A 45,511-nucleotide genomic window follows, 5' to 3' on the forward strand; every position below is an offset into this window, starting at 1 on the left:
AGGATAAATCGTCGTATCAAAGCTCATTCATAAGTAGTAAATTAGTAGTAAATTGAGTGGTTTTGACCTTGATAAAGTGTGATAAGTCCAGTTTTTATGCGGATAACTAGATTTTTATGCTATTTTTTCTTTAAAAAACATATGAAATAAGTGAAATTTTAATCACTTTCTTCTTATTTATATAGCAAAATAGTTTGTATATCAACAATAATTCAATTGTTTTGACAGGAAAATTTGTAAATCAAAAGAATGAAACAAAAAACGCTTACAATGGTGGCAAAAGATTGACTATTCGATATTTTAGGAGTAAACTAAGGAAGTAAATTTTAAAATATAAAGGAGAAGTCATCATGAATTTAACATATTTAGGACTTTGTTTGGCCTGCTTGGGCGTATCAATTGCTGAAGGTATGATTATGAGTAATCTATTTAAGGCAGCAGCTCGTCAGCCAGAAATTATCGGTCAATTGCGAAGCCTCCTAATCTTGGGAGTAGCCTTTGTTGAAGGTACTTTCTTTGTAACGCTGGCTATGTCCTTTGTTATCAAATAAGAAAGGATTCTCTTTAGAAAAGGGGGTGTCATCTGTTGGAAGAAAGTATTAATCCAACTATCAATATAGGTCCTGTGACCTTTGATTTGACCCTGCTGGCCATGACTCTGCTGACGGTGTTTGTAACTTTTGGACTTGTTTATTGGGCAAGTCGAAAGATGACGATTAAGCCGTCAAGAAAGCAGAATGCTCTGGAATATATCTATGATTTTGTCATTGATTTTACCAAGGGAAACGTTGGCGAGCATTATATGAAGAATTACTCGCTTTTTCTATTCTCCCTCTTTCTTTTCGTAGCTGTGGCGAATAACTTGGGATTAATGGCTAAGGTTCAGACAACCAATGGTTTCAATCTCTGGACATCGCCGACAGCCAATCTCGCTTTTGACTTGGGCTTCTCTCTTTTAGTGACGGTATTCTGTCATGTAGAAGGAATTCGTCGTCAAGGTATAAAAGGATATCTAAAAGGTTTTGTGACTCCAGGTATCATGACACCCATGAATATCTTGGAAGAATTTACCAATTTTGCTTCGCTAGCCTTGCGGATTTATGGAAATATTTTTGCAGGTGAAGTATTGGCTGGTTTGCTCTTGACTTGGGCACATCAAGCAGCGTATTGGTATCCGATTGCCTTTATTATGAACATGGTTTGGACTGGTTTTTCCATCTTTATTTCCTGTATCCAAGCCTATGTTTTTACCATGCTAACATCTATGTATCTTGGTAAGAAAATTAATGGTGAGGAAGAATAAAAAGAAAGGATAGATAAAATGAATATAACCGTAGGTGAAATTATTGGCAACTTTATCCTGATTGCTGGCTCCTTTCTTCTTTTAGTATTTCTCATTAAGAAGTTTGCTTGGGGCAATATTATCGGGATTTTAGATCAGCGTGCTCAAAAGATTTCAGACGATATTGATGGTGCAGAAGCTGCCCGTAAGAAAGCTGAAGACTTGGCGCAAAAGCGTGAGGAAGCTCTGGCAGGCAGTCGGGTCGAAGCAGTTTCTATCGTTGAGACAGCTAAGGAGACAGCTGAGAAGAATAAGGCTGGAATCCTAGCTAATGCAGCAGAAGAAGCAGGGCGCTTGAAGGCTAAAGCCAATCAGGAAATTGCCCAAAACAAGGCAGAGGCTATGAGCAGCATCAAAGGAGAAGTGGCTGACTTGACAGTGGCTCTGGCTAGTAAGATTTTGAGCCAGGAACTGGATAAGGAAGCTCAGAGCGAGCTCATCGACCGCTATATCAAACAGTTAGGAGATGCCTGATGGATAAGAAGCAATATGCAATCATTGAGAAATATGCTTTGCCTTTTGTTCAGACGGTCTTTGAAAAAGGTCAGCAAGAAGATGTTTTTGAAAAACTGAGTCAGATTAAGGCTGTTTTTGCGGAGACCGGCCTTGCTGACTTTTTGTCACATATCGGCATCAGTGACCATGAGAAAGAGAAGAGTCTGAGACTCTTTCAAAACTCTGGTTCGCAATTGCTTGATAATCTGATTGAAATCGTCATTCTCAATCATCGTGAGGACCTCTTTTATGAGATTGTGCTGGAGAGCCAGCACCAGCTTGAAAAGATTAGCAATGAGTTTGAGGTGACGCTACGCTCTGTTCAGCCTTTGACAGCCAGTCAGAAGGAGAAGATTCGGCCGATTATTGAGCAGAAGATGGGCCTAAAAGTCCGTTCGCTCAAGGAAGAATTGGACAGCAGCTTGATTGGTGGCTTTGTCATCTCTGCCAATAACAAAACAATTGATGCAAGCATAAAACGTCAATTACAAGTCGTAAAAGAAAAATTGAAATAGAAAGTGGTGTGAATTTTGGCGATTAACGCACAAGAAATCAGCGCTTTAATTAAGCAACAAATTGAAAATTTCCAGCCAAATTTTGACGTCACAGAAACAGGGGTCGTCACTTATATTGGTGATGGAATTGCGCGTGCTCATGGTCTGGATAAGGCTATGAGCGGAGAGCTGTTAATCTTTGAAAATGGCTCTTATGGTATGGCGCAAAATCTAGAGTCGACCGATGTTGGGATTATCATCTTGGGAGACTTTACAGACATTCGTGAGGGAGATACCATTCGTCGGACTGGTAAAATCATGGAAGTTCCTGTGGGAGAGGCCTTGATTGGACGGGTTGTTGATCCGCTGGGTCGTCCTGTTGATGGACTTGGTGACATTGTCACGGACAAGACACGTCCGGTTGAAACACCGGCTCCTGGTGTTATGCAGCGTAAGTCAGTATCTGAGCCTTTGCAGACAGGTCTCAAGGCTATTGATGCCTTGGTTCCGATTGGCCGCGGCCAGCGGGAGCTGATTATCGGGGACCGTCAGACTGGGAAGACGACCATTGCCATTGATGCCATCCTGAACCAGAAAGGTCAGGATATGATTTGTATCTATGTGGCGATTGGTCAGAAAGAATCTACCGTTCGTACGCAGGTAGAAACGCTCCGTCAGTATGGTGCTTTGGACTATACCATTGTCGTGACAGCCTCTGCTTCACAGCCGTCGCCTTTGCTTTTCCTAGCGCCTTATGCTGGTGTAGCGATGGCAGAAGAGTTCATGTATAATGGCAAGCATGTTTTGATTGTCTATGATGACTTGTCTAAGCAGGCTGTAGCCTACCGTGAACTGTCCCTCTTGCTCCGTCGTCCGCCAGGCCGTGAGGCCTTTCCAGGAGATGTTTTCTATCTGCATAGCCGTCTCCTGGAACGTTCAGCCAAGGTTTCTGATGAGCTGGGCGGTGGTTCAATTACAGCTCTGCCATTTATTGAAACACAGGCGGGAGACATTTCAGCCTATATCGCGACCAACGTGATTTCAATCACTGACGGACAAATTTTCCTCAGCGACAGCCTGTTCAATGCTGGGGTACGTCCGGCCATTGACGCAGGTTCTTCTGTATCACGGGTTGGGGGCTCTGCCCAAATCAAGGCTATGAAGAAAGTAGCTGGAACTTTGCGTATTGACCTGGCTTCTTATCGAGAGCTGGAGGCCTTCACTAAGTTTGGTAGTGATTTGGATGCAGCAACGCAGGCCAAGCTCAATCGTGGCCGCAGGACTGTAGAAGTCTTGAAGCAGCCGATTCATGAGCCGCTGCCGGTTGAAAAGCAGGTCGTGATTCTCTATGCTTTGACCCATGGTTTCTTAGACAGTGTGCCAGTAGATGATATTCTGCGCTTTGAGTCAGAACTATTTGCCTACTTTGATGCACATCAAGAAAGCATTTATGAAACCATTCGGACAACGAAAGATCTTCCAAGCGAAGAAGTCTTGGATGCTGCCATTACTGAGTTTATTGACCAGTCTAGCTTCAAATAAGAATAGAGGTGTCAGATGGCAGTTTCATTAAATGATATTAAAAATAAAATTGCATCCACGAAAAACACCAGTCAAATCACCAATGCCATGCAGATGGTTTCTGCTGCTAAGCTGGGAAAGTCTGAGGAAGCAGCTAAGAACTTTCAGGTCTATGCCCAGAAAGTGCGTAAGTTAGTTACGGATATGCTGCATGGCCACGAGGCAGAAAATGCCCGTCATCACTCAATGTTAATCAGTCGGCCAGTTAAGAAATCAGCCTATATCGTCATTACTTCTGACCGCGGGCTAGTAGGTGGCTACAATGCGACTATCCTTAAGGCTTTGATGGAGCTGAAAGCTGAGTACCATCCGACAGGAGAGGACTTTGAAGTCATCTGTATCGGAAGTGTTGGTGCTGATTTCTTCCGAGCTAGGGGCATTCAGCCAGTTTATGAACTGCGTGGTCTAGCAGATCAGCCTAGCTTTGATGAGGTCCGTAAAATCATTAGCAAGACTATTGAGATGTATCAGAATGAGCTCTTCGATGAGCTCTATGTCTGCTATAATCACCATGTCAACAGTCTGACCAGTCAGATGCGGGTGGAGCAGATGCTGCCAATCATTGACTTGGATCCCAATGAAGCTGATGAAGATTATACGCTGAATCTGGAACTGGAATCCAGTCGGGATTCTATCTTGGATCAACTGCTGCCCCAGTTTGCAGAGAGCATGATTTACGGTGCCATTATTGATGCCAAAACAGCTGAGAATGCTGCCGGCATGACTGCTATGCAGACAGCAACAGACAATGCTAAAAAGGTCATCAGTGATTTGACTATTCAGTACAACCGCGCTCGGCAAGCTGCCATTACGCAGGAAATTACTGAAATCGTGGCGGGTGCAAGTGCCCTAGAATAAGGCCACAAATGAATTAGAAATTAAACGAGGGAAAAAACATGAGCTCAGGCAAAATTGCTCAGGTTATCGGGCCGGTCGTAGACGTTGCGTTTGCTGCCGGAGACAAACTACCTGAGATAAATAATGCACTTGTAGTCTATAAAAATGATGAGAAAAAATCAAAAATCGTCCTTGAAGTAGCTCTTGAGCTTGGTGACGGTGTGGTGCGGACCATTGCCATGGAGTCGACCGATGGTTTGACGCGTGGTTTGGAGGTCTTGGATACTGGTCGTCCGATTTCTGTGCCAGTTGGCAAGGAAACTCTGGGGCGGGTGTTCAATGTCCTTGGGGATACTATTGACTTGGATGCGCCTTTTGCAGAAGATGCAGAGCGCCAGCCGATTCATAAAAAGGCACCGACCTTTGATGAACTATCAACTTCATCAGAAATCCTGGAAACAGGGATCAAGGTTATCGACCTTCTAGCTCCTTATCTGAAAGGTGGGAAAGTCGGTCTCTTTGGCGGTGCCGGAGTAGGGAAAACAGTCCTGATTCAGGAATTGATTCACAACATTGCCCAAGAACATGGAGGGATTTCTGTCTTCACAGGTGTTGGTGAACGGACGCGTGAAGGGAATGACCTCTACTGGGAAATGAAAGAGTCTGGCGTTATCGAAAAGACGGCTATGGTCTTTGGTCAGATGAATGAACCGCCAGGAGCTCGGATGCGGGTTGCTCTTACCGGACTGACCATCGCGGAATATTTCCGTGATGTGGAGGGTCAGGACGTGTTGCTCTTTATTGATAACATCTTCCGCTTTACGCAGGCTGGTTCGGAAGTGTCTGCCCTTTTGGGACGCATGCCATCAGCCGTTGGTTACCAACCAACACTTGCTACAGAAATGGGACAGTTACAAGAACGGATTACCTCAACCAAGAAAGGTTCCGTTACTTCCATCCAGGCTATCTATGTGCCAGCGGATGACTATACTGACCCAGCACCAGCAACAGCTTTTGCTCACTTGGACTCTACGACCAACCTAGAACGGAAATTGGTTCAGCTGGGGATTTATCCAGCTGTGGATCCACTCGCTTCCAGCTCTCGTGCCCTTTCACCAGAGATTGTCGGAGAAGAGCACTATGCAGTGGCAGCAGAGGTTAAGCGGGTCTTGCAACGTTATCATGAATTGCAGGATATCATTGCTATCCTTGGTATGGATGAGTTGTCAGATGATGAGAAGACGCTGGTTGCACGTGCGCGCCGGATCCAGTTCTTCCTGTCACAGAACTTCAATGTGGCGGAGCAGTTTACTGGTCAACCAGGATCTTATGTGCCAGTAGCTGAAACGGTTCGTGGCTTTAAGGAAATCCTTGAAGGTAAGCATGATAAGCTGCCAGAAGATGCCTTCCGTGGTGTGGGCTCCATCGAGGATGTATTGGCCAAGGCTGAGAAAATGGGATTCTAAGAGGTGAATGATGGCTCAAATGACAGTACAAATCGTGACACCGGATGGTCTTATTTATGATCACCATGCTGCATTTGTTTCCGTAAAGACCATTGATGGTGAGCTGGGGATTTTGCCCCGCCACATCAATACCATCGCTGTTTTAGAAGTAGATCAGGTCAAAGTACGCCGGGTTGATGATGACAAGCATATCGACTGGATTGCAGTTAATGGCGGCATCATTGAAATTGCAGACAATGTCATTACCATTGTGGCGGACTCAGCTGAGCGTGAGCGAGATATCGACATTAGTCGGGCTGAGCGGGCTAAGCTCCGAGCTGAGCAAGAAATCGAAGAAGCACATGATAAGCATTTGATTGACCAAGAACGCCGGGCTAAGATTGCCCTGCAGCGGGCAATCAACCGGATCAATGTCGGAACAAGATTATAAGAAGCTATTTTGCCTAGATTGATGGAAGTCATTCATCATCTGGTAAGGTACTTTCATGAATACAAACTGAATACGCAAAACTGAGGCAGATCTGTCTCAGTTTTCTTTTCCAAAGAAAAAGGGCGGGACTGTTTAGTTCGTCCCTAACAGGAGTCTTGTGGTATAATAAAAGCTATGGTAGAAGTTATTTTTAAATTATGCAGTCATTTGCTCTTTATTTTCTTTGCCTTTCATCTGCTGTCAACTGTTGTTGAGTGGGAGAGGTTTTTCAAGGTTAATGCCGATAATGCGATGAAGATTCGCTTTTTGATTCTCTTGTTTAGCATTGCCTTGGGCTATTTAGTCAGCCTTTTCTTCATTGGTATTTACGATATGAGCCGGGCGATTTTTAATGGTACTTTATAAGGTCATATTTTTGATTTTATGGTATGATAGTATGGATGATTTTAAAAATTTAGAGTAAGGAATCGGTATGGAAAAAATTATTATTCAAGGTGGAGATAATCGCTTGGTCGGAAAGGTCAAGATTGAAGGAGCAAAAAATGCGGTCCTGCCTCTTTTGGCAGCGACAGTCTTGGCTAGTGAGGGCCAGTCTGTTTTGAAAAATGTTCCGGTCTTGTCTGATGTCTTTACCATGAACAATGTGGTCCGCGGTTTAAACACTCAGGTGGATTTTAATCAGGAAGAAAATACAGTTGTTGTGGATGCAACTCAGCCTTTGTCTGAGGAGGCGCCTTACAAATACGTCAGCAAAATGCGGGCGTCTATCGTTGTTTTGGGGCCAGTTCTGGCTCGTAATGGTCATGCTAAGGTTTCCATGCCAGGCGGCTGTACGATTGGCAGCCGGCCTATTGACTTGCACCTGAAGGGCTTAGAAGCCATGGGAGCTCAGATTACCCAAACAGCGGGTTATATCGAAGCGAAGGCAGAGCGACTCAAGGGTGCCCACATTTACATGGACTTTCCTAGTGTGGGAGCAACGCAAAACATCATGATGGCTGCTACGCTGGCTCAAGGCACCACAGTGATTGAAAATGCTGCTCGGGAGCCTGAAATCGTTGATCTAGCCCTATTTTTGAATGAAATGGGAGCCAAAGTCAGAGGAGCGGGTACAGAGACTCTGACCATTGTCGGAGTGGACCAGCTGCGAGGTGCCAAGCATAATGTGGTTCAAGACCGTATCGAAGCAGGAACTTTTATGGTTGCTGCAGCTATGACCAGCGGTGACTTGCTGATTGAGGATGCCATTTGGGAGCACAATCGTCCCCTGCTTTCCAAAATGCAGGAAATGGGAGTGGAAGTGACAGAGGAAGATGAAGGGATTCGGATTCGTTCCGATGTTTCGAAACTTAGACCGGTTGCGGTCAAGACCCTTCCTTATCCAGGCTTCCCAACGGACATGCAGGCTCAGTTTACGGCGCTGATGGCCATGGCAAAGGGCGAGTCTACGATGATTGAGACCGTCTTTGAGAACCGCTTCCAGCATCTGGAGGAAATGCGTCGGATGGGGCTGCACTCTGATATCATGCGTGACACAGCTCGTATCTGGGGCGGAGGCAGCTTGCAGGGTGCTGAAGTCATGTCAACAGACCTTCGGGCCAGTGCGACTTTGATTCTGATGGGCTTGATTGCTGAAGGCGAGACTAAGGTCAGCAAGCTGGTACACTTAGACCGAGGCTACTATAAATTCCATGAGAAATTGGCAGCCTTGGGAGCCAAAGTGAAGCGTGTAAAGGAAGAAGACGATGAGTGAAAATCTTAAATATTTAGGCCGGCAGATTGGCCTTGTTCTACTGGTTCTCCTGGTAGCCGTGATTCTCTTTCTCGTGTCTCTGATGATTGGCTATAACATTATCGGAAACGGTAAGGGCTCAGTTTTTTCACCAGAAACCTGGCAAGAATTAATCGGGAAGTTTACTGGAAACTAGCTCCTAGTCGAAAAGACTGGCTGAAATGAATCCAGTTTGCTAAGTTGAAAGAAAGAAGATGAAAAGAAAGACTAGTCAGAAAAGGAATTCTAAGAGCCTGCAAGGCTGGGCTGGGCTGACTCTGGCCTTTATTTTGGCTCTGGCTGGCTATTTCTGGGGACAGGATGGTCAGCAGCCACTTCAGAGTCCAAATTCAGAAATCAGAGTTGGGCAAGTTCAAGATCAGGGCACCCCTAGTCGGAAACTGGCTGAGAGCGTTCTGACGGATGCTGTCCGAGCTCAACTCAAAGGCAGCATTGAATGGAATGGAGCTGGTGCCTTTATCGTGAATGGGAATAAGACAGACTTGGATGCGGGGATTTCTAGCAAACCCTACGCTGACAATAAGACCAAGCTTGTACAAGGGCAAACCCTTCCGACAGTGGCGAATGCCTTTTTATCCAAGTCTACCCGTCAGTACAAAAAACGGGAAGAAACTGGAAATGCCAACACTTCATGGGTACCGGCAGGCTGGCATCAACTCAAGAACCTCCCTGGTGAGTACAACCACGCTGTGGACCGAGGACATCTCTTGGCCTATTCGCTGATAGGTGGTTTGAAGGGCTTTGATGCCTCCACCAGCAATCCTGCTAATATCGCTGTGCAGACGGCCTGGTCCAACCAAGCCAATGAAGCAGACTCGACAGGGCAGAATTACTACGAGACAAAGATCCGTAAGGCCCTTGATAAGAACAAGCGGGTGCGCTACCGGGTAACCTTGATTTATGCCACGGAGACTGATTTAGTGCCAGTTGGTTCTCATCTAGAGGCCAAGTCCAGCGATGGCAGTCTGGAATTTAATGTCTTTATCCCGAATGTGCAAAAAGGGATTCGTTTGGACTATAATAGTGGCAAGGTCAGTCAGGAGACGGGTTCTTAATTTTATACTCAAAAATGGATTTGCAAAGAGTATTCAATAGTATGAAAAGAAATGGTTGCAGATTTGTAGTCATTTTCTTTTATACTAATTGATGAAAGAAGGCGAATTTTTCAGTCTTCTTTAAGAAAGCGGTGGTAAAATCAACGTTCTCTTACAATCTAGTAAAGGAGGTTGCGATGAGACTTATTTTTAAAAGCATCCGGTTCCTCATGCGTCTGATTGGGCGCGTGGTTTGGGGACTTGCCTGGTCCTTTGTCCTGAGCTTTATGGTTATTGTCGGAATTTTCTATTTTACCACTTCGACAAAACCGGGTACAGAGGGACTGACGCAGGCTGTTCAGACAGCTGTTGGCAGAGTGGATCAATTTTTAAATCACCAAGGCATTTCCACGGGACTTCACAGCAGTGAGGAGACGCAGACGGATCAGCTGACAGATGAGCATGCAACAACAGGGGCTCGTTGGGATCAGCCAAGCGCCACGATTTATATCGATACAAATAATGATACCTTCCGTTCAGCCTATAAGGAGGCCATTGATTCTTGGAATCAAACAGGTGCCTTCACCTTTCAAATCATCAATGACAAAGACAAGGCGGACATTGTTGCGACGGAGATGAACGATGGTAACGTCAGTGCAGCTGGTGAAGCTGAGTCACAGACCAATCTCCTAACCAAGCGGTTTACCCATGTCACGGTTCGCCTTAATAGTTACTACCTGCTGGACAGTCGCTATGCCTATTCTCATGAGCGGATTGTCAATACAGCAGCGCACGAATTGGGCCATGCTATCGGATTAGACCATAATGAGGAGGAATCAGTGATGCAGTCAGCAGGCTCATTTTACAGTATCCAGCCGACAGATATCCAGGCTGTAAAAGACTTGTATCAATCGTAAGCCTATGTTAAAATCTATTTTTTACTTGATTCGACACTTTCCAGAGCAAGTTTTTCTCTTTGTTTTTAACTCAGGAATCTTTGTCTGGCTATGGAAAAGCAGCAATGAGATTGCCAACCAGCTAGGAGTGACAGCGGCTTGGGAAAATCATGTTCCAGCACCCATTCAGCTCTTCTTCGGTCAGAATATTGAGGCAGTTCAGGGCTTTTTTCACAATTCCGCCTTTATGTGGCTAGTCGGATCCATGATTATCCTTCTGGCTATTCGTATAATCAAGGGAATGATTAAATTTGTTGTCTTTGTAGTTCTGATTCTGCTGGGAATTTATCTGATTTTGCAGAATCAATCTATTCTCAATAGTTTTATGTAAGGCAGTCTGGTATGGCTGCCTTTTTTCTTTTGGGGAGCTGAGTGCGCTTTCTCTTGAATTCTGATAGCTGTGCTTCGGGAAATCTGCTATAATGGTCTTATGATTATTTTACAAGCAAGCAAGATTGAGCGCTCTTTTGCAGGGGAGCTTCTTTTTGACAATATTAACCTGCAGGTAGATGAGGGTGACCGGATTGCCCTCGTCGGTAAAAATGGAGCTGGGAAGTCAACCCTGCTCAAGATTTTGGTGGGCGAGGAAGAGCCTACTTCTGGTCAGATCAATAATAAACGAGACCTGTCTCTGTCCTATCTGGCTCAGGACAGCCGCTTTGAGTCGGAGAATACCATCTACGATGAGATGCTGCTGGTCTTTGATAGTCTGCGTCAGCAAGAGAAGCGCTTGCGGCAGATGGAGCTACAAATGGGAGAATTGTCAGGGGAAGAGCTGACTGCTCTCATGACCCAGTACGACCAGCTGTCAGAGGACTTTCGCCAGAAAGGTGGTTTTACCTACGAGGCCGATATTCGAGCGATTTTGAATGGCTTCAAGTTTGACCAGTCCATGTGGCAGATGAAGATTTCTGAGCTTTCAGGAGGGCAGAATACCCGGCTGTCTCTGGCTAAGATGCTTTTGGAAAAGCCAGAACTGCTGGTACTGGACGAGCCGACCAACCACTTGGATATCGAGACCATTGCCTGGCTGGAGACTTACTTAATCAACTACAGCGGTGCCCTGATCATCGTCAGCCACGACCGCTATTTCCTAGACAAGGTTGCGACCATCACGCTGGACTTGACCAAGCATTCCTTGGATCGCTATGTGGGCAATTACTCTACCTTCGTGGTCCAAAAGGAGCAAAAGCTGGCCACTGAAGCCAAGAACTATGAAAAGCAACAGAAAGAAATCGCTGCGCTGGAGGACTTTGTCAATCGCAATCTGGTTCGGGCTTCCACAACCAAGCGGGCTCAGTCCCGTCGTAAGCAGCTGGAAAAGATGGAGCGTTTGGACAAGCCGGAGACCGGCAGCCGCTCGGCTAATATGACCTTCAAATCTGATAAAGTTTCGGGCAATGTTGTTCTGACCCTGGAAGATGCGGCTATTGGCTATGGCGAGGAAGTCCTGTCGGAGCCGATTAACCTTGATATTCGCAAGTTCAATGCGGTAGCTATTGTCGGGCCAAATGGGATTGGAAAGACGACCTTGATTAAATCACTAATCGGGCAAGTGCCCTTCATCAGAGGCAAGGAGCAGCTGGGGGCTAATGTGGAAGTGGGCTACTATGACCAGACCCAGAGCAAACTGACTGCCAGCAATACGGTTCTCGATGAGCTATGGAATGACTTCAAGCTGACGCCAGAGGTCGAAATTCGCAATCGCTTAGGCGCTTTCCTCTTCTCGGGGGACGATGTCAAGAAGTCTGTCGGCATGCTATCAGGTGGAGAGCGAGCGCGGCTGCTTCTAGCCAAGCTGTCTATGGAAAACAACAACTTCCTCATCCTAGACGAGCCGACCAACCACCTGGACATTGACAGCAAGGAAGTGCTGGAAAATGCCCTGATTGACTTTGACGGCACCCTGCTCTTTGTCAGCCATGACCGTTACTTTATCAATCGCGTGGCCACTCAGATTATCGAGCTCTCTGAGACAGGCTCCACCCTTTATCTGGGTGATTATGACTACTATCTGGAGAAAAAGGCAGAGCAGGAAGCCTTGCGTGAGGAGACGGAGCAGGTTGATTTAGATAAGCCTGCCCCTGCCAATGACTATCAGCTTCAAAAGGAAAACCAGAAAGAACAGCGCCGGCTGGCCCGCCGCCTAGAGCAATTGGAAGCGCAAATCGAGGACTTGGACAGCCAGATTAGTCAGCTTCAGGAAGCCATGCAGGCTACCAACGACGCCAGTGAACTCATGGAGAGCCAGCAGCAAATCGACCAGCTGACCGCCGCCCAAGAAGAAGCCATGCTAGAATGGGAAGAACTGGCGGAGAAGGTGTAGGAGTATGCAGTTTCTGTGAGAAATGAGCTTCTTAGAGCTCAAAATGCTTAATTCACATGTGAAATCAGCCAAAAAAGAGTAAAAAACGAATTTTTACATGTGTTCTGAGATTTTTTCGAGGAAAATAAACTATTCTTCATGCAATCTAAGTTCTTTTAGAGAAAAGTCAGTCCGTCAGATTTTCTGAAAAGCTATTTTGGAGCAAAACGACTCTGTCAGATTTTCTGACGGTTGGTCTGAGAGCAAATCCCGAACTTTCTATTTTCTGACGAGTTCTTTTAGCAGAATCTGCTTTTTCCGATTTTCAGCCAATAAGATTTTGCCGAAAAGAGCCTCGTCTGAAAATAAAATCCGAACAAGGGGCGGTGAAGGTAGTTTTGAAAGAGCGACTAGGGAAGCGAAACAGTAATTAAAGGAATTGAAGTGGTAAACAAATGGAAGATTTAGGCAAAGTTTTTCGTGATTTTCGTTTAAATGGACATTATTCATTGAAGGAAGCGGCTGGTCAGGTTTGCTCGACCTCTCAGCTGTCTCGTTTTGAGCTGGGTGAGTCGGACATGACCCTCTCGAAATTTTTAGATCTCTTGGATAATATTCATGTGACCCTTGAAAATTTTATAGACAAGGCCCGGAATTTCCAGCAGCATGAGCACGTGGCCATGATGGGTAAAATTATCCCTCTTTACTACTCAAATGACATCAAGGGATTTCAAGACTTGCAAGCGGAGCAGTTGGAAAAGGCCAAGGCCAGCAGTGCGCCTCTTTACTATGAGCTGAATTGGATTTTGATGCAGGGCTTGATTTGTCAGCGGGACAGTCAGTTTCGCATGAGGCAAGAAGATTTAGATAAGGTGGCCGATTATCTCTTTCAAGTGGAAGATTGGACCATGTACGAGCTGATCCTCTTTGGAAACCTCTATAGCTTTTATGATGTGGACTACGTCTACCGTCTGGGCAGGGAAGTCATGGAGCGAGAAGACTACTATAAAGAAATCGGTCGCCATAAGAAATTGGTCTTGATTTTAGCCCTCAATTGTTACCAGCATTGTTTGGAAAGTCGTTCTTTTGATAAGGCTAGTTATTTTGAGGCTTACGTAGAGAAAATCATTGGCAAGGGCATTAAACTCTATGAACGCAATGTGTTCCTCTATCTCAAGGGGTTTGCTGCTTATCAGAAGGAGCAGAAGAAGCAGGGCATCAAGCAAATGCAGGAAGCCATGCACATCTTTGAAGTGCTGAATTTACCTGAGCAAGTCGCTTATTATCAAGAGCATTTCCATAAGTTTGTAAAAGTATAATTTCCCAAATATGGGAAAAATAAAGAATCTCCCTCCATTCCTGATACAATAGTTTCAGAAATGAAAGGAGGTATTTTTATGAATCGACAGGCAGCACAGCTGATTACACGGGCTGCTATTAATAAAATTGGAAATATGCTTTATGACTATGGAAATAGCATCTGGCTTGCTTCTTTGGGAGCTCTGGGACAGACGGTCTTGGGCATTTATCAGATATCTGAGCTAGTTACTTCCATCTTATTCAATCCTTTTGGAGGAGCCATTACGGACCGCTTTTCCAGGCGTAAGGTTTTGATGGTAACAGATTTGATTTGTGCTGGTCTTTGTCTGCTGATTTCTTTTATTTCAAATGACCAGCTCATGATTGGAGCGTTGATTTTTGCTAATGTGGTTCAGGCTATAGCCTTTGCCTTTTCTCGGCCAGCTAATAAGTCTTATATTACCGAAATTGTGGACAAGGAAGACATTGTAACCTACAATTCTCATCTGGAATTGGCCTTGCAGGTTATCAGTGTCTCAGCTCCAGTTTTGTCTTTTATCGTAATGCAGTATGCAAATTTGCGCGTGACCCTTCAGCTGGATGCTCTTAGCTTCTTTCTGGCTTTTGCCTTGGTTTACTTTCTGCCTAATCATGAGCCAAGCAAGCAGAAGTCTCCCATCAATCTTGGCAATATCCTGAGAGATATCAAGGAAGGGCTAGTCTATATCCGTCAGCAAAAAGAAATCTTCTTTCTGCTCTTGGTAGCTTCTGCAGTCAATTTTTTCTTTGCGGCCTTTAATTATCTATTGCCTTTTACTAATCAGCTCTATGAAAAGACCGGCTCTTATGCAACTATTCTGAGTTTGGGAGCTATAGGCTCAATCGTCGGAGCCATTCTAGCTAGCAAGGTTAAGGCCAGTATGGGCAACTTACTTGTAGCCCTGCTATTGACAGGTGTTGGAGTCGCAGTCATGGGCATCTCTGCCTTGCTACCGGTTCATCCATATTTCTCCTATTCTGGTAATCTTATCTGCGAGCTCTTTATTACTGTTTTCAATATTCATTTCTTCAGCCAGGTTCAGACCAAGGTGGACAAGCAGTATCTAGGCCGCGTTTTCTCAACAATCTACACGCTGGCAATTCTTTTCATGCCTCCTGCGACTTTTCTGATGACTGTTCTGCAGAGTGTCCATACCTTTTCCTTTCTCCTAATTGGTTTTGGAGTGATGGGATTGGCTTTGATTTCCTACCTTTATCAAAAGAGAATACAAAAAGACTAGGCTGGATTTCCAACCTAGTTTTCTGTATGGGAATTTTTAAGTGCTTCTTTGGTTTTTTTAAGCTCTTTTTTCAGTGAGAAATTTTTCACCATGCTGATGAGAAAGGTCGTGACAGAGCCTAGGAGCACTGAGACCAAAATCAATATGATTAAGGGCAGTTTGAAGCTAAATAGGATAAAGCTAACATTGACGCTCTGCATATTGGCCAAGGAAATACCAGCCACCAATAGAATGATAATTAAAAGCAGGATATAATGCAATTTTTCTTTCATAGTGATTCTCCTGTTTATCTATTCAAACTCAGCCTTGCTCTTGATATCTCCATATTCTTCTGGGATTTCTTGGGCAAGGATATCTTCATAAGCGGCTAGTTGAATATCTGAGCCATATTTGTTTTTCAGAGCGGTGGTCACCAGACGGTAGGCCAAGTTCGCATTGCGGGACAAGATAGGGCCATGGAAGTAGGAGCCAAAGACATTTTTATAATGAACACCCTCGCAACCATCCTCTTGGTTGTTGCCATTTCCATAGACGACTTTGCCCAGAGGTTTTTCATCGTCCGAGAGGAAAGTCCGTCCTTGGTGATTTTCAAAGCCGTAGTAGGTCTCATTGAATTCTTCGTTATGAATCTTGATGTCACCGATATAGCGGTTTTTGGTCTGGTTGAGGGTATAGTGACCCATGATGCCCAGGCCTTCGATTCGTCGACCAGAAGCTTCGATATAGTATTGGCCTAAGAGTTGGAACCCACCGCAGATAGCTAGCACTACGCCGTTTTCATTGATAAAGCTTTCCAAAGCTTCTTTTTTAGCTTGCAGGTCACGAGCCACGATCGTTTGCTCATAGTCTTGACCTCCGCCAAAGAAGACGATGTCGTAGCTGTCCTTGTCAAAGTCATCTTCTAGAGAGACGATATCGACTTCAACCCTAGCACCTAGCTTTTCAGCCACATACTTGAGCATGAGGACATTGCCGTTGTCACCGTAGGTATTCATGAGATTGCCATAGAGGTGGGCAATCTTTACATTGTAGCGATAGTCCTGGTTTTCGGGAGAAGTGAGGGATCTGTATACCATTAGTTCATCTCCTTTCTGACCACTTGCCGTTCTGCTAGTAACTCGCGGAATTCCAGCATAGCGGTATAAGTTGCTAAGATATAGGCATGCTTGGTTTCTTGCTGCTCAATGGTCTTAAAGACTGCTTCCAAATCTTTGACTTCAGTAATCTGATCTGCTGGATAGCCCGTTACCCGCAGTCGACGAGCAATCTCGGAGTGGCGCACACCACCTGCAATGACATGAGGAATCTCCATCTCTAGAATCTTCTCAAAATCAGCATCCCAGATCCAGCTGGTATCAATGCCGTCTGCATAGTTGGCATTGAGTAGGACAGACAAGCTAAAGTCAAAGGGTGCAAGTCCAATCATATCCAAAGCTTGGGTGGCTCCGACCGGATTTTTAATCAAGACTAAGGTACATTCCTTATCGCTAATTTTGAAGGTTTCCTGACGGCCAAAGACAGCCCGGCTCTTGTCAAAGCCAGCCTTGATAGTAGCTGGCTCGACACCAAAGAACTGAGCTACTGATACAGCGGCCAAGGCATTGTAGATATTATAAAGTCCTCCGATATTGATTTGATAGTCTTGACCATCAATGGTAAAGGCCGAGCGGTTATGCTCAAGTGTTTTGAGAGCGGTCAGGCTGTAGTCAAGTTTAGGACGCTTGAAGCCACAGTCCTCACAGATATAAGCTCCCAGATTGGCATAAGTGTTGAGCTCATACTTGAGGATGTGCTCGCACTTGGGGCAGAGGATGCCCTCTGTATTGTAGTGAGCCAGCTGAGCTTGGCCTTTCTCGGTATCAAATCCATAGTAGCGGACAGGATTCTTCAGACTGACCGAGTTAAAGAGGGGGCTGTCACCATTCATCAGTACAGTCGCTTCAGGCACTTTAGCTGCAGCATCCAGAATCATCTGGTAGGTCGTGTAGATCTCACCATAGCGGTCCATCTGGTCACGGAAAATATTGGTAAAGACGAAGAGGCTAGGCTTGATATAATCACAAATCCGAGATAGGCTGGCTTCATCTATTTCCAGCACAGCGATATTCTTGCCAGATTTGCCTTTTTTAGCTGTCAGGAAGGTTGTCGTAATCCCGGTAATCATATTGGCACCGCTGGGATTGGTCACCACTTCTCCGAAGGCTTCCTTGAGAATGCCTACTGTCAGAGCTGTAGTCAGGGTTTTACCATTGGTTCCGGTAACAACAACGACCTCATAGTTCTTTGCTAGGTTTTGTAAAATATTTTTGTCAAATGTCAGGGCAACTTTCCCTGGCAGGGTCGAGCCACGTCCCATTTTGCTGAGAACAAAGTGGGAGGACTTGCCTGCCAAGAGGCCCAAGGCTGTATTTATCTTCATAAGAAATATTTTATCATAAAAAGTAAAGAAGGTTACAGAAAAATATTGACAAACGTGATATAATGGGTTGGTAAGTCTTTAAGCGTTAAGACCCACTGTAAAATAAAAAGAGAGAAGTTAATTGAGTAAACTCTGACTACAAGACAAAATCAGGCTATTACTAGATTTAATAAGTTCGATTTGTTGCTACAGCTGTTTGATTTTGTTTGTAGAGGAGTAGGAAGTCTAAGTATGAATTTTCAACAACTAACCAATCTCCAATATTGGGCCAGTTTGTTTTCTGACCCTTGGAGGATTGTAATTAATATTATTGACGTCGCTATCGTCGCATGGATTTTATATTATCTAATCAAGGCCATTGCCGGTACCAAGATTATGATTCTGGTCCGCGGGGTGCTCTTCTTTATCTTGGCACAGTTTTTTGCCAATATCATTGGCTTGACCACCATTTCTTGGTTGATCAATCAGGTCATCACCTACGGGGTCATTGCGACCGTGGTGATTTTCTCGCCTGAGATTCGAGCAGGATTGGAAAAGCTGGGCCGGGCAACAGATATTTTTTCTACAACGCCCATCAGTAACGAAGAAAAAATGGTTCAGGCCTTTGTCAAGTCTGTTGCCTATATGAGTCCGCGGAAAATCGGGGCTTTGGTGGCTATTCAGGGAACCCGCACCTTGCAGGAGTACATTGCAACAGGGATTCCTTTGGATGCAGATGTGTCCGGAGAGCTGCTAATCAACATTTTTATCCCTAATACGCCATTGCACGATGGAGCTGTTATTATAAAAAACAATAAGATTGCGGCTTCCTGTGCCTACCTGCCTCTGACAGAAAGCAGCGGTATCTCTAAGGAGTTTGGAACCCGGCACCGCGCAGCTATTGGCCTGTCTGAAGTATCCGATGCTTTTACTTTTGTCGTTTCAGAAGAAACCGGCGGTATTTCCACTACGCACAATGGAATTTTCAAGCATGATTTGACTTTGGATGAGTTTGAGATAGAGCTGAGAAAGGTCTTCTTATCAGAGCAGGACAAGCCAGCAGGTTTGAAAAAACGCTTCATGGGAGGATGGAAGAAATGAAAAAACGTAAAAAAATTCTTTATATCATCTCTTCGTTTTTCTTTGCCCTAGTGCTTTTTGTCTATGCAACCTCCAGCAGTTATCAAAACAATACTGGAGTTCGACAGGTCACATCTGAAACTTATACCAATACGGTTTCCAATGTGCCGATTGACATCAAATATGACAGTGAGAATTACTTTATCAGCGGTTTCACTTCTGAAGTTTCCGTCGCTCTGACAGGCTCCAACCGGGTCAATCTAGCCAGTGAAATGCAGGAAAGCACTCGAAAATTTAGAGTCGTTGCTGATCTTTCCAAGGCTACAGAAGGCACAGTAGAGATTCCGCTAAAAGTGGAAAACCTACCGAGCGGTCTGACTGCTACAGTCACTCCGCAGAAGATTTCTGTTAAGATTGGTAAAAAGGCCAGCAAGAAGGTTGAGGTCCGCTACCTCATCACAGACAGCCAGGTGGCTGAAAATGTGTCTATCAGTGGTGTGACCTTGGAAAATAAGGAAGCTACAGTTACCAGTGACGAGGAGACCCTGTCTAAGATAGAGTCTGTCGTGGCCATTCTCCCGACTAATGTCATTATCACTGGCAACTACAGCGGAACAGCACCGCTGCAGGCTGTTGATGGTCAGGGAAATGTCATGCCAAGCGTGGTGACACCATTTGAAACAACTATGCGTGTCAACACTAAAACAGCAGACAGCTCAGGCTCGTCTTCCTCTAACAGCAGCTCAAATACGAGCTCATCAAATAAAAACTAAATAAAATTTTGAAAATAAACTTGGATTAAAGCAATCTGCCTTGCTTGCAGCCTATATCTTTACATCCAGGTCTTATGAAAGGAAACTATTTATAATGGGTAAATACTTTGGAACCGATGGTGTTCGCGGAGAAGCAAATGTAGAATTAACGCCGGAATTGGCCTTTAAACTTGGCCGCTTTGGTGGTTATGTTCTGAGCCAGCATGAAAGTGAAGTGCCTCGGGTCTTTGTTGGCCGGGATACTCGAATTTCAGGAGAAATGCTGGAAAGCGCCTTGGTTGCAGGACTTTTGTCCGTTGGGATTCATGTCTATAAACTGGGTGTCATTGCAACGCCTGGTGTAGCTTATCTGGTCAAGTCAGAGAAAGCCAGCGCCGGAGTCATGATTTCTGCCAGCCACAATCCAGCTTTGGATAATGGTATCAAATTCTTTGGTGGTGACGGCTATAAGCTGGATGATGAGCGTGAGTTGGAAATCGAAGCTTTGCTGGACGCAGCAGAAGATACCCTGCCACGTCCAAGCGCAGAAGGTTTGGGTGACTTGGTGGATTATCCAGAAGGACTGCGCAAGTACCAACAATACTTGGTATCAACCGGCTTAGAACTAGAAGGAATGCATGTAGCTTTAGATACGGCCAACGGTGCGGCTTCAACCAGTGCCCGTCAGATTTTTGCGGATCTAGGCGCACAGTTGACCATTATCGGAGAAAATCCAGATGGCCTCAATATCAATCTGAATGTTGGATCTACGCATCCAGAAGCTTTGCAGGAAGTTGTCCGTGAGTCTGGTGCCGCGATTGGTCTGGCCTTTGATGGAGATAGCGATCGCATGATTGCAGTAGATGAAAATGGCGAACTGGTAGATGGTGACAAGATTATGTACATCATCGGTAAGTACCTGTCTGAGAAAGGTGAGCTGGCGCAGAATACAATTGTTACGACCGTCATGTCCAACCTAGGCTTCCATAAGGCTTTGGAGCGTGAAGGTATTCAAAAGGCTGTGACCGCAGTCGGTGACCGCTATGTTGTAGAGGAAATGCGCAAGAATGGCTATAATCTAGGTGGCGAGCAGTCTGGACATGTTATCATCATGGACTACAATACGACAGGTGACGGTCAGCTTTCAGCTGTGCAATTGACCAAGGTCATGCAGGAAACAGGTAAGAAACTTTCTGAATTGGCTGCTGAAGTAACCATCTATCCGCAGAAACTGGTCAATATCCGTGTGGAAAACAGCATGAAGGATAAGGCGATGGAAGTCCCTGCTATCAAGACGGTGATTGAGAGAATGGAAGCCGAAATGGCTGGCAATGGCCGGATTTTGGTTCGTCCGAGCGGAACAGAACCTCTGCTGAGGGTCATGGCTGAAGCACCGACTGACGAAGAAGTAAATTATTATGTAGATACCATTGCTAATGTTGTTCGAGATGAAATTGGGATAGACTAATAAATGTAAAGAAACTGAGACATAATGTCTTGGTTTTTTTATATTCGTATGAATTTTTAAACACTTTGAATAAAAATGTTGATAAATTGCAATACTCTTGGTATAATAAGCTACGAAAGGAGTATAAGATGAAAAATAAGAAAACACTTATTCTTAAAATTTTAATCTTGTTAACGGCCATTGTTACAGGTCTTGGTTTGGCTGCTAGGACACAGGCTGCTGAGGTAACAGATTATACCCAGCAAACAAGCATTACCAAAGATGGTGTGCCATTAACAAGTGACTCAACAGTTATGACCAATGAAACTCTGTCTGTAACAACTAGTTTCACATTCCCGTCATCTCAAACTATCGCTGAAGGGGACACTCTTACTTTCTCACTGCCGCAGGAATTAACCCTGATTACTCCCTTAAACTTCCAAGTATCTGATGTTGTCAATCACAAGGGAGAAGTAGTCGGAAAAGCTCAAGCGAATCCAGCAAGTCAGACGGTTACAGTAACGTTTAGTAATTACTTTACTAACTACACCGAACAAAAAGAAATGTCCCTGACTTTTAATGTACGAGTTAATAACGACAAGGTGCAAAATTCAGGGCCGGTTTCCTTCAAATTTGGCCAGACAGATTTTTCTTTCCAATATGAAAAGGTAGAAGGAACTGCTGGTGAATATGAAATGAAATATGGTTACCAAGACAGTAGCGATCCAAAGATTGTCAAATGGCGCATTATCCTGAATGCAAGACAGGACATGCTTCGTAACATGGTGATTTCAGACAACTTTGGCGACGGTCTGACACTGGTACCAGGTACACTGCGCGCAGTTCGTTATGCTCCTGTAGAAGGTGGTATCCGCAATGAAGCGCACTTGCTGACTCTGCCTGTTTTGGATAACTTCACTAACAAGGCGGTTCTTACGCAAAATGCTAATGGTGATGCTAATGGCTTTACCATCAACTTTGGTGATAACTACAACTGGCCAATGTACATCGAGTACTCTACTCGCGTACCAGATGGTGTTCAAGTAGGTGATGTGGTTAACAACACCTTGTCTTGGACAGCTAAAGGCTTCCCAGAGCGTACTATTACTAAGTCAGTCCGCTTAGAAGATGGTTCTGGTAAAGGAAGCGGATTGTTGGCAAAAGACGTAATGATTAAGGCTCAGAAGAAGCTTGTTAACAAAGAGTTAGAAAAAGGTCAGTTTACCTTTGGTCTCTTTGACGAAAGTGGTAACTTGCTTCAAACTGTTACCAATGAAGCAGACGGCTCTATCAACTTCAAGGCTTTAAACTACAGTGCTGCTGGTACTTACCGCTATAGCATCAAGGAAATCCCAGGAAACGATTCTAACTACGTCTATGATGACAAGGAAGCACAGCTGACAGTTACTGTAACAGATGTTAATGGTGAGCTTTTAGGCTCTGTCAAGTATGACTTGGATCCAGTCTTTACAAATACTTATAGAGGTAATGATCCAGGTAAGTCAGTTCAGCCGCCAACTCCTGGCAATAACAACAATCCAAACAATCCAAATAACAACCCTAACAACAATCCAAACAATAATCCGAATAATACCCCAGGTAATGGTAACAATACCCCTGGTAACAGTTCCGATAATCCAAAGGGTGGAACAGACAATCCAGGAAATGGAAATAACAATTCAAACAATGGTACCAATGATCCGGGTGCTGCAGGAGGCAACAAAAAAGTTCTGCCTAAGACTGGTCAAGAAACTACACTTTGGCTGTCAGTTGCAGGTTTGGCAATCTTAGTTGGCTTTGGAAGCTATGTCTTTCTTCAAAAGAAGACTAGATAAGATTCAAAGGTTTTAAGAGTTTTCTCTTAAAGCCTTTTTACATACTTTTCCATTTGAAAAAACGGAGCAATCATGTTAGAATAGACCTAGTAATTTTTAAAGGATAGAGGTGTTATCGTGGCTTTTGGAGATAACGGACAACGCAAAAAAACAGGATTTGAAAAATTGACGATGCTGGTCGTGATTATCATGCTCATCGTGACAGTTGGAGCTATCTTTGCTTCCGCTCTCAGTGCAATCTTTTAATCCAAACGCTTCAGGGCGTTTTTTTAGACTAGAAAAAGAGAATAGAAAAAATGAGTATGTTTTTAGATACGGCCAAGATTCAAGTTAAGGCTGGCAATGGTGGCGATGGCATGGTGGCTTTTCGCCGTGAAAAATATGTTCCTAATGGCGGTCCTTGGGGCGGTGATGGCGGTCGTGGCGGAAATGTTGTTTTTGTCGTAGACGAGGGCCTGCGTACCCTGATGGACTTTCGCTACAATCGGCACTTCAAGGCTCAGTCTGGTGAAAAGGGCATGACCAAGGGAATGCATGGCCGAGGGGCAGAGGACTTGATTGTTCGAGTGCCGCAGGGGACGACAGTTCGTGATGCGGAGACGGGAAAGGTGCTGACGGACTTGGTAGAAAATGGCCAAGAATTTATTGTAGCGCGTGGTGGCCGAGGCGGTCGTGGAAATATCCGCTTTGCGACGCCTAAAAATCCTGCTCCGGAGATTTCTGAGAATGGAGAACCAGGTCAAGAACGGGAGCTTCTGCTGGAGCTCAAGGTACTAGCAGACGTTGGTCTGGTCGGCTTCCCTTCTGTCGGAAAATCCACTCTGCTCAGCGTCATTACAGCGGCTAAACCTAAGATTGGTGCTTACCATTTTACGACCATCGTGCCTAATCTAGGCATGGTTCGCACTCACTCTGGAGAGTCCTTTGCAGTAGCAGATCTACCAGGTTTGATTGAAGGGGCCAGTCAAGGTGTAGGACTGGGAACCCAGTTTCTCCGTCATATTGAGCGGACACGGGTTATCCTACATGTCATCGATATGTCAGCTAGTGAGGGGCGCGACCCTTATGAGGACTATCTAGCCATTAATAAAGAGTTGGAATCCTACAACCTTCGTCTCATGGAGCGTCCGCAGATTATTGTTGCTAACAAGATGGATATGCCAGATAGTGCTGAAAATCTCAAGGTATTCAAAGAGAAATTAGCGGCTAATTATGATGAATTTGCGGAGCTGCCACAAATCTTCCCGATTTCCAGCTTGACCAAGCAGGGACTTGCGACCCTCTTGGATGCGACCGCAGAATTACTGGATAAGACACCAGAGTTCTTGCTCTATGATGAGTCTGAAATGGAAGAAGAAGCTTACTATGGCTTTGACGAAGAAGCACCAGCCTTTGAAATTTCTCGTGATGATGATGCGACTTGGGTGCTGTCGGGTGATAAGCTTGAGAAACTCTTTAATATGACCAACTTCGATCGAGACGAAGCAGTCATGAAATTTGCCCGTCAGCTGCGTGGTATGGGAGTTGATGAAGCCCTTCGGGCTCGCGGAGCCAAGGATGGCGATCTGGTTCGCATCGGCAAGTTTGAGTTTGAATTCGTTGACTAAGGAGGCTTGCAATGGGTGATAAACCAATATCCTTTCGCGATGAAAATGGAAACTTTGTCTCTGCAGCCGACGTCTGGAATGCAGAAAAGCTAGAAGAGCTCTTTAATAAACTCAACCCTAAGCGCAAGCTACGTCTGGAAAGAGAAGCATTAGCGAAAGCAGAGGAGGAATAAGATAAAAAGCAGCTGAGCAGGAAATAATCCTACTCAGCTGCTTTTTTTTGCGCTAAAGATGTATTCGTTAAGGTAATTAATCTTTGTTTTAAGCAAAGATTTTAGGACTGACTGCTTTTATTCGAGGGAGAGTAGCTAGGCAGACACCTAGAACGATAAGCTTGTCTGCATAATCAGTCAGTATTTGGACGAGGACGATACTAAGGACGGGGTTGACTCCCATTCCCCGCAGGGCTTGGACTATGAGGCTGGATCCGCTGGATGTTATGCCTCCGAAGAGCAGGACAGTGATTGCAGAGGCTACTAGGGTACCTGGAAGGGCTACCAATAGGGTTTTCCAGAGAAGACTGAGCTTTAAGCTTCCTTTTTCTTTAAAAAACCAAGCTGCTGAAAGAGCAATGATGATAGCGGCTGGCGAGTAGTAGAGAGAAAAGATATCGGTTGTCATCCAGCCAATGAGGGCGCTGAGAAAGGCAACGCCAGCCCCAGCAAGAGGCCCTAAGGTTAAGCTAGCTAGAATCGTTCCAAAGGTATCTAGATAGATAGGTAATTTCAGAAAAAGTGCAATATTAGCTCCCACGTAGTTAAGAGCGATACAGATAGACAAGAAGCTTAGGATAAGGGGTGTCGATTTTTTCATGATAAAATTTTCCTCATAAAAGTGATGATAGGTCTTGAGCAATCGTTTCCTTAGGCTGATTCAGGAGGATAGCTAAGAAGTCTTGGAAGAAGAGTGAGGGACTGACTTGAGTTGCAATATAGGCATTGGCTGGTTTATGATAGAAGTCATAAGCATCAACCACAGTCTGTCCAAGAGCAATGCCTTCGGTTACGACTTCAACATAGGAGTCGAAGCCCATACAAAGGTCCTCATGCAGAAAATGAGCAATAGCCAGGGGATCATTGATAACACAGCCGATGATGTGTTCATATTCCCAGTGGAAGTCCCAGTAGAAACGCGTGATACGGCCGACAAACTCAGCTACTTCTGGCTGTAGGAAACGCATGTACTCTAATAGATTGGGGGTGAGGACGATGGCGCGTGTGACATCCAGTCCCACCATCTCGATTTTTCGGCCTAACTTTTGATAGACAAATTGAGCGGCGTGTGGGTCACACCAGTAGTTATACTCGGCTACAGGTGAGCAGTTGCCATGAGATTTGTAGCTGCCGCCCATGCTGACAAAGCGTTTGATATGTTTTCCAATTTGGGGATTTTGCTTTATAGCCAGTGCTAGATTAGTCAATGGTCCCAAGGTGATTAGGGAAGTGTCCTGAGCCTTCTGGAAATAGGTAGCCAGAAATTCAGAGGCTTTCTGAGGCTGGGGCTGACAATTGCTTGTTCGATTGATTCCGCTCTCGCCTAAACCATCCATACCGTGGGTATCCTGAGCTGAAACGAAATCGCGGACTAGAGGTTTTTCTGCCCCTGCATAGACTGGTATATCTAGCCGGTTCAGTTTTTCTAATATTTTAAAGGCATTTTCAACACCAAGGTCCACTGGGACATTTCCAGCGACGATGGTCAGTGCTACAACTTCTAAATCGGGATGTTGAATGGCATAAATTAGGGCTAGACTATCATCTATACCAGGGTCACAGTCGATAATGATTTTTCTTTTCATGAGTTCTCCTTTGCCTATATAAAAATGAGGTTGAGACAATCGGTCCCAACCTCTTAACTGTCAGCCTAATCGAGGAGACAGCAAAAAAACTATGCGCAAGACATTTTAAATACAATATAAAGGCACTTAGTTTTTTATTCTGGGAAGTTTTCGAACCAGTCCAAAACCGGGTTTTTGATTTCTCTATTTCTTTATCATAAATAAAAATAAGGGAAAAGTCAATGGGAGTAAGACTAGCATGGTCACCCCCATCTTTTTATGGTATAATGAAAAAAATAAGTAGGAGAAGTGATAATTATGGTAAAAACGATTCATACAGATAAAGCACCAGCAGCGATTGGACCTTATGTTCAAGGAAAAATTGTCGGCAATCTTTTGTTCGCGAGCGGGCAAATTCCCCTGTCTCCTGAAACTGGAGAAATTGTTGGGACGACTATTGAAGAGCAGACCCAGCAGGTGCTAAAAAATGTTTCAGCCATTTTGGAAGCCGCTGGAACAGACTTTGACCATGTGGTCAAGGCTACTTGCTTCTTGAGTGATATCAATGATTTTGTGGCCTTTAATGAAGTTTACAAAACAGCCTTTACAGAAGCATTTCCAGCTCGTTCAGCAGTCGAAGTGGCTCGCCTGCCTAAGGATGTGAAGATTGAGATTGAGGTTATTGCCGAGATTCTCTAAAAAAGAGCAGGGGAAAACCACTCTTTGACGGATTCTATCTGATGAAAGGATTATTATGTCTGAGAAGAAAATTCAGCTTGTCATTGTGACTGGAATGAGCGGGGCAGGGAAAACCGTAGCCATCCAGTCCTTTGAAGACTTAGGTTATTTTACCATTGATAATATGCCGCCAACTCTGGTGCCGAAGTTCTTGCAGCTGGTCGAAGGGACCACTGACAATGATAAATTGGCTCTGGTTGTAGATATGCGCAGCCGTTCCTTCTTTTTGCAAATTCAGAACGTTTTGGATGAATTAGAGCAAAATGAGAATATAGATTTCAAGATTCTTTTCCTAGATGCAGCTGATAAGGAGTTAGTGGCTCGTTACAAGGAAACACGTCGCAGCCATCCGTTGGCAGCTGATGGACGGATTTTAGATGGGATTAAATTGGAGCGCGAACTCTTAGCACCTCTGAAGAATCTAAGCCAAAATGTCGTGGACACAACAGATTTGACGCCAAGGGAACTCAGAAAGACCATCTCTGAACAATTTTCAAATCAGGCTGACATGCATAGTTTCCGCATTGAGGTCATGAGTTTTGGTTTCAAATACGGTCTGCCTTTGGATGCAGACTTGGTCTTTGATGTGCGCTTTCTGCCCAATCCCTACTATAAACCTGAACTGCGCAATCAAACTGGCTTGGACAAGGATGTCTTTGATTATGTCATGAACCATGCCGAGTCAGAAGAATTTTACAAGAACTTGCTAGGCTTGATTGAGCCTATTTTGCCGGGATATCAGAAGGAAGGAAAGTCTATCCTGACTATCGCTGTGGGCTGTACGGGTGGTCAGCACCGCAGTGTAGCCTTTGCTCAGCGCTTAGCAGATGATTTGGCTAAAAATTGGCCGGTCAATGCCAGCCACCGCGACAAAAACCGTCGGAAAGAAACGGTGAACCGCTCATGAGAAAGCCACGAATTACAGTCATTGGCGGTGGAACAGGAATTTCAGTTATTTTAGACAGCCTGCGTAAAAAGGATGTAGAGATTACAGCCATTGTCACAGTAGCAGATGATGGAGGCAGTTCTGGTGAGCTGCGAAAAAACATCCAACAGCTAACTCCGCCAGGTGACTTGCGAAATGTCTTGGTAGCTATGTCTGACATGCCAAAGTTTTATGAGAAGGTCTTCCAGTATCGCTTTGCGGAAGGAGACGGCGTTCTAGCGGGGCATCCCTTGGGCAATCTGATTATTGCCGGTATTTCCGAAATGCAGGGCTCAACTTATAATGCCATGCAGCTTCTAACCAAGTTTTTCCATACGACAGGCAAAATCTACCCTTCTAGTGACACCCCTTTAACTCTGCATGCTGTGTTTGCAGATGGGACGGAAGTTGTCGGTGAAAGCAATCTGACCAGCAAGAGTGGAATGATTGAGCGGGTCTATGTGACCAATACCTATGATGACCAGAAGCCTGCTGCCAGTAAAAAGGTAGTCGAGAGCATCTTAGAAAGCGATATGGTGGTTCTGGGACCAGGTTCACTATTTACCTCTATCTTGCCTAATCTCGTTATTGAGGAAATTGGCCAAGCTCTTCTAGACACCAAGGCAGAAGTGGCCTATGTCTGCAATATCATGACCCAACGCGGCGAAACAGAGCATTTTTCAGACAGCGACCACGTCCAAGTCCTGCACCGTCATTTAGGCAGGAAGTTTGTAGATACAGTCTTGGTCAATATCGAACCTGTCCCTCATGAGTATATGGACAGTAACCAGTTTGACGAATATCTGATACAGGTGGAGCATGATTTTCAGGGGTTGCAAGAGCAGGTTCCGCGAGTTATTTCTTCGAATTTTCTGCGTTTGGAAAATGGCGGAGCGTTCCATGATGGTGAGTTGGTTGTTGACGAATTGATGCAGATTATACAGGTACGCAAATGAGCTTTACAGTAAAAGTAAAAGAAGAATTGCTGAGTCTGGCAAACAGAGATAAAAATGAGCTGTCAGCCATGATCAAGATGTCTGGCAGTTTGGGCTTGGCCAGCAGTGGTTTGACCCTGTCTGTCACAACAGAAAATGCCAAGATTGCCCGCCATCTCTATGAGTTACTGTCGGACCTTTATCAGGTCAAGTCAGAAATCCGCCACCATCAGAAGACCAACTTGCGCAAGAACCGTGTTTATACAGTATTTCTAGATCAGAAAGTGGAAGAAATCCTTTCTGACCTGCACTTGGCTGACTCCTTTTTTGGTATCGAGGCAGGGATTGACCAGGCTATTTTGACTGATGACGAAGCCAGTCGAGCCTACCTACGGGGAGCCTTTCTCTCAAATGGCAGCATGCGGGAGCCAGACTCAGGCAAGTACCAGCTGGAAATCCTGTCCGTTTATCTGGATCATGCTGAGGACTTGGCTGCCTTGATGCGTCGTTTTCTGCTTGATGCCAAGACCATCGAGCGCAAGAAGGGGGCTGTCACTTATCTGCAGAGAGCTGAAGACATCATGGATTTTCTCATTGTCATCGGGGCTATGGAAGCCATGGCTGAGTTTGAGTCTCTTAAGCTCATGCGGGAAGCGCGCAATGACCTCAATCGCGCCAATAATGCGGAGACAGCGAACATCGCTCGCACGGTCACAGCCAGTATGAAAACCATCAACAATATTGCTAAAATCAGTGATAATATTGGCATTGAGAGTCTACCTGTAGACCTGCAGGAGGTAGCCCAGCTTCGCATCCAGCATCCAGACTACTCCATCCAGCAGTTGGCTGATAGTCTGAGCCGGCCACTGACTAAGAGCGGCGTCAATCATCGCTTGAGAAAAATCAATAAAATCGCAGATGAATTATAAAAGCTGCTGAGCTTGAGCTCGGCAGCTGTTTTTTTATAGGCTTGTAGAATGTTTGGGTTGGACTTTTTGCTCAGGATAGATATGGTTAATGGCATTGTTGACAGCAGTAGGTGCCTCACCTAACCCAGTCGCAATCAAGTCAATCTTTCCCTCGTAGCTGCAGCAGTCACCAGCTGCATAGATACCTGGCACGGAAGTTTCTTGCTTGCTATTGACCAAAATTTTGTGACGGTTGAGCTCCAAGCCCCAATCTTTGAGATTGCCGACAGAGGATTTAAAACCGTAGTTGACAAAGAGGTGATCCAGAGGCAGAAGCTGACTTTCCTCTCCTTTGACTTGGCTGATTTCCAAGTGGGTTATCTTGCCATTTTCACCAACCAATCGGCTCGGTATAAATGGTGTCTTAATCTCAACACTAGAAGCCTTGAGTTCTTCCACACTATGCTCTAAAGCTCGGAAGTTGTCCCGACGATGAACCAGACTGGTTTCTGCAATCTTTTCAAAAGCTAGCGCCCAGTCAACAGCCGAGTCACCGCCGCCCAGAACAACAACCTTTTTGCCTGCGTACTGACTGATGTTTGAAACGTGATAGTGGAGGTTGCTGTAGGCTTCAGCATCGTCTAGCTCCAAAGCTCTCGGTTTGAAGGCGCCACCTCCCATGGCGATGATGATGGTTTTGGTTTGATGCTGGGCTTGAGAAGTCGTGATAGAGAAGCCATCACCAGATTTAACGATATTCAGAACCGTTTCATTGAGGCAAATCTCTGTCTGGAATGTTTCTAGTTGCTCAATCAGACGCTGTGTCAACTCTTCGCCACTTAGATTGGTAAAGCCTGGCACATCCAGAATCTTCTTCTCTGGATAGAGAATGGCCGGCTGACCGCCCAGTTGAGGCAGGGAATCAATGATTTTAACCTTGGCTTGGCGCAGATGAGCGTAAAAAGCTGCGAATAGGCCAACTGGACCGCCGCCGACAATCGTAATATCATACAGTTCAGACATAATTTTCCTCAATCTTTTTAAAATAAACTAGCATTATTGTACCACAAAAAGGGATTGAAATGTAAGTAAATGTTTTAAAGGCATCTTAAAAGCCCCATTAGGGGCTTAAAATTAGATAGCAAATAAATCATTAAGGTTTTCAGCCAGCGTTGGGTGGGTGAAGATTTGCTTGCTCAAGTAGGTGTAAGGAATCTTATTATCCATGGCTACAGTCAGGATATTGATAATTTCCTGAGCTCCAGCTGAGAAGATAGTTGCCCCGACAATTTCCTTGGTTTCAGTGTTGACAACGGCCTTGAAGGCACCACGCAAGTCAGCATTGACATGACCACGAGGCATTGCTGCGACTGGAATCTCCTTAACTGCAATCGGTAGGCCTTGCTCTTTGGCTTCCTTTTCAGTCAATCCGATTTGAGCCAAAGGTGGTGTGATGAACATGCTGGTAGGGACGTTCTTACGGTCTTCCAGTGTGTAGCTGCCATCGCCAGCCAGATAGCTATAAAGGATACGGAAGTCATCCAATGAGATATAAGTGAACTGCAGACCGCCATTGACATCGCCCGCTGCAAATACGCCAGGTACAGATGTTTCCAAGTGCTTATCGACCTTAATCGCTCCGCGCTCTGTTAGCTCGATATCTGTATTTTCCAACTGCAGTGGTTCAATATTCGGCTTACGGCCTGTAGCATAGAGAAGGGCATCAAAGCGGAATTCTCCATCTTCTGTCACAACTACAACTTCGTCACCATCATTTTTGACCTGTGTGGTACGTACATTTTGTAAGAGTTGGATTCCGTCTTCTTTCATGTATTGCTTAGCTAGAGCAGCGATAGAAGGCTCTACTCGAGGGAGAAAGACAGGAGCAGCATCCAGCACAGTCACCTGACTGCCCAATTTGTTGTAGAGTCCAGCAAATTCTAGGCCGATGTTACCGCCACCCAGAACTCCCAAGCGTTTAGGAAGTTCCTTCAGATTTTGGATGCCAGTTGAGTCATAGACATGTTCGGTTTCAGTCAGTCCTGGAATCGGCAGGACATTGGAAACAGCACCGGTATTGATGACAATAGTCTCAGCAGTCAGTTCCTCTTTTTCATCGCCCGCTGTGATTTCGATGACCTTATTTGAAAGAAAATGAGCTTCCGCATCAATGATGTCGACACCAGCGCCACTGATTGCTGCGTAGTTCTTCCCGTTGAGACGGCTGGTTACAGCGTTCTTTTCAGCCATGACTTGATCGAAAGCCAGGCCTTTTTCAGCAGCGACAAGCAGGGTTTTGGTTGGGATGCAGGCGATATTAATGCAGGTTCCCCCGTACATAGCCTTGCTTCGCTCAATCAAAGCAACTTTTTTTCCTTGGGCCGCCATTTTGGCTGCCAATGTTTTACCGGCCTTACCAAAGCCGATGACAATTAAATCATAGGTTAACATAATTTACCTCCATTTTTCAAAAAAGATTGTATCACATCTAGTCAGAAATTGCTGATTTCTGCTACGCTTTTTTTCTTCAGTATTTTTAGTGTTTATTTTTATACAGAATGTCCATTTTTGAGCAATGTTTTCGCAGTTCCAGTCAGTCTGTGTTATACTAAGTTTCATTATTTATTTTAGGAGGGCAAAATGTCTATTATTACACTGATTTTGGCAAGCTTGGTTGCCTTAGAATTTTTCTACATCCTGTACTTGGAGACCATCGCGACGACTTCTGCAGCGACAGCTCGGGTTTTCGGTATGTCACAAGAGGAGTTGGAGCAGCAGTCAGTCAATACTCTTTTCAAAAATCAAGGAGTATACAACGGGCTGATAGCTGTTTTAGTGCTGATTGCGGCCTTTGTGCAGTCTAGTCCGGTTTGGCTGGGAATTTTTATGGTTTATATCATCTTGGTAGCAGCTTACGGTGCAGTGACCAGTGACCCGAAAATCCTGCTTAAGCAAGGAGGGCTGGCGATGCTGACCCTGCTTAGTTTATTTTTCTAAATAGAGTGAGGAAAATTGATTTCTCGCTCTTTTTTTATATAATGATTGACTTTTTTGTTAGACAAGTGTAGAATAAAATTAGAAATAGCATTAATTTAGAAAGCGCGTGGGAACGATGAAAAGATCTATTAAACGTTTGCCAGACGGGGAATTTACTATTTTAAAGGTAATTTGGCAGCTGCCTACCCCGACGACCTCTGCCCGTATCATGGAAAAGCTGGGACCAGACAATCACTGGAAGCCCCAGACTTTGCTGACAGTCTTGGCTCGCTTGACTGAAAAGGGCTTTTTAGAAAGTGTCCGTAAGGGGCGTGAAAGGCAGTATACAGCCTTGATCTCAGAAGATGAGTATCTGGAAGTTGAGGCTTCGGATTTCTTGAAGCGTCACAGCGGCCGTTCAATGGGCGGTTTTGTCAAAACACTCTTTTCTTCTAACTCCTTTTCGGAAAATGAATTGGATGAGCTGCGCAGTCTGCTCAACCAAGGAAAGTAGGATGGAGGGATAAGCATGAAACAATTCCTTCTTTCTTTTCTGCTGACCAGTTTGTCAACTTCCATTTTGGTGCTTTTGCTTAGTCTGCTTTTTACGGCCTTTAAGACTAAGATTTCGGTCAGAGTGAAGTATTTTATTTGGTTTCTGATATTGCTGAGTTTTCTGTTTCCGTTCCGTCCCCAATTTGGCTCAGGCCTGATTCGGCTGAATACAGGATCGGTAGTTCAGACAGCAGTGACTGCCACCCAGACAGGTGGAGCTCAGGGCGCTTCTCCAGCAGTTGAAAAAGCTACCCAGACAAATCTGTGGGAGGCTTTTCTGGGTCTACCTTGGTTTGAAATTCTCTTTACCATCTGGCTGATTGGCTTTGTCTTTAGCATAGGAAGATACGCTTATTCTTATATTCGCTTCAGAAAGATGCTGAAGCGCTGGGGCACGGAGTTTCAGGACGAAGAAGCGATGGCTCAGCTGCGGGCTGTTCAGCAGGAGATGGGAGTTAAGGGCCTGATTCGTCTGCTCCACTATCCTATGTCCCAAAGTCCTATGCTGCTAGGTTTCAGAGATATTTTAATCGTGCTGCCAGAGTTGGACTACACAGAAGAAGAGCTGCAGCTGATTTTCAAGCATGAGCTGACTCACTATAAGCACCGCGATGTTTTAGTTAATCTCTTAGGGATTTTCGCCAAGAGTCTGCACTGGTTTAATCCGGTTGTCCGCTTTGCCTGCCGTGAAACTCAGGAAGCAGGAGAAATGTATTGTGACTACGATGTTTTGAGCAGTAGAGATACAGAGTATCGGACTTTCTACGGTGAAACGATTCTGACCATGATAGACCGCAGTAAGAAGACTCCAATTGCCCTGACGACCTGCTTTTACTCTGACAAGTTTAATCTCAAGCGGCGGATTGTCGGTATCATGGATAACCGCCTGCCTAAGAGGTTTCTGTCTGCTGCCTTTGTAGTAGCCGTTCCTCTCCTTTTGCTCCTGACTAGCTCGGTCTTTGCTCTAGAAAGTCCAGCTGCCCAACAAAGCAAGCCTGTGACGGGGCAAAAACAGTCTCAAGGACTCAGTCAGCGTCAGGCTCTAGCGTCCGTCTTAAAAGAGCTGTCTCTTTCTGAAACAGATATTAAAGATTTACAAATTTCTCGTGAGAAAGACACCTATAAAATTCGCTTCTCGCACGGGCAAACAGTTCATGAAACCATTGTCAATGCTAAGGATGGAAAGCTGATCCAATCCAAGCAGCATACCATTGTCGAAAAGACGGTAACGGTCGAAAAAGAAGTCAACCCATCCTCGTCAGCTGCATCAACTCCAGCTGACAACAGCGCTACTGCAGGCGCAGGGAATACGGGAGCAGCGGGCTCGACCGGAGCGAACACTGGAGCTAGTACAGCGACAGTTCAAACTCCGTCTCAGAACAGTTCCTCTCATACGACAGACACCGATGATCCGGACGATGATGATGACCATGATGACGATTAAATAAAGGATTCTGCCAGTTTAAGTTTCTTAAAAGATTAGACTGGTAGAATTTTATTATCTTCTCAAAGGGGAATTAGCAATCCTCCAAGAGCAGTTAGTCATCAGTTTATCTTTATTTTAGGACGATTTTGCTTACAGTTTGCACTTCGTTTCCTAATGCTAAAAAAGATGAAAGATTATTTATCTTTTTTCTTGACATTCACAAACGACAATTGTAGAATATATTTATAAACTACATTTGTAGAATGTTTTTGAAAAATACTGCTTGGAAAGGAGAAGAAAGTAAAGCTTATCCAGACGCTTGTAGGATGCAGAGCGGAAGCTCTATTTCTTTTAAAAGCATAAACTACACTTGTAGAATCAAAGGAGAATTCAAATGAAACAAAAGCAAATCCAAACAAATTTCCAACGAATCGAAACGAAGTATATTCTTGACCGGGCAATGCTAGCTCGTCTTGAAGCTGACATGAGACCTTACCTCACCGCAGATGATTATGCGACATCAACCATTTCTAATGTGTATTTTGATAATGATGAGTTCCAGATGATTCAGGATTCTATTGCCAGAAAAGGCGGTCGCGAAAAAATGCGGATGCGGACTTATGCTGAGCAGCCGAATGATGATAGTCAAGTTTTCTTGGAAATCAAGAAGAAACGGGATGAAGTAGGTTTCAAATACCGTTTGGTTTCGAATCCTCTCTCTGTGACCAACTATATTGTGAACGGTGTGGCAGACCATACTATTTCTGATGATCGGGTCAAGGCAGAAGTGGAGCAGTTACAGGAGCGCTATATAGACTTGAAGCCAAAAATGGTGATTAGCTATGATCGCTACTCTATGAGAGGCTTGGAAGATAAAAAAGTCCGTGTGACAGTTGATTCCAACATCCGCTACCGTGATTATGATGTAGACTTGGCTTTAGGCCGCTATGGACTGCCCTTGCTGGATGACGACAAGGTAATTATGGAAATCAAGGTTCCTGGTCAATATCCTCAGTGGTTGGCTGATATTCTGAACAAATACGGTCTTGAAGACCAGTCCTTCTCAAAATACGGCAATGCCTACCTGAAAACTAAAGAAAGGCTGACTCAAACAGTCAAGGCCTAAGGAGGTAGTCTATGCTCAATCAGTTATTTAACAGTATCTACTCCTCTACGGAAGTCAAGATAAATCCTTTAGCATTGATTTTTTCACTAGCAACTAGTGTGGTTTTAGGAATTATCTTGGCCAAGGTCTATAAGCGCCAAACCATTTATACCAAGGAATTTGTCGTCACCCTCTCCCTTTTGCCAGCCATTATTTCCATTATCATCTTCTTGGTTAATGGAAATTTGGGCACCAGTGTCGCCGTAGCAGGGACTTTCAGTTTGATTCGCTTCCGGTCGGCCGCGGGTGGCTCCAAGGAGCTTCTAGCCATCTTTATGGCGACGGCTATTGGGATTACAACGGGGATGGGCTTTGTAGCACTGGGAATTGTCTTTACTCTAGCTATTTCAGGCATCTGGATGCTCTTTGAAAAGATGAGCTTTACTTCAGTCAGTCCGACCAGACGTTATGTCCAGGTTCAGGTTCCAGCTGACTTTGACTACGAAGTACTCTTTGATGCTATCTTTGAAACGACTTGTAAATCAGCCGAACTGACATCTCTCAAGTCGGCTGAAAAGAAGTCTATCAAGCTGGACTATGTTGTTGACTTGAATCCTGACATGAGCGACAGAGAGCTCATTCAGCAGTTCCTGTTCTATGATAAGGTGCAGGACATTTCCCTTTCCAAAGCTGCTAAGAAGCGTAAAACCCTCTAAGCAAAAGAAGACCAGCTGCAGCAGAGCAGTTGGTCTTCTTGTTTGTATCATAAAAAGGAGCTACATTATACTTACAGAAAATACTTGACACTCTTTTCTATATGTGGTATGATTATATAGATTTTGGACTTGAAGGGAGTGAAAAAAATGTCAAAAACAGTAGTACGCAAGAATGAATCACTTGATGATGCACTTCGTCGTTTCAAACGTGCGGTTACTAAAGCTGGTACTCTTCAAGAAACACGCAAACGTGAATTCTATGAAAAACCTTCTGTAAAACGCAAACGCAAATCAGAAGCAGCTCGTAAACGTAAAAAATTCTAATTGAACAAAAAAGCAGACTCCGGTCTGTTTTTTGTTTTCACTCTTTGGAGAGAAGGGGATGATTGTGAGCAATAGGCAAGAAAAAAACACTGATTTTCATCAGTGAATTCTCTTTATTTTTTCTCAGCCAACAAAGCTTTGATTTCTTGCAGGACTTCCAATTCAGTTGGTCCAGCTGGCGCTTCTTCAGCTTCTTCCTTCTTCTTAGCAAGGCTTTGTGCTTTTTCAGCAGACTTAACGATGAAGAAGAGAACAGTACCGATTACCAAGAAGTTAATTACAGCGCTCAAGAAGTTACCATAGGCAATCCCGTTCCATTTCAGATCAGCAATTTGATTCAAGTGTGCAGCATCCAAAATTGGTTTGAGGAAGAGAGGAGTGATTACGTCAGTAATCAATGAAGTGACGATTGCTCCAAAAGCGTTGGCGATGATCACACCGACTGCCAAATCAATCACGTTCCCGCGCAGCAAGAATTCTTTAAGATCCTTTAACATTCTTTCTTTCCTTTCAAGAATTTATTAATGAGATTATATTATAGCTTATTTATATGACATCTACAAGATATTTGTTTGTCAAATATTTTACATTTGCTTCATTTTAGTATAAAATATAGAATGATATTCTATGATAAATTGGAGGTATTGTCTCTTGATTGATAAAGAAATCATTTCTGAAATTAAAAACAGCGTCAATATCGTCGATGTCATAGGAGAAACAGTGGCCTTGACTAAGGCTGGGCGGAATTTCCTGGGACTCTGTCCCTTTCATGGCGAAAAGACTCCCTCTTTTAACGTTGTAGAGGACAAGCAGTTTTATCACTGTTTTGGCTGCGGCAAGTCGGGCGATGTCTTCAAATTCATTGAGGATTATCGAGGCGTTTCCTTTATGGATGCTGTTCAGATTGTAGCAGAGCGGGCAGGGATTCCCTTGGCTGTAGAGACAGCGGGCAATGACCGACCGAGACAAAGCCATCCGCACCAGGCTCTCTACGATATCCATACCGAGGCAGCGAAATTTTACCATGCGGTCCTGATGACGACCAAGATGGGAGAGGAAGCGCGGGCTTATCTCTACCAGCGGGGGCTGACAGATGATGTTCTTAAGCATTTTCAAATCGGGCTGGCTCCTAATGAGGGCAATTATCTTCATAAGAGTATGGCTGGCAAGTTTGATGAGAATACCATCATGAACTCAGGCCTCTTCAATCTAGCGGAGAATAATCTGGTCTATGATGCTTTTCAGAACCGGATTATGTTTCCCCTGACCAATGACAGTGGGCAGGTTGTGGCCTTTTCCGGGCGGATTTGGCAAGAGGCGGCTTCAGATGGTCATCAGGCCAAGTATAAAAATAGTCGCAGCACTGCTATTTTCAATAAAAGCTACGAGCTCTATCATCTGGATAAGGCCAAGCCGGTTATCAAGAAGAGCCATGAGGTCTATCTGATGGAAGGCTTTATGGATGTGATTGCGGCTTATCGGGCCGGAATTGAAAATGCTGTAGCTTCTATGGGAACAGCTCTGACACCTGAGCATGTCCAGCACCTGAGCAAGTATTGCAAGAAGATTATCCTGTCTTACGATGGAGATAGGGCTGGGCAGGCAGCGACTGCTAAGGCTTTAGATGAGCTGAGAGATATGACGGTGGAAATTGTTCGGATTCCAGATAATTTGGATCCGGATGAATTTCTAGCTAAAAATTCTGAAGAAGATTTGCAGCATTTGCTGAGCAAAACGCGAATAAGTAATGTGGAGTTTCTGCTGCATCATCTGAAACCAGATAATATTGAAAATCTACAGGCTCAGATTGAGTTTGTAGAGAAGATGGCGCCGATTATTGCGAAGACCAAGTCCATCACAGCTCAGAACTCCTATATTTACATGCTGGCTGAGTTGCTGCCGGACTTTGACTATCAGCAGGTGGAGCAGACGGTAAATAACAGTCGGCTGGCTGAGCGCTCTAGTCGCAGTCAGGAGGCGCCGATTCAGCAGTCTCAACCAGCCGTCATGCAGTTTTCGCCTTCGAACCGGCTGAGTCGGCTCATGAGGGCGGAAAATCATATCTTCCACCGCATGATACATCATCCTTTGATTTTGAACCAATACCGGCTGAGAGAAGACTTTGCCTTTGACTCGGAAGAATTGCAGATCTTGTATGAGATTTTACTGGCAAATGGCGAAGTGACACCGCAGGATTTGTCCCAGCTACCAGATCATGTCCAGCAGGCTTGGTACCGCGTCTTGGAAGAAGACTTGCCGGATGAGGTTTTGGAAGATGAGTTGAAAGAAGTGGAAGAAACCAGAGAGCGGGAGATTTTGCGCAAGCATAATCAGTTTATTAGTAAGAAGATTCGAGAAGCCTCTCACAGCGGAGATACGGATACAGCCCTGTCCGAGCTAGAGCGCTTGATTGAGCAAAAAAGAAGAATGGAGTAGGAATGGCTACAAAACAAAAAGAAGTAACAACATTAGACGTTCAAATTGCAGAATTTATCCGCAACCACAAGCAGACAGGGGTTGCGACAGATGATGAAATCAATGACCAGCTGGTCATTCCTTTCACTTTGGATGCCGATGGGATTGAGGATTTGCTGCAGCGCATCCAGGATGCGGGCATCTCAATTACGGATAAAGAAGGAAATCCCAGCGCGCGTGTCTTAAATAACGAAGAGGAAGAAGCGGAGCTGACGGATGAAGAGCTCCTAGGCAGCAATTCAGCCAAGGTTAATGACCCAGTCCGCATGTATCTGAAAGAAATCGGGGTTGTGCCCCTTCTCAGCAATGAAGAAGAGCAGGAGCTGGCTATCTTGGTAGAACAGGGAGACTTGGAAGCCAAGCAGCGTCTGGCTGAGGCCAATCTTCGTCTGGTTGTTTCCATTGCTAAGCGTTATGTCGGTCGTGGTATGCAGTTCCTTGATTTGATTCAAGAAGGAAACATGGGGTTGATGAAAGCCGTTGATAAGTTTGACTACACCAAAGGATTTAAGTTTTCAACTTATGCGACTTGGTGGATTCGTCAGGCCATTACCCGTGCGATTGCTGACCAAGCTCGGACTATTCGGATTCCAGTCCACATGGTGGAAACCATTAACAAGCTAGTCCGCGAGCAACGCAATCTCTTGCAGGAATTAGGTCAAGATCCTACGCCTGAGCAAATCGCTGAGCGGATGGATATGACACCTGACAAGGTTCGTGAGATTCTCAAGATTGCTCAAGAGCCAGTTTCCTTGGAGACACCTATCGGTGAGGAAGATGACAGTCATCTGGGAGACTTTATCGAAGATGAAGTGATTGAAAATCCAGTCGACTATACTACTCGTGTCGTCCTTCGTGAACAGCTGGATGAGGTCTTGGATACGCTGACAGACCGCGAGGAAAACGTCTTGCGTCTGCGCTTTGGTCTGGACGATGGAAAAATGCGGACACTGGAAGATGTCGGCAAGGTCTTCAATGTAACTCGCGAGCGGATCCGCCAGATTGAAGCTAAGGCCCTGCGTAAGCTCCGCCATCCAAGCCGCAGCAAACCACTTAGAGACTTTATCGAAGATTAAGAACTGAAAAGCAGCGAGGGACAAAAATCTTTCAGCAGGAAGTATCAAGTCGGCAATCCTAACTGAAAGCAAAAGCCCCCTCGAGCTAACTTGAAATTTCTGCTATATCTATAAGGAGGATATTGCATGTCAGAAAAAAAATACAGCCCTGAAGAAGTTGAAAAAATCAAAACGCGTATTTTAGAGAGCTTGGAGCAGGTTATTGACCCAGAGCTGGGGATTGATATTGTCAATCTAGGTCTAATCTATGAAATCCGTTTTGATGAGACCAATGGAGAAACGGAAATCGATATGACCCTGACAACCATGGGATGCCCTCTGGCGGATCTTCTGACTGACCAGATTTATGACGCCATGTCAGATGTTCCAGAGGTTACCAAGACGGATGTTAAGTTGGTTTGGTACCCAGCTTGGACGGTGGAAAAGATGAGCCGCTATGCTCGGATCGCTTTGGGGATTCGCTAAGAACTGATAGTAAGTGCTGGCCTGCTGTTTGCAGGCTTTTGCTTTCTTTAGTAGATTCTGTTATAATGTTCTTATTGTCTTGGGGTCGTTACGGATTCGACAGGCATTATGCGGCACATTTTGCAACCCATCTAGCGGATGTAAAACGCCAGTTAAATATAACTGCAAAAAATAACAATTCTTACGCTTTAGCTGCCTAAAAACCAGCCAGCGTGACCCGATTCGGATTGCTTGTGTCTGATGACAGGTCTTATTATAAGCAAGCTACGGTAAAATCTGGTCTAGGGGTTTTGCAAGAGATTGATAGACTCGCTTGACTTAGGCTTGAGCTATGTGTCAAAGTGAAGTTAAATCAATACATAGCCTATGGTTGTAGACAAATGTGTTAGCAGGTGTTTGGACGTGGGTTCGACTCCCACCGGCTCCATTATTTTAAAGCCTTTCTAAAACGTTGAGAAATCAGCGTTTTTTGCTTTTACGATGTTCAGGAAATCTTGATTTCTATCTGAAAAAGTAATACAATGATGTTAGTGATGACAAAGGAAATATTTGTATTTCTATTGGGTTGATTTCATAAGTATTAAGGGAAGTTTGATATGAGTTTTTTTAAGAATCTGTTTGGTAAGAAGCAAGAGGAAGAGAAAGTAGAAAAGGTTGAAGAAGCAGTGCTTGATGTGCCTGCTGAGGATTCTTTTCCGAGTGAGTGGGGCTCTTTCTCAACCTATATAGATGACAAGTTGGCTAGTATCCGTCTGAATCTAGCTTTGGCTGATGAGGCACCCTATCCTCTCTATGCTTATGCTATGAGGCTCAAGGTAACGCTCCTCCAGTACGATGGGGAGACAGGTTTTCCATCTAGTGATGAGTTTAAAGAGCTGAATGTGATTGAGGACCGGCTTTCTGAGGCTTTAGGGCAGGTCGGTGGCATTCATGTTGGTGTGATTACAACAGATGGAAATATTGAGTTTTACTACTATCTGCAAGACAAGAAAAGCCATCTAGAGCCGATTGCAAACGTGATGCGCGACTTTCCAGACCGCCGCTATGACTCGGCAACCTTAGAAGACGAGGAATGGAATCAGTACTTTGACTTTCTCTATCCTAATGAATACGAGTATCAGACCATTCTCAACCAGAGGGTCTGGTACCAGCTGGAGCAGGACGGTGATGACCATAGTCAGGAGCGCGAGATTGACCATTGGGCCTATTTTGCTTCGGAGGAAGACCGAGATGGTTTCCTAAAGGAAGTAGAAGAGCTGGGCTATAGCCTCGTATCAGCTGAAAAGATAGAAGATGCTGACAAACCATATCAGCTGCATGTGATTCGTATGGATACGACGGAAATCTTTGATTTGAACCAGAATGTTTGGACTTTGGTTGAATTTGTGAAAAAATTTAACGGAAACTATGGCGGTTGGGGCTGTAATGTGGTATAATGGTTAAAGTTTTGAGAAAGCTGGGCTTTCTCTTTTGTGGAAGATTACTCAAGAGGCTTAAGAGGCTGTGTTGGAAACGCAGTAGGCGTGTAAAAGCGTGCGTGGGTTCGAATCCCATGTCTTCCGTCATAAGTTGCAAGAAACGCTGTTTGGCGTTTTTTCTCTTTGTAAAAGAGGCATGAAAGTAAGGTGATTCTTTTTGAAAATGAATTTTTTGGAAATTCTTGAAAACAATTTCAGCAAAAAAAATAAGTAAATTATTGTTCATTTTATATAATAGTGTGGTAAAATGGGATTAATGGATTTTTAAAAAGGATATAAATTAAAGGGAGAATTATGTTTTTTAAACGTCAAAAAGGTAAGTACCACGAAGTAGAGCGTGTGACTCGTTTTAAGCTGATTAAATCGGGTAAGCATTGGCTGCGTGCTGCGACATCACAGTTCGGCCTTTTTAGATCAATGAAGGGGGGAGGCCTTTCATCGATCGAGCTCAAGGTAACGGAAGAACAAGTTACCGATAAGAAGAGCGGCATAGACTTTTTGAGGGGCATTGTCGCTACGGGGGCCGTGCTGGGCGGAGCTGTTGTGACAAGCACAACTGTCCATGCAGAAGAAGGTCAGGCTCTGGAAAAGGTCATTGACACGACAGACGTTTTAGCGACACGTGGTGAAACAGTTTTAGGAGAAGAAAGCAGTGCTGCTGAAGCAGCAACTGCAACGGCAAGCTCACATACTGAGTCAGAGTCTGTATCAGATACATCCTCAGCCAGTGCCAGTGCTTCTGTCAGTGCATCTATCTCAGCCAGCATCTCAGCATCAGAGTCAATGTCACAGTTTAGCTCTGCCTCTATCAGTGCCAGCACATCTCAAGCAGTCTCAGATTCCTTAAGTGTATCTGAGTCTCTTTCAGTGTCTTCAAGTACATCTGATTCGGTTAGTGCAAGCACCAGTGCGTCCGCTAGTGCATCAGAGTCAGTCTCAGCCAGTCAAACGTCTACTACCTCTACATCAGAGAGTGCTAGATCCGAAAGCAGCCAGCAGTCAACAAAATCTTCTAGTCAGACAGGGCGGAGAAGAACGCGTCGGGCTACAGATACAACCCCTCCTACAATTACGCTTCCTCAAGAGGTGATAGCTTATAGGGGAGAAGAATTTGAGTTTTTTGTAGAAACGACTGATGATAGTGGTCAAGTTAATCGAGTCATTGTTCGAAATATTGAAGGAGCAGAGGACTCTACTTACATAAGCCCAAATTGGATACAACATTCTACAGATAATCTAGGTGTTGCAGGTAATGCAACGTCCACCAATCCCTTAAGGACTCGTGTCTACGGTATTGTGCCAATTAATCATGGTGTTGGACCTGGGGATCGCTATACTAAATATGTTCGAGCAGAAGATGCTGCAGGGAATATCACTAGATTAGTAGACAAACAAAGTGAGCGTTTTGTATTAGTTATAAGACCTCAGACAGAAAAATATACTCCTCAAGCTCCAACTTTAACCTATGTTCAGAATGCGAATAGTCTGACCCAAACAGACAAAGATGCGGTCATTGCTGCAGTCAAAAGTGCTAATCCAAATCTTCCTGCCACATCAACTTATTCGGTTTCAGAAAATGGTACCGTAACAATTACCTATCCGGATGGTTCAACAGACACTATTGCTGCTGCACAGACAGTTGATACAGATAGGGTAGCCCCAGTCTTTGTTGATGAGGGTAGAGACTATATCTTCTATCGTGGAGAAGAAGGTACTGCTGAACTCCACTTTTATGATAATAGTGGTAAGATTACCAATGTAAATTTTGCAGGAGATCTTGCTGCTACTAGAACTTATAACGCTTTGCTAGCCTTAGGTTTTACATTTGATACACCGAATATAAACAATCCTAATAATGCTACGGAACAAAATCCTCTTGTGACAACTATTAGAGGGACGATACCGAAAAGTCAACCAGCAGGACCTGGTGGTTATTACACTTTCAAGGTTAGAGCGACAGATGCTAGTGGTTTAACTAGTGAAGCAAAAAATTTCAGAATTGTTATTGCTAACCAGACAGATAAATATACACCAAACAATCCTGGAAGTTTAACTGGAGTTCTGAACCCCCAGCAACTATCAACAAGTGAAAAAACAGCTATTGAAGAAAAAGTTAGGGCGGCTAATACAGGGAATCTGCCCAACAATGTCCAATATGTTGTTAACAATGATGGTTCTGTGTCGGTTATTTATCCAGATGATACTCCTGCTAGCCGTTCAAGAGATACAATTACAGCTGATAGGACTATTCAAGATTTACGTCCTAGTTTATCAGCTAGTGCATCAGTAAGCGCCTCTACATCTGCGAGCCAATCTACGGCGGCTAGTAAATCGGCTTCCATTAGTGCATCAACTTCAGCACAGAAATCTGTATCAGCAAGTACGTCCGCCTCAACGAGTGCATCGGTGAGTGCAAGTACGTCGGCTTCCACTAGTGCGTCAGTTTCCGCAAGCACGTCAGCATCGACGAGTGCGTCCGTAAGTGCCAGCACATCGGCTTCAACGAGTGCGTCAGTGAGCGCAAGTACGTCAGCATCGACTAGCGCGTCTACAAGCGCAAGTACATCTGCATCCACCAGTGCTTCAGTATCAGCCAGCACGTCCGCGTCAACGAGCGCATCCGTAAGTGCAAGTACGTCCGCGTCAACGAGTGCGTCAGTGAGCGCAAGTACCTCCGCATCGACCAGTGCTTCAGTAAGTGCAAGTACGTCAGCTTCCACGAGCGCATCAGTTTCAGCCAGCACGTCCGCGTCAACAAGTGCATCAGTAAGTGCAAGCACGTCTGCTTCCACGAGTGCGTCAGTAAGCGCAAGTACGTCCGCATCAACTAGCGCGTCAGTGAGTGCAAGCACATCTGCGTCGACGAGTGCCTCAGTTTCAGCAAGCACATCTGCGTCAACCAGCGCATCAGTAAGCGCAAGTACATCGGCTTCCACGAGTGCGTCAGTAAGTGCAAGTACGTCCGCGTCTACTAGCGCGTCTATGAGTGCCAGCACATCGGCATCAACGAGTGCGTCAGTAAGCGCAAGTACGTCAGCATCAACGAGTGCATCAGTAAGTGCAAGTACGTCCGCATCGACGAGTGCCTCAGTTTCAGCAAGCACATCTGCGTCAACCAGCGCATCAGTAAGCGCAAGTACATCGGCTTCCACGAGTGCGTCAGTAAGTGCAAGTACGTCCGCGTCTACTAGCGCGTCTATGA

The 45,511-nt window shown here is 44.8% G+C and carries 47 protein-coding genes, 1 tRNA gene, 1 other RNA gene and 1 riboswitch; of the genes, 41 read left to right on the forward strand and 8 right to left on the reverse strand.

Annotated features, from left to right (window positions below; genetic code table 11):
- Nucleotides 1–350: 350 nt before the first annotated feature.
- From PCY71_RS13930 to PCY71_RS14010, 17 genes are all read left to right on the forward strand, one after another.
- Nucleotides 351–551 (forward strand): F0F1 ATP synthase subunit C, encoded by a 201-nt coding sequence (locus tag PCY71_RS13930; RefSeq protein WP_002896005.1) that lies wholly within the window; start codon nucleotides 351–353, stop codon nucleotides 549–551.
- A 35-nt stretch (nucleotides 552–586) separates the two neighbouring features.
- Entirely contained in the window at nucleotides 587–1,303 is a 717-nt protein-coding gene (gene atpB, locus PCY71_RS13935) for a F0F1 ATP synthase subunit A (RefSeq protein ID WP_002910186.1), read from the forward strand.
- Nucleotides 1,304–1,321: 18 nt separating this feature from the next.
- Nucleotides 1,322–1,816: a F0F1 ATP synthase subunit B gene (atpF, locus tag PCY71_RS13940; RefSeq protein ID WP_002910185.1), complete on the forward strand. Its 495-nt coding sequence runs from the start codon at nucleotides 1,322–1,324 to the stop codon at nucleotides 1,814–1,816.
- On the forward strand, nucleotides 1,816–2,352 hold the full coding sequence (locus tag PCY71_RS13945) for a F0F1 ATP synthase subunit delta (protein ID WP_002904151.1): 537 nt from the start codon (nucleotides 1,816–1,818) through the stop codon (nucleotides 2,350–2,352). Before atpF ends, PCY71_RS13945 begins: the two co-directional genes overlap by 1 nt.
- A gap of 15 nt (nucleotides 2,353–2,367) precedes the next feature.
- Nucleotides 2,368–3,873 carry a F0F1 ATP synthase subunit alpha gene (gene atpA, locus PCY71_RS13950; protein ID WP_002895997.1) on the forward strand — a complete coding sequence of 502 codons (1,506 nt, stop codon included), beginning with the start codon at nucleotides 2,368–2,370 and terminating at the stop codon, nucleotides 3,871–3,873.
- A 15-nt stretch (nucleotides 3,874–3,888) separates the two neighbouring features.
- The gene (locus PCY71_RS13955) at nucleotides 3,889–4,770 is read left to right on the forward strand and encodes a F0F1 ATP synthase subunit gamma (protein WP_002895995.1); all 882 of its coding nucleotides are present in this window, start codon (nucleotides 3,889–3,891) and stop codon (nucleotides 4,768–4,770) included.
- 38 nt (nucleotides 4,771–4,808) lie between these two features.
- Nucleotides 4,809–6,215: a F0F1 ATP synthase subunit beta gene (gene atpD / locus PCY71_RS13960; RefSeq protein WP_002895993.1), complete on the forward strand. Its 1,407-nt coding sequence runs from the start codon at nucleotides 4,809–4,811 to the stop codon at nucleotides 6,213–6,215.
- A 7-nt stretch (nucleotides 6,216–6,222) separates the two neighbouring features.
- Entirely contained in the window at nucleotides 6,223–6,645 is a 423-nt protein-coding gene (locus tag PCY71_RS13965) for a F0F1 ATP synthase subunit epsilon (protein ID WP_002904155.1), read from the forward strand.
- Nucleotides 6,646–6,819: 174 nt separating this feature from the next.
- Nucleotides 6,820–7,050, forward strand: coding sequence for a DUF1146 family protein (locus PCY71_RS13970; RefSeq protein WP_002897901.1), 231 nt, complete (start codon nucleotides 6,820–6,822; stop codon nucleotides 7,048–7,050).
- Nucleotides 7,051–7,117: 67 nt separating this feature from the next.
- Nucleotides 7,118–8,398, forward strand: a complete 1,281-nt coding sequence (gene murA, locus PCY71_RS13975) for a UDP-N-acetylglucosamine 1-carboxyvinyltransferase (RefSeq protein WP_002897900.1) — start codon at nucleotides 7,118–7,120, stop codon at nucleotides 8,396–8,398.
- On the forward strand, nucleotides 8,391–8,573 hold the full coding sequence (locus tag PCY71_RS13980) for a DNA-directed RNA polymerase subunit beta (RefSeq protein ID WP_002910183.1): 183 nt from the start codon (nucleotides 8,391–8,393) through the stop codon (nucleotides 8,571–8,573). Before murA ends, PCY71_RS13980 begins: the two co-directional genes overlap by 8 nt.
- Before the next feature lie 58 nt (nucleotides 8,574–8,631).
- On the forward strand, nucleotides 8,632–9,492 hold the full coding sequence (locus tag PCY71_RS13985) for a DNA/RNA non-specific endonuclease (protein WP_002919358.1): 861 nt from the start codon (nucleotides 8,632–8,634) through the stop codon (nucleotides 9,490–9,492).
- A 176-nt stretch (nucleotides 9,493–9,668) separates the two neighbouring features.
- Nucleotides 9,669–10,388 carry a matrixin family metalloprotease gene (locus tag PCY71_RS13990; RefSeq protein WP_048774432.1) on the forward strand — a complete coding sequence of 240 codons (720 nt, stop codon included), beginning with the start codon at nucleotides 9,669–9,671 and terminating at the stop codon, nucleotides 10,386–10,388.
- 4 nt (nucleotides 10,389–10,392) lie between these two features.
- Nucleotides 10,393–10,758, forward strand: coding sequence for a hypothetical protein (locus tag PCY71_RS13995; RefSeq protein ID WP_048774430.1), 366 nt, complete (start codon nucleotides 10,393–10,395; stop codon nucleotides 10,756–10,758).
- Nucleotides 10,759–10,857: 99 nt separating this feature from the next.
- Entirely contained in the window at nucleotides 10,858–12,753 is a 1,896-nt protein-coding gene (locus PCY71_RS14000) for an ABC-F family ATP-binding cassette domain-containing protein (protein WP_301412783.1), read from the forward strand.
- Nucleotides 12,754–13,187: 434 nt separating this feature from the next.
- Nucleotides 13,188–14,051, forward strand: coding sequence for a MutR family transcriptional regulator (locus PCY71_RS14005; RefSeq protein ID WP_301412784.1), 864 nt, complete (start codon nucleotides 13,188–13,190; stop codon nucleotides 14,049–14,051).
- Between the two features lie 78 nt (nucleotides 14,052–14,129).
- The gene (locus tag PCY71_RS14010; RefSeq protein ID WP_301412785.1) at nucleotides 14,130–15,311 is read left to right on the forward strand and encodes an MFS transporter; all 1,182 of its coding nucleotides are present in this window, start codon (nucleotides 14,130–14,132) and stop codon (nucleotides 15,309–15,311) included.
- 14 nt (nucleotides 15,312–15,325) lie between these two features.
- Here PCY71_RS14010 and PCY71_RS14015 read toward each other — a convergent pair whose 3' ends face one another.
- Genes PCY71_RS14015 through murT form a run of 3 tightly spaced genes read right to left on the reverse strand, consistent with a single transcriptional unit; the run spans nucleotide 15,326 to nucleotide 17,730 of the window.
- Complete coding sequence (locus PCY71_RS14015; protein ID WP_301412786.1) at nucleotides 15,326–15,583, reverse strand: LapA family protein; 258 nt, start codon at nucleotides 15,581–15,583, stop codon at nucleotides 15,326–15,328.
- Nucleotides 15,584–15,601: 18 nt separating this feature from the next.
- On the reverse strand, nucleotides 15,602–16,387 hold the full coding sequence (gene gatD, locus PCY71_RS14020) for a lipid II isoglutaminyl synthase subunit GatD (protein ID WP_301412787.1): 786 nt from the start codon (nucleotides 16,385–16,387) through the stop codon (nucleotides 15,602–15,604).
- The gene (gene murT / locus PCY71_RS14025) at nucleotides 16,387–17,730 is read right to left on the reverse strand and encodes a lipid II isoglutaminyl synthase subunit MurT (protein WP_301412788.1); all 1,344 of its coding nucleotides are present in this window, start codon (nucleotides 17,728–17,730) and stop codon (nucleotides 16,387–16,389) included. Before murT ends, gatD begins: the two co-directional genes overlap by 1 nt.
- 231 nt (nucleotides 17,731–17,961) lie before the next feature.
- Here murT and cdaA point away from each other — a divergent pair, with 231 nt between their 5' ends.
- The 7 genes from cdaA (at nucleotide 17,962) to PCY71_RS14060 (ending at nucleotide 24,603) form a co-directional block, all read left to right on the forward strand.
- Complete coding sequence (cdaA, locus tag PCY71_RS14030; RefSeq protein WP_002902726.1) at nucleotides 17,962–18,810, forward strand: diadenylate cyclase CdaA; 849 nt, start codon at nucleotides 17,962–17,964, stop codon at nucleotides 18,808–18,810.
- Nucleotides 18,798–19,562, forward strand: coding sequence for a YbbR-like domain-containing protein (locus PCY71_RS14035; protein ID WP_002902728.1), 765 nt, complete (start codon nucleotides 18,798–18,800; stop codon nucleotides 19,560–19,562). Before cdaA ends, PCY71_RS14035 begins: the two co-directional genes overlap by 13 nt.
- A gap of 94 nt (nucleotides 19,563–19,656) precedes the next feature.
- Nucleotides 19,657–21,009, forward strand: a complete 1,353-nt coding sequence (gene glmM, locus PCY71_RS14040; RefSeq protein WP_048774412.1) for a phosphoglucosamine mutase — start codon at nucleotides 19,657–19,659, stop codon at nucleotides 21,007–21,009.
- A 65-nt stretch (nucleotides 21,010–21,074) separates the two neighbouring features.
- Nucleotides 21,075–22,823 (forward strand): Ig-like domain-containing protein, encoded by a 1,749-nt coding sequence (locus PCY71_RS14045; protein ID WP_048774410.1) that lies wholly within the window; start codon nucleotides 21,075–21,077, stop codon nucleotides 22,821–22,823.
- A 117-nt stretch (nucleotides 22,824–22,940) separates the two neighbouring features.
- The gene (locus PCY71_RS14050; RefSeq protein ID WP_002895969.1) at nucleotides 22,941–23,069 is read left to right on the forward strand and encodes a DUF4044 domain-containing protein; all 129 of its coding nucleotides are present in this window, start codon (nucleotides 22,941–22,943) and stop codon (nucleotides 23,067–23,069) included.
- 50 nt (nucleotides 23,070–23,119) lie between these two features.
- Nucleotides 23,120–24,430 carry a GTPase ObgE gene (gene obgE, locus PCY71_RS14055; protein WP_048774407.1) on the forward strand — a complete coding sequence of 437 codons (1,311 nt, stop codon included), beginning with the start codon at nucleotides 23,120–23,122 and terminating at the stop codon, nucleotides 24,428–24,430.
- Between the two features lie 11 nt (nucleotides 24,431–24,441).
- Nucleotides 24,442–24,603 (forward strand): hypothetical protein, encoded by a 162-nt coding sequence (locus PCY71_RS14060; RefSeq protein WP_002895966.1) that lies wholly within the window; start codon nucleotides 24,442–24,444, stop codon nucleotides 24,601–24,603.
- An 88-nt stretch (nucleotides 24,604–24,691) separates the two neighbouring features.
- Here PCY71_RS14060 and PCY71_RS14065 read toward each other — a convergent pair whose 3' ends face one another.
- A complete protein-coding gene (locus PCY71_RS14065; RefSeq protein WP_048774434.1) occupies nucleotides 24,692–25,243 on the reverse strand; it encodes an ECF transporter S component in 552 nt (183 codons plus the stop codon).
- 13 nt (nucleotides 25,244–25,256) lie between these two features.
- Nucleotides 25,257–26,228, reverse strand: a complete 972-nt coding sequence (locus tag PCY71_RS14070; protein ID WP_048774406.1) for a nucleoside hydrolase — start codon at nucleotides 26,226–26,228, stop codon at nucleotides 25,257–25,259.
- Nucleotides 26,229–26,348: 120 nt separating this feature from the next.
- Nucleotides 26,349–26,393: riboswitch (PreQ1 riboswitch) on the reverse strand.
- 132 nt (nucleotides 26,394–26,525) lie between these two features.
- On the opposite strand from PCY71_RS14070, the gene PCY71_RS14075 reads away from it, so the two are divergent.
- From PCY71_RS14075 to whiA, 4 genes are read left to right on the forward strand one after another with little or no spacing between them, the layout of a single operon-like run.
- A complete protein-coding gene (locus tag PCY71_RS14075; RefSeq protein ID WP_048774403.1) occupies nucleotides 26,526–26,906 on the forward strand; it encodes a RidA family protein in 381 nt (126 codons plus the stop codon).
- Between the two features lie 55 nt (nucleotides 26,907–26,961).
- Nucleotides 26,962–27,852, forward strand: coding sequence for an RNase adapter RapZ (gene rapZ, locus PCY71_RS14080; RefSeq protein WP_002921728.1), 891 nt, complete (start codon nucleotides 26,962–26,964; stop codon nucleotides 27,850–27,852).
- Nucleotides 27,849–28,826 (forward strand): YvcK family protein, encoded by a 978-nt coding sequence (locus PCY71_RS14085; protein WP_002904170.1) that lies wholly within the window; start codon nucleotides 27,849–27,851, stop codon nucleotides 28,824–28,826. Before rapZ ends, PCY71_RS14085 begins: the two co-directional genes overlap by 4 nt.
- Complete coding sequence (gene whiA / locus PCY71_RS14090; RefSeq protein WP_002895960.1) at nucleotides 28,823–29,734, forward strand: DNA-binding protein WhiA; 912 nt, start codon at nucleotides 28,823–28,825, stop codon at nucleotides 29,732–29,734. The genes PCY71_RS14085 and whiA overlap by 4 nt, the downstream gene beginning before the upstream one ends.
- 33 nt (nucleotides 29,735–29,767) lie before the next feature.
- Here whiA and PCY71_RS14095 read toward each other — a convergent pair whose 3' ends face one another.
- Together PCY71_RS14095 and PCY71_RS14100 are read right to left on the reverse strand one after the other, a co-directional pair.
- Entirely contained in the window at nucleotides 29,768–30,736 is a 969-nt protein-coding gene (locus tag PCY71_RS14095; protein ID WP_002904171.1) for an NAD(P)/FAD-dependent oxidoreductase, read from the reverse strand.
- A gap of 111 nt (nucleotides 30,737–30,847) precedes the next feature.
- The gene (locus PCY71_RS14100) at nucleotides 30,848–32,164 is read right to left on the reverse strand and encodes an FAD-containing oxidoreductase (protein WP_002904172.1); all 1,317 of its coding nucleotides are present in this window, start codon (nucleotides 32,162–32,164) and stop codon (nucleotides 30,848–30,850) included.
- 189 nt (nucleotides 32,165–32,353) lie between these two features.
- Here PCY71_RS14100 and PCY71_RS14105 point away from each other — a divergent pair, with 189 nt between their 5' ends.
- The 6 genes from PCY71_RS14105 to rpsU all read left to right on the forward strand — a co-directional run bounded on the left by PCY71_RS14105 (nucleotide 32,354) and on the right by rpsU (nucleotide 36,815).
- Nucleotides 32,354–32,710 carry a DUF1304 domain-containing protein gene (locus PCY71_RS14105; protein ID WP_002902741.1) on the forward strand — a complete coding sequence of 119 codons (357 nt, stop codon included), beginning with the start codon at nucleotides 32,354–32,356 and terminating at the stop codon, nucleotides 32,708–32,710.
- A gap of 115 nt (nucleotides 32,711–32,825) precedes the next feature.
- On the forward strand, nucleotides 32,826–33,203 hold the full coding sequence (locus PCY71_RS14110) for a BlaI/MecI/CopY family transcriptional regulator (protein ID WP_002895954.1): 378 nt from the start codon (nucleotides 32,826–32,828) through the stop codon (nucleotides 33,201–33,203).
- A gap of 15 nt (nucleotides 33,204–33,218) precedes the next feature.
- Nucleotides 33,219–34,688 carry a M56 family metallopeptidase gene (locus PCY71_RS14115; RefSeq protein WP_301412789.1) on the forward strand — a complete coding sequence of 490 codons (1,470 nt, stop codon included), beginning with the start codon at nucleotides 33,219–33,221 and terminating at the stop codon, nucleotides 34,686–34,688.
- Between the two features lie 376 nt (nucleotides 34,689–35,064).
- Nucleotides 35,065–35,796 carry a polyphosphate polymerase domain-containing protein gene (locus PCY71_RS14120; protein WP_002906906.1) on the forward strand — a complete coding sequence of 244 codons (732 nt, stop codon included), beginning with the start codon at nucleotides 35,065–35,067 and terminating at the stop codon, nucleotides 35,794–35,796.
- Nucleotides 35,797–35,807: 11 nt separating this feature from the next.
- A complete protein-coding gene (locus PCY71_RS14125; protein WP_002895949.1) occupies nucleotides 35,808–36,491 on the forward strand; it encodes a DUF4956 domain-containing protein in 684 nt (227 codons plus the stop codon).
- A 147-nt stretch (nucleotides 36,492–36,638) separates the two neighbouring features.
- Complete coding sequence (rpsU, locus tag PCY71_RS14130; protein WP_000048054.1) at nucleotides 36,639–36,815, forward strand: 30S ribosomal protein S21; 177 nt, start codon at nucleotides 36,639–36,641, stop codon at nucleotides 36,813–36,815.
- 113 nt (nucleotides 36,816–36,928) lie between these two features.
- Here the strand turns inward: rpsU and mscL are convergent, their stop codons facing one another.
- Nucleotides 36,929–37,312 carry a large conductance mechanosensitive channel protein MscL gene (gene mscL / locus PCY71_RS14135; RefSeq protein WP_002913711.1) on the reverse strand — a complete coding sequence of 128 codons (384 nt, stop codon included), beginning with the start codon at nucleotides 37,310–37,312 and terminating at the stop codon, nucleotides 36,929–36,931.
- Between the two features lie 154 nt (nucleotides 37,313–37,466).
- Here mscL and dnaG point away from each other — a divergent pair, with 154 nt between their 5' ends.
- From dnaG to PCY71_RS14170, 7 genes are all read left to right on the forward strand, one after another.
- Entirely contained in the window at nucleotides 37,467–39,251 is a 1,785-nt protein-coding gene (gene dnaG, locus PCY71_RS14140) for a DNA primase (protein WP_301412790.1), read from the forward strand.
- A gap of 2 nt (nucleotides 39,252–39,253) precedes the next feature.
- Complete coding sequence (rpoD, locus tag PCY71_RS14145; RefSeq protein ID WP_002897871.1) at nucleotides 39,254–40,366, forward strand: RNA polymerase sigma factor RpoD; 1,113 nt, start codon at nucleotides 39,254–39,256, stop codon at nucleotides 40,364–40,366.
- A gap of 126 nt (nucleotides 40,367–40,492) precedes the next feature.
- Nucleotides 40,493–40,831, forward strand: a complete 339-nt coding sequence (locus PCY71_RS14150; protein WP_002895943.1) for a metal-sulfur cluster assembly factor — start codon at nucleotides 40,493–40,495, stop codon at nucleotides 40,829–40,831.
- An 81-nt stretch (nucleotides 40,832–40,912) separates the two neighbouring features.
- Nucleotides 40,913–41,261: a transfer-messenger RNA gene (gene ssrA / locus PCY71_RS14155) on the forward strand.
- 166 nt (nucleotides 41,262–41,427) lie between these two features.
- On the forward strand, nucleotides 41,428–42,267 hold the full coding sequence (locus tag PCY71_RS14160; protein WP_301412791.1) for a DUF695 domain-containing protein: 840 nt from the start codon (nucleotides 41,428–41,430) through the stop codon (nucleotides 42,265–42,267).
- A 38-nt stretch (nucleotides 42,268–42,305) separates the two neighbouring features.
- A tRNA-Ser gene (locus tag PCY71_RS14165) sits at nucleotides 42,306–42,393 on the forward strand.
- Nucleotides 42,394–42,603: 210 nt separating this feature from the next.
- On the forward strand, nucleotides 42,604–45,511 hold a 2,908-nt coding region (locus PCY71_RS14170; RefSeq protein WP_301412792.1), incomplete at its 3' end, for an accessory Sec-dependent serine-rich glycoprotein adhesin.

This window comes from Streptococcus sp. SN3 (assembly GCF_030439905.1).

Excerpts from the sequence above, each read along its gene's own strand:
- PCY71_RS13930 (WP_002896005.1), top strand. The coding sequence starts at position 351 with ATGAATTTAACATATTTAGGACTTTGTTTGGCCTGCTTGGGCGTATCA.
- atpF (WP_002910185.1), top strand. The coding sequence starts at position 1,322 with ATGAATATAACCGTAGGTGAAATTATTGGCAACTTTATCCTGATTGCT.
- PCY71_RS13945 (WP_002904151.1), top strand. The coding sequence starts at position 1,816 with ATGGATAAGAAGCAATATGCAATCATTGAGAAATATGCTTTGCCTTTT.
- PCY71_RS13955 (WP_002895995.1), top strand. The coding sequence starts at position 3,889 with ATGGCAGTTTCATTAAATGATATTAAAAATAAAATTGCATCCACGAAA.
- atpD (WP_002895993.1), top strand. The coding sequence starts at position 4,809 with ATGAGCTCAGGCAAAATTGCTCAGGTTATCGGGCCGGTCGTAGACGTT.
- PCY71_RS13965 (WP_002904155.1), top strand. The coding sequence starts at position 6,223 with ATGATGGCTCAAATGACAGTACAAATCGTGACACCGGATGGTCTTATT.
- PCY71_RS13970 (WP_002897901.1), top strand. The coding sequence starts at position 6,820 with ATGGTAGAAGTTATTTTTAAATTATGCAGTCATTTGCTCTTTATTTTC.
- murA (WP_002897900.1), top strand. The coding sequence starts at position 7,118 with ATGGAAAAAATTATTATTCAAGGTGGAGATAATCGCTTGGTCGGAAAG.
- PCY71_RS13980 (WP_002910183.1), top strand. The coding sequence starts at position 8,391 with ATGAGTGAAAATCTTAAATATTTAGGCCGGCAGATTGGCCTTGTTCTA.
- PCY71_RS13985 (WP_002919358.1), top strand. The coding sequence starts at position 8,632 with ATGAAAAGAAAGACTAGTCAGAAAAGGAATTCTAAGAGCCTGCAAGGC.
- PCY71_RS13990 (WP_048774432.1), top strand. The coding sequence starts at position 9,669 with ATGAGACTTATTTTTAAAAGCATCCGGTTCCTCATGCGTCTGATTGGG.
- PCY71_RS13995 (WP_048774430.1), top strand. The coding sequence starts at position 10,393 with ATGTTAAAATCTATTTTTTACTTGATTCGACACTTTCCAGAGCAAGTT.
- PCY71_RS14000 (WP_301412783.1), top strand. The coding sequence starts at position 10,858 with ATGATTATTTTACAAGCAAGCAAGATTGAGCGCTCTTTTGCAGGGGAG.
- PCY71_RS14005 (WP_301412784.1), top strand. The coding sequence starts at position 13,188 with ATGGAAGATTTAGGCAAAGTTTTTCGTGATTTTCGTTTAAATGGACAT.
- PCY71_RS14010 (WP_301412785.1), top strand. The coding sequence starts at position 14,130 with ATGAATCGACAGGCAGCACAGCTGATTACACGGGCTGCTATTAATAAA.
- PCY71_RS14015 (WP_301412786.1), bottom strand. The coding sequence starts at position 15,583 with ATGAAAGAAAAATTGCATTATATCCTGCTTTTAATTATCATTCTATTG.
- gatD (WP_301412787.1), bottom strand. The coding sequence starts at position 16,387 with ATGGTATACAGATCCCTCACTTCTCCCGAAAACCAGGACTATCGCTAC.
- murT (WP_301412788.1), bottom strand. The coding sequence starts at position 17,730 with ATGAAGATAAATACAGCCTTGGGCCTCTTGGCAGGCAAGTCCTCCCAC.
- cdaA (WP_002902726.1), top strand. The coding sequence starts at position 17,962 with ATGAATTTTCAACAACTAACCAATCTCCAATATTGGGCCAGTTTGTTT.
- PCY71_RS14035 (WP_002902728.1), top strand. The coding sequence starts at position 18,798 with ATGGAAGAAATGAAAAAACGTAAAAAAATTCTTTATATCATCTCTTCG.
- glmM (WP_048774412.1), top strand. The coding sequence starts at position 19,657 with ATGGGTAAATACTTTGGAACCGATGGTGTTCGCGGAGAAGCAAATGTA.
- obgE (WP_048774407.1), top strand. The coding sequence starts at position 23,120 with ATGAGTATGTTTTTAGATACGGCCAAGATTCAAGTTAAGGCTGGCAAT.
- PCY71_RS14060 (WP_002895966.1), top strand. The coding sequence starts at position 24,442 with ATGGGTGATAAACCAATATCCTTTCGCGATGAAAATGGAAACTTTGTC.
- PCY71_RS14065 (WP_048774434.1), bottom strand. The coding sequence starts at position 25,243 with ATGAAAAAATCGACACCCCTTATCCTAAGCTTCTTGTCTATCTGTATC.
- PCY71_RS14070 (WP_048774406.1), bottom strand. The coding sequence starts at position 26,228 with ATGAAAAGAAAAATCATTATCGACTGTGACCCTGGTATAGATGATAGT.
- PCY71_RS14075 (WP_048774403.1), top strand. The coding sequence starts at position 26,526 with ATGGTAAAAACGATTCATACAGATAAAGCACCAGCAGCGATTGGACCT.
- rapZ (WP_002921728.1), top strand. The coding sequence starts at position 26,962 with ATGTCTGAGAAGAAAATTCAGCTTGTCATTGTGACTGGAATGAGCGGG.
- PCY71_RS14085 (WP_002904170.1), top strand. The coding sequence starts at position 27,849 with ATGAGAAAGCCACGAATTACAGTCATTGGCGGTGGAACAGGAATTTCA.
- whiA (WP_002895960.1), top strand. The coding sequence starts at position 28,823 with ATGAGCTTTACAGTAAAAGTAAAAGAAGAATTGCTGAGTCTGGCAAAC.
- PCY71_RS14095 (WP_002904171.1), bottom strand. The coding sequence starts at position 30,736 with ATGTCTGAACTGTATGATATTACGATTGTCGGCGGCGGTCCAGTTGGC.
- PCY71_RS14100 (WP_002904172.1), bottom strand. The coding sequence starts at position 32,164 with ATGTTAACCTATGATTTAATTGTCATCGGCTTTGGTAAGGCCGGTAAA.
- PCY71_RS14105 (WP_002902741.1), top strand. The coding sequence starts at position 32,354 with ATGTCTATTATTACACTGATTTTGGCAAGCTTGGTTGCCTTAGAATTT.
- PCY71_RS14110 (WP_002895954.1), top strand. The coding sequence starts at position 32,826 with ATGAAAAGATCTATTAAACGTTTGCCAGACGGGGAATTTACTATTTTA.
- PCY71_RS14115 (WP_301412789.1), top strand. The coding sequence starts at position 33,219 with ATGAAACAATTCCTTCTTTCTTTTCTGCTGACCAGTTTGTCAACTTCC.
- PCY71_RS14120 (WP_002906906.1), top strand. The coding sequence starts at position 35,065 with ATGAAACAAAAGCAAATCCAAACAAATTTCCAACGAATCGAAACGAAG.
- PCY71_RS14125 (WP_002895949.1), top strand. The coding sequence starts at position 35,808 with ATGCTCAATCAGTTATTTAACAGTATCTACTCCTCTACGGAAGTCAAG.
- rpsU (WP_000048054.1), top strand. The coding sequence starts at position 36,639 with ATGTCAAAAACAGTAGTACGCAAGAATGAATCACTTGATGATGCACTT.
- mscL (WP_002913711.1), bottom strand. The coding sequence starts at position 37,312 with ATGTTAAAGGATCTTAAAGAATTCTTGCTGCGCGGGAACGTGATTGAT.
- rpoD (WP_002897871.1), top strand. The coding sequence starts at position 39,254 with ATGGCTACAAAACAAAAAGAAGTAACAACATTAGACGTTCAAATTGCA.
- PCY71_RS14150 (WP_002895943.1), top strand. The coding sequence starts at position 40,493 with ATGTCAGAAAAAAAATACAGCCCTGAAGAAGTTGAAAAAATCAAAACG.
- PCY71_RS14160 (WP_301412791.1), top strand. The coding sequence starts at position 41,428 with ATGAGTTTTTTTAAGAATCTGTTTGGTAAGAAGCAAGAGGAAGAGAAA.